Below are 56,852 nucleotides of genomic sequence, written 5' to 3' on the forward strand. Positions count from 1 at the left end.
AGAAAGTGTTGGGTAAGTGATCGACTGCGTTCTGTGATGTGCTGGTGGTGATCTTTGCGGTCGGGGTTTCCGTGAAGATCACCACCATGTGTGTCTGTTCGTGCAAGCCGTCCTATGACTCGTCGTTGACGGATGCTCAGTGGGCGGTGATCGAGCCACTGCTGCCGGTGCGGGATCCGCGCCGGGGTGGCCGGCCGTTGAAGTTCCCGCGCCGTCTGGTCGTGGACACGGTGTTGTATGTGCTGGTCAGCGGGTGTGCCTGGAGGCTGGTGCCGCACGACCTCGCTCCGTGGGACGTGGCCTACCGCTGGTTTCGGGCCTGGACTGCGGACGGCACGTGGGACCGGGTCCACGACGCGCTTCGCGACCGGGTCAGGAGCGCGGACGGGCGGGATCCGCAGCCGTCGGCGGCGGTGCTCGACTCGCAGTCGGCCCGCAGTCACCAGGGCGGTCAGGCGATCGGCTACGACGCGGGCAAACGCGTGCGGGGCCGCAAGCGGCACCTGCTCGTGGACACCTGCGGGCTCGTGCTGCGGGCGGTCGCGCACTCGGCTTCCGTGCAGGACCGGGCGGGCGCGAAGTTGGTCCTCGGCGGCATCCGGGAGCTGTTCCCGCAGGTCGGACTGGTCTGGACCGACGGCGGCTACATCAACGTCGTGGACGCCTCGCTCGTCGGCTGGGCTGCCGAACACGAGAACCTCGAGATCGTCCCCGTGCCGCGCAACGCGGATGTGAAAGGCTTCCAGGCGCTGCCCCGCAGGTGGGTGGTCGAACGGACATTCTCCTGGCTGGGACGGTGCAGACGGTTGGCACGGGACTACGAGCGCAAGACCGCGCACGCCGAAGCGATGATCAAGGTGGCCATGATCCGGCTCATGGCCGCCCGACTGGCCAGCGAGGACATCGAACCGCGCGGTCCCATCGAAACCGAAGCAGCCCGCCGCCTCGCCGACGACCTTAAATACGAGTAATCGCCCAGTTACCCAACACTTTCTGAGGGACACCTCGTACGGCATGCGGCAGTTCCTCGTGACCGACCCGGGCGGCAACTGCCTCCGCATAGGCGAGCGGACGAGCCGGGACCAGCACCACCGGCCCGCTCCCGGCGAGCCCGTTTCCCGTGCCCTGCATCACGCGTCCCTGCTCGCGGACTCGAAGGAGGACCCGGAGAGCGCCGCGAGGGTCCTCGACCGGATACTCGGCGCCGCGGACGAGCGGCCCACACCGGCGCAGTCGCTCCGCCTCCTCGTGCTGCGCGCGGACGTCGCCGGACGCCTCGGCGACGAGGAGACCGCGAGGTCCGCGCTGGCCCGGGCCGCCGCGATCCGTCTCACCGGCCAGGAGCGAGAGTCCGCCCGGGACGATCTGGAGCGCCTTGCCGAGCTGAAGGACTGAGACGGTGTCGAACCGTCTGCCGCACGGACTTCTCGGGGCACCGGGCGGCGTCGGTCCGCGCACCCGGGTCGTCCCGGACCTCAGCGTCGGTGCGGGCCACGGCACTGTCCGGCGGGCGTGCGACGAACTCCGGGAGGCCGCGGTCGAGTCGTCGGGCGCTCCGGTCGTCGGCCGACGGCGGTCCGTCTTCCCGGCCCGGGGCGGCGCCCGCCCGGTCGGCGGGCCGCACCCCGGTTCCCGGACGCCGGACGCGTTGCGCCGGGCCGCCCGCGCGGCGGCGGGCGCCCGGGGTCACCAGGGGAGCACGCGGCGCACGAACACGTCGTAGTGCCCGTTGGTGTCCCCCGGGTACCCGAACGCGTCGTCCGACCCCGCGACGACAAGCGCGGTGCCGTGGCGGTCCACACCCGTGACGGCGCCCACCTCGTCCGGCGCGTCCCCGAGGTCGAAGACCATTCCGGTGCGTCCGGTGCGCAGGTCGTGACGGAAGAGGTCGGGGCGCCCGTCGGTGTCACCGGGCACCAGATTGTCCGACGAGGAGGTGAAGTAGACCCAGCGGCCGTCGCCGCTGGTGATGATCCTCGTGTCCTGGCCGTTGCCGTCCCCGCCGTCGGCGGTCAGGCCCACCTTGGTGGTCTTCCCGGACCGCAGGTCGTGGACGTAGGCGACGTAGCGGTGGCGCAGCAGACCCCCGGAAGGTGTGCCGGGCCGCTCGTCGATCTCCCAGCCGATGAACGCGACGTGCCGCCCGTCCGGGGCGATGCGGCCGCCGGTGGCGCCGAGTTGTCCTTTTGGCCCCCTGCTGCCGCTCCGGACCCGGCCGGTGCTCTGGTCGAAGACCCAGAGCGGGTAGAGGGTGGGCTTCCGGATGGAGGGGTCGGTGCCGGTGCCCGCGTCGGATCCGTCGGTCCGCGGTTCCGGCGTCCGCGCGGTCTCCTCGGGCTCCTCCGTGTCGTCCCACGGGTCGTCCGTCGGGAGGCTGCTGGTCCGGGCGGTGAAGGCGACGCGCTGCCCGTCGTCGCTGATGGTGGCCGCCCGGGACGGGTGGACGGGGACCGCGCCCTTGTTGGTGATGCTGGCCAGCCGGGTGGTGCCGGTCCTGCGGTCCAGGACGAAGACGTTCTGGTGCCCCCGCTGCCCGCCGGGAAGGTCCAGCCTGCGGGTGGAGGAGAAGGCGATGTACCGGCCGTCGCCGCTGATCGCCGGGTCGAACCCACCGCCGTCCGGACCGGAGGTGGCCCGTACGGTACGGCCGGTGACCCGGTCGAAGACGAAGACGTCTCTGCGGGTGTCGGTGTCGTCGTCCACCAGGCCGGGCTCGGCCGAGTCGAAGGCGACGTAGCGTCCGTCGGCGCTCAGCGAGGCGCCGCCGAGCCCCTTGGCGGTGAGCTGCCGGCCGTGATCGCCCACGGTGACCCGCTGGACGCGCCCGGTCCAGGTGTCCCGCACGAAGGCGTCCTCGATGCCGTTGGTGTCCCCGGGCACCAGATCGTCCGCCGCCGAGGAGAAGAGCACGTACCGCCCGTCCCGGCTCACGCCGCCGCCCAGCGCCGGGGCGTCGAGCTGGCTGCCGCCCGGCCCGTAGGACACCCGCTGGGTGATCCCCGGCACCGTTCGCACGGACCCACCCGGATCGGCCGCCGCGGGCAGGACGGTCCCGGCACCCAGCAGGAGCGCCGCCGCCAACACCCCGCCGCCGCGCACCGCCCGCCGGACCGGTGACCCCCCGCCGGCCGCCTTCCCGCCCGTCCTCCGCGTCCCCCCACCGGCCATGGCCAGTCCTCCCCTTGGTCCGCTTGGTCCGCCCCGACACGCGCCGTCGCGGCCCGCCCGGATCGGACGCCCGCCGCGCGCAGCAGAGCAAACCGCCCCGCCGCTCGTCCCGTCAACGGCTCCCGGGCGGGCAGGGACGACAACGCGCCACGGGGAGGCCCGGCCTCCGCTCCGTGCCCGGCGGCCCCGTCCCGCACCCGCCGGGACGCCTCCGGCCACCGGCCGGGCGCGGGCCCGGGACCTCGCCGGACGCCCGGGCCGCCGGGCGGCACGGCCGCGTTCTCCGGCGGCCCCCGGGGGTCCACTGGGCCGCGTCGCTGACCGGAGCGGCCGGACCCGCCGTCTACGGCTTCATCAGCACCTTGACCGCGCCGTCCCGCTTCTTCTGGAACATCTCGTAGGCACCCGGCGCGTCGGCGAGCGGCACCCGGTGGGTGGCGAAGTCGTCGACGCCGAGGGGGTCCTCGTCCGTGAGGTACGGGAGGATCTCGTCGCTCCAGCGGCGCACGTTGGCCTGGCCCATGCGCAGTTGGACCTGCTTGTCGAACAGGGTGAGCAGGGGCATCGGGTCGGCCGCGCCCCCGTAGACGCCGGAGAGGGAGATCGTGCCACCGCGCCGCACCAGTTCGACGGCCGTGTACAGGGCGGCGAGCCGGTCGACGCCGAAGCGCTCGGTCAGCGGGGCGCCGAGCGAGCGGGGCAGGACGCCCACGGCCTGCTGCGCCAGCCTGGCGGCGGCTCCCCCGTGCGCCTCCGTGCCGACCGCGTCGATGACGGCGTCGGGGCCGCGCCCCCCGGTCTCGTCCTGGAGAGCCGCGACCAGGTCCTTCTGCTTGTCGAAGGCGCGCAGGTCGTAGGTCTCCACGCCGCGGGCGCGGGCCCGTTCGAGGCGTTCCGGGACGAGGTCCACGCCGAACACCCGTCCGGCGCCCTGGGCGAGGGCGATCCGGCAGGCCATGTCACCGATGGGACCGAGGCCGAGGACGGCGAGGGTGCCGCCCCGGGGAACGTCGGCGTAGCGGACGGCCTGCCAGGCGGTGGGCAGGACGTCGGAGAGGTAGACGAAGCGGTCGTCGGCCGGTCCGTGGTCCACCTTGATCGGCCCGAACTGGGCCTGCGGCACCCGCAGGTACTCGGCCTGGCCCCCGGGAACGGCACCGTACAGGCGGGTGTAGCCGAAGAGCTGGGCACCCATGCCCTCGGCGGTGACCTGGGTGGTCTCGCACTGGGTGGGCAAGCCGGTGCCGCACATGTGGCAGTGGCCGCACGCGATCTGGAAGGGCACCACCACCCGGTCACCGGGAGCGATGTGGGTGACCTCGGGCCCGACCTCCTCCACGATGCCCATGGGCTCGTGGCCGAGGATGTCGCCGGGGGTCATGAACGGCGTGAGCACCTCGTAGAGGTGCAGGTCGGAGCCGCACAGTCCGCTGCTGGTGACGCGGATGACCGCGTCCGTGGGCTCCCGGATCACCGGATCGGGCGCGTCCTCCACCCTGACGTCCCGCTTTCCGTGCCACACCACTGCCTTCATCGTCCTCGCGCTCCCTGTGTCACTCCGCGTTCCGTCCGCGGCCGGTCCTGCGTGTGTGCCGCGCCCGGGTACCCGGGGCGGAACACGGCGAACCGGCCGGGGGCTTCCGCCCGTGCCGGGAGTGCGCCGGACGGCCGGGTCCTGATGCGGGCGGATCCGGTCGGGCACGGGCGGGCGCACGACGGGCGCCGCCCGCCCGCCCCGTCCGGGAGGCGGGTTTGCCGACGGACGGCCCGAGCACTCGTGGTACGGCCGGGCGGACGGCGGGGACCGTGTGCCGTCGGCGGTCCGGTCGCCGACTCACGGAAGGGAAGAGCCATGCCCGCAGGATCCAGCCGCAAGCGTGAACGCCAGTACGAGCACATCAAGGAGGGGGCCGAGAAGCGCGGCACCTCCGAGAAGCGGGCGAAGGAGATCGCCGCCCGCACCGTCAACAAGGAACGGGCCCGCGCGGGTGAGTCCAGGACGGCGAGCAGGACGTCCCTCCGCGACCCCAAGTCCGCGTCCCGGCGGGGCGGGCAGCGTTCGCACAGCGGGCCGGGCGGTCCGACCAGGGACCAGCTCTACGAAGAGGCCCGGAAGAAGAACATCGAGGGCCGCTCGTCGATGAACAAGCAGCAGCTCAGCAGGGCCCTGGGCCGCTGAGCCCGGCCCGTGGGCGCTCCAGGGCCCGGCGCGGCGTGCCCGGGCCGCCCGTCATCGGCGCCGCGAGTCATGGGGTCGGCCCGCGCACCCGCGGCGTGCCCGGCCCACGACCGACCCCCGGCGGTGGACGGAGAGGTGACCGCATCCGCCTCCGAGAAGGCGCTCACGGCCGACGGGGGGCCCGGTGGGAGCCCGCCCGCTCGTCCGCCCTGCCGCCCGCGCCGAGGGGGCCGGTGGGAGCGGAGGCGCCCTCGGCCTCCAGCCGGGGCACCTCCCGGCGGGAGAGACGCAGGACCACGGGGGGCAGTGCCGCTCGCGCCAGATGGGCCAGGTACAGCCAGGGGGGCAGGAAGACCGCCCCCCGGCGGCGCTCCACGGCCCGCACCAGCCGTTCGGCGGCCGTGTCCGCCGGGAAGGTGCGCCGGGCGGGGGGCGGCATGTGGGCGCGCAGTTCGCTCAGGACGGGGTAGCGGTCGGCGTCGCGGATCATGTCGGTGTCGATCCAGTTGAGGTAGGCGATCCCCACGGCGACACCGCGGTGGGCGGTCTCGGCGCGCAGGGAGTGGGCGAAGGCCTCGACGCCGGCCTTGGAGGCGCAGTAGGCGCTCATCAGCGGGGCCGCGCCGAGCGAGGCGGACGACGCGATCTGGAGGTAGTACCCGGCCGTGGCCAGCAGGTCCGGCAGGAAGGCCCGGGCCGTCTGGGCGCTGCCGGTGAGGTTCACGTCGATCAGGCGGCGCCATTCGCCGGGGTCCGAGGTGGCGAACGCGCCTCCGTGCGCGATGCCGGCGTTGGCGATCACGACCGAGGCCGGTCCGAACCGGGCGCGCACCGCGCGGGCCGCGTCCGCCAGCCCCGCCGGATCGGTGACGTCGGTCTCCAGGGCCAGCGCCGGGCCCGGGAGATCGGCCGCCAGCGCGGCCAGCCGTCCGGGCTCATGGCCGAGCAGGGCGAGCCGGGCGCCCCGGTCGGCGCACGCACGGGCCAGCGCGGCGCCCAGTCCTCTGGCGGCGCCGGTCACGACGACGGTCCGGTCACGCAGGGGGCTGTCGGTCATGGGTGGCTCCTCGGAGACGGGGGTGCGGCACGGTGGTCGCCCGGCGGGGAACCGGCCGGGAGTTCGGCCCGGTGCGGGCACGGGCGCCGGGGCGGAGCGTCGGTGGCCCGGTCCCGGAGGGTCATCGCCGGTACCCGGTGCGATCGCGCCGGGTGAGGGCCCGCTGCAGCGGGGCGAGCCCGGGCAGCCGCCGCCGGCGCAGCGCGGCGTGCGCGGCGTTGGCCCCCGGAGCCCCGTGCACACCGCCTCCGGGGTGGGCGCCGGCGGAGGCGAGGAAGAGGCCGTCCACCGGGGTCTCGGCCCGCCCGGAGCCCGGCACGGGCCGGAGGACCAGCTGCTGGTGCACGGCGGCGGTCCCGCCGTTGACGGCGCCTGCGCGCAGGTTGGCGTCCAGGGACTCCAGGGTCGGCGGGGCGAGGACACGCCGGGCCCGGATCAGGGCGCGGAAGCCGGGCGCGAAGCGTTCCACCTGCCGTTCCAGCCGGTCCGCCATGATCTCCCGCTCCCCCGCGTCCCAGGCCCCGGTGAGGTGCTCCTCCCCCGCGTCACCCCGCACCCGGTGCGGAACATGGGTGTACGCCCAGGCGGACTCGGTGCCGCGCGGCGAGCGTGTGGGGTCGGCGGTGGTCATCTGGCCGAACAGGGCGAAGGGCCGGTCGGGCACGCGGCCCATGGCGAGCTGTGCGGCGAAGCGGGTCAGCTCGTCGAGGCCGTCCGCCAGGTGCACGGTGCCTGCGTCCGCCGCCTCGGCGGACCGCCAGGGCACGGGGCCGTCGAGCGCCCAGTCGACCTTGAAGGTCGCGAAGTCCCACTGGAAGCGGCGCAGATCGGCGAGGACCTGTCCGGGCAGGTGCGCGGGGTCGAGGAGCCGCCCGTACAGGGCGGGGACCGACACGTCCGCGAGGACGGCCCGCCGGGCGGCGACGGCCCCGCCCCCGGCGGTGCGCACCCCGACGGCGCGCCCGCCGCGGACCACGATCTCCTCGACCCGCCGTCCGCAGCGCAGGCTGCCGCCCCGGGCCCGCAGGCGGCCGGCCAGGGCGTCGGTCAGGGCCCCGGAGCCGCCGGACGGGACGGGGAAGCCGTAGGTCTGGCCGAGCATGGACATCAGCCAGCCGAACCCGCCGCTGCCGGCCGCCTCCGGGGCGAGGTCGGCGTGCAGGGCGTTGCCCGCGAGGAGCATGTCAGTCGCGCGGCAGCAGGGTGCCGAGCGGGCCGAGGTCGAGGTTGAGGTCCTCGGGGCGCACGCCGTGCTGCTCGCACAGCTCGGTCATCCGCTCGTCGAGCAGCAGGAGGGTCGTACCGATCTCCTCGACCTGCTGGTCGGTGAGGTCTCCCCGGTCGATGCGGCGGAGGGCCTGGCGCTCCATGAGCTGGCGCAGGAGTTCCACGACGGTCAGGACGAGGGCGACCAGATCGCGGCCCAGCTCGTCCCGGTTCACGTCGACCCGGGAGGGCGCCGTCACAGCGGGCCCCCGTCCGCCCACGGCGCGGGGATCCGCTCGCTGACCGAGGACAGCAGCGCGTGGAGCGAGAGCCGGACGAGGGGGACGTCCGCGATGGCGATCACCAGGTCCCCGCTGACCACCACCCCGGTGGACAGGACCCGGTCGAGCAGGTCGACCAGCGGCACCCCCACGGGGCCCTCCAGGGGCTCGGGGCCGTCCCAGGGAACGATCTCGTGGAACACCCGCTACACCTCGCCCACGAAGGAGTACGGGACCCAGGGCCCGGAGAGTTCGATCCGCGCCCCGGTGCGCTCGCCCAGGGCCCTGGCCAGCGGCGCGAGGTCGACCGCCCGGTCCGTGCGCACCAGATAGGTGGCGTTGAGGACCTGGGTCCGGCGGTCGCCCGCGGGTCCCGGGGTGTGGGCGCGCAGTCTGCGGGACGCCGCGGCCATCTTCCCGAACTCCGTGTACACCGCCTCCGCGACGCGGAGCGCCTCGTCCTGGTGCTCCTCCCGCCGGGCCCGCACCGCCCGCCTGCGTTCGAGGTAGGCGAGGCCGGCCCCCGGAGGCGGTGGCCCGGCGCGCTCCGCCGGGCGTACGGCGGCGGGCGCGGATCGGCCGGTCACCGCGGTGGCGGGGCGGGTCGCGTAGACCTTGACACCCCACTCCGCGTGGTCCGCCGTGCGCTCCAGCGCGGCGCGGAACCGCCCGCTCTCGGCGGTGAGCGCCGCACGAGCCCTGGACTCCCCGTGATAGAGCGTGGCCAGCGGCAGGGGAACCACAGGGCCCTCCTCGGCGGCGGCGGACACCACGCGGTGGTGGGCCCGGGCGTACCGTTCGAGCTGCTCGCGATCGGCCAGCCTGGCCTGCCACGCCTCCTCGGTGAAGTCGGCCGCCGGTACGGTCTGGACGACGGCGGCGAGTTCCCCGAGCGGCAGGAGACGGACCCTTCCCCCGCCCGGGATTCCGGCGGCACCCGGCGGGCTCCCGGCCTCCGAAGGCTCGCGGGGGCGGACGGCGAAGACATAGACGGCGTCGCCGTCGGGCGGCGTCGGGCCGGGGTCCCGGTGCGTCATGGGTTCCGCTCCTCCTTCTCCGTGGCGTCCTGCGCGGGAACGGCGTCGTCGTCGGTCTCCGCGCCTCCTTCGAGGCCGGCCAGACGCGCCCGCAGTTCACGGTTCTCGTCCAGCAGGGCGTTGCGGGCGGCGTGGGAACTGAGCGCCGGGTCCGTCTCCCACCAGTCGATCCCGGCCTTCCGCGCCGTGTCGACCGATGCCACGAACAGGCGCAGGCGGATGGTGAGGAGTTCGATGTCGAGGAGGTCGATCTTGATGTCGCCGGCGATGACGATGCCCTTGTCCAGCACGCGTTCGAGGATGTCGGCGAGGTTCGAGGACGGCGGGCCCGGTGCCTGGTAGGTGGTCTCCTCCAGGTAGGCGAAGTCAGTCACGACCGCGCCTCGCGCGACGGCCGCGGTGGGGCTCGGAGTCCTCTTCCTCGTCCTCCTCGTCCTCCTCGTCCTCCTCGTCCTCGTCGTCCTCGCCGTCCTCGTCCTCCTCGTCCTCGTCGTCCTCGCCGTAGGGCTCCTCGTCCTCCTCCGACTCCTCGTCGCCGAACTCGTCCTCCTCGTCCTCCTCCGGACGTTCGTCCTCGTCGGACCCCTCGGAGTCCTCGGCCTCCTCCCGTTCCATCGCCTCCTCGTGGGTGACCACGACCTCGCCGTCGCGGATCTCGCCGCGCCACCCCTCCGGCTCCTCCTCGGTCAGGGTGACGAAGCGCTGGAAGTGCTTGAAGTCGAGCCGCATGCGGCGGCCCTGCGCGCGCCACAGGTTCCCGGTCTTCTCGAAGAACCCGGAGGGGTAGTACTCGACCACGAGGATGATCCGCGTCAGGCTCGGTGCCAGTTCGTGGAAGCTCACGGTGCCCCGTGTGGTGCCCTTGGCGCCCTCGGACGTCCAGACGATGCGGTCGTCCGGGATCTGCTCCTGGACCGTCGCCTTGAAGCTGCGCGAGGAGAAGGCGATCTTGACCTTCCAGTCGCTCTCCTGCTCATCGTTCTTGGAGACGTTCTGCACGCCCTTGGCGAAATCGCTGAACCGGTCGTACTGCGTCCAGTAGTCGTACGCGTCGCGGAGCGGCACCCCCACGTCGAGGACCTCGATGATGCTGGTGACCTTCGGCCCGCCCGGCTTGCTCCTCCCCCCGTCCCCGCCCCCGTCCCCGCCACCGAACGCGTTCTTGGCCTTGCCCACGACGTCGTCCTTGACGCCCTTCGCCTTCTCCGCGATGAAGGCCTTCGCCGGTGACTCGCCCTTGAGGAGGCGCGAGCCGATCGCGGGCAGACTCCCCCCGTTCTCGGCGACATCCGTCAGCCGGCCGGTGAGGTCGGTGAGCCTGCCACCGGCCCTCTCCGCGAGCTTCTGCACCTGCGCCCCGAGATAGTGGGAGACCTCCTCGCGCAGCCGGTCCATGCCCGACTCCGCCGTTCCCGGCTCCTCCTTGCCCGTCCTGGCCATGACTGACTACCTCCGGCGTTCGGACCGCTGGGACGCGGCGCGCTTGGATGACGTGGACTTCTCCGCCGACGGGGCGTTCTTGGCCGCGGACTTCCTCGCGGGTGCCTTCGCCCCCGTCCTCCTGGCGGCCGCCTTCTTGGGGGCGGACTTCTTCGCCGCGCGCTTGCGGCCCGCGGCCGTCCGCTCCGCGTCCGGCTCCCCCCGCCCGGACTTGCCCGCGGGCTTCTTCTCCGCCCGGGGTGCCTCTCCCCCGGTCGACTTCCGTCCGCGGGACGCGCCCTCCCCACGGCCACCGGAGCCCTCCGGACGGCGGCGGGCACGCGGCGACCCCCTGTCCCCGTCCTCCGCCGTCTCCTCCTCTTCCTCGCCCTCGTACTCCTCCTCGTCCTCGTACTCGTCCTCCGGTTCCTCCTCGTCGTCGCCCTCGTACTCCTCGTCGTCCTCCCCGGCCCCGGCGGCGGTGAGCCGGGCCGTGCGGTCGCTCAGGATGTCGGCGAGGGAGTTCAAGCCCCGGTCCGCGGCCGCGCCGAACGCCTTGCGGCCCGATTCCAGAACCTCGTCCCGGAGTTGGTCCCGCAGTGCGGCAAACTGCGGGACCTCGCCGAGCCTGCGCACCCCCTCGGCGGCCAGTTGCCGCGGTTCGAGACCGAACCGCCTGCCGGCCAGGTAGGTGGCGAGGGTCAGGGCCATCCGCCCCTTCTTGGTGCGGCCCAGCACGTATCCGCCGACGACCGCGGCCGCCAGGGTCACCTTGGTCTGGTCATCCATGAATCCAGTCACCTTCGATCATTGGGTGGGCGGCGCCCTCGGACGGCCAAGCGGCCCTGGGCGGCGTGCAGCCGGTCGAGCAACTTCTCCTCGGCCCGTTCGAACTCCGCCCCACTGATGTCGCCCGCCTCGAACTCGCGGTTCAACGCGATGAGTTGGGCTCTGATCACCCTGGGGTCGTGCAGCTCCCGGTCGGCGCACTCGTGCACCTTCCCGGCAACCCAGACCACGCCGCGTACCGGCGCGAGGGGGAGCAGCAGGACTCCACTGATCAGCCCCATGTCAGGGCCCCGCCGGTGTCCGGGCGCGCCGGGGCGCGACGAAGCTGTAGCAGGGCAGCGGTCCGGCGACGCGGAGTTCGACGTGGTCCCGATGGGAACCGGCCAGTCCCAGGGCCCGCTCCCGGAAGCGCTCGCCGTCCCGCCGGTCGACGAGGAAGGACACGTTGAGCGCGCATCCCGGCACCTCGGGGCCCGGCGCCACCTCCCGGGCCAGTGGGGTGAGGGCGCGCAGGATCCGCTGCCCGGCCTCCGCCGCCCGTCGGGCGAGCGCGGTGGCCACGGCCTGACCGAGCCGGACGTTCGCCTCGTAGCCCGGCCGGCGGCGGACCTCGTCGCGCAGTCTGCGCACGGTCCTCTCCTCGGCGACGACCGAGGCCAGGGAGTCCTGGGCCGGAAGGGCCTTGACATTGATCTCGATGCCGTCGGCGAGGTGCCGCAGTGTGGCGAGGTGGGCCTGCCGCCCCCGGTTCAGCTCACCGCACACGGTCTCCTCGTCCGGTGCGACGGTCCCGAAGCGCATCGGCAGGACCGGGCGGGTGCCGGCGAGAGCCAGCAGGAGATCCTGATGGGCCATGAGGTCACGGCGCCGGGCCCTGAGCCGTGGCGGTGCCGCGCTCACCACGGCGGCGACCGGCCCCTGCGCCAGCAGCCGCGGGCGGGCCGGCGGCGCGCCCAGCCCCACCACGCCCTCGGGCAGCGGCCGGTCCGCGGAGACGACGGCGTAGACGTACAGTCCGCCCGGGGTCGCGGTCATGCCTCCACCCTGCGGCGTTTGGCGGACGAGCCCTTGTGCGCCGACGGCCGGCGCTTCCCGGGCCGTTCCTCGTGCTCGTCGTCGTCCTCGGCACCGACGACGCTGCGGACCGTGTCACCCACGGACCGGGCGACCTTGCGCACCTTGCGCTTGCCGACGGCCCTGGCGCCGCCGCCGAACAGCTCGGGGACGGTCGTGCTGCGCGAGTCCCGCTCCAGGTCGAGCCGGTTGCACGCCTCGGCGAACCGGAGATAGGTGTCCACGCTGGCCACCACGATGCGGGCGTCTATCTTGAGGATCTCGATGCCGACCAGAGAGACCCTGATGAACACGTCGATGACCATGCCGCGGTCGAGGATGAGTTCGAGAACGTCGTAGAGGGTCCCGGCGCGCGGCGGGCAGGGCAGGACTTCGTCGGCGTACATGGTCGTCATGGAGGCGTCCTTCCGGAGGCGGGGAGGGCGGCACGGTCGCCGGGTCGGGACCGCGGGCGTTCGGCGGTGGTGCCCGGGTCATTCGTCGGCGGCTCCGCGCCGGTAGCGGCGGACCCGGCTGTACTCCAGGAGTTCGCCCGCCTCGTCCAGGTGGACTTCGTAGGAGGCGAGCAGACTGGTGGTGTCGGGGATGCGTGGCACTTCGAGCACGTCCACCACGACGTGCCAGCCGTCGTCGCCGCGCCGCACCGCGGAGACGCCCTCGGTGTGGTGGTCGATGAGCCGTTCCAGGCTCTGGCAGGCCGCGCGGGCGGCGTGCTCGGGCCCCTGGCGGGCCGGGCGGCGGGATGCCGTGGTCTTCTTCGCGGTCCCGGTGCGGGCGCGTGTCTTCTCTGCCATAGCTTCCAGTCTCTTGGCGGGGAGGGACCGCGCATCTCGAACGAGTCGGGCGGCGGACCTGCCTCAACCGTCCCGGCGGCCCCGCGGCGGGGCGCTTCCGGCCACCACGCCGGGGCCCGGTCGGGGCGCGGGCCCCGGCGACCCGAGGAGGCACGGGGGCATCCCGTTCGCCCGGCCTTCCATCGCCTCGCGCGCCGTTTCGGAGCGGCCGGACCCGCTCCACGGGGCCACGCGGTTCCTCCGGAACCGGGCAGGGCCGGGAATCCCGTGCCGCGGTCCCGCCCGCGGCACCACCAGGGCACCGACGCCGAGGTGCTTACCACCGGACTCGGGTGGCGGCGGGCCAAAGCTCTGTGCACACCGGTGTGCCGCGCCGGTCGCGACCCGGAGACCGGCCAGGTGACCGCGCGGGCGGCTCCGGCGCGCGCGGCACTCCACGCTCCGTCGGCAAGGTCCGCAAAGTCGTACGCATGGGACCGCGGGCCCGAAGCGGCCCTCACGAAGAAGGGCCCGGTCGTTCACCCAGGGGGGTGAGCCGGCTGTTCCGGGTCCGGGTGTCCGTGAGCAATCCGCTCGCGGTCCGCCGAGGTCGGGGTCCTCACCCGGCGGGGCCCTCTCCGGACCGTAGACCACGGGATCCGGCGGGAGCGGGCCACGGCCGGCGACGGAGCCGTGCCGCCGGACATACAGGAACGGGCACGAGACCGTTGCGCCGGACGGCTGACATGTCGTGCGGATCGGGGGCGCCTCGGTGGTGGTGCGCGGGTCCCGCCACAGCAGGCCGCCCTGAACCTACTCGTTCGCGTCCGGCACCTGCCGCCGTTCGCGAAGTGCACGGTAGTCCCCCGCGCCGCCCGGCCCGCAGGACTTCCTTCCCGACCTTCCCACTGAGCGGCTGGCGACGTGGGCCGCCACGCTTCGCGGCCGATCTCCGAGGTGGTTCTCGGCGTTGTCCGGGCACTCGTACACCGTGCCGGTGCGCTCGTGGGCCGGCCTGTGAGCAGGTGTCCGGGTGTTTCCCCGATCGTGCCGGCTCACCCCGGCCCGGGACGGGCCCGGTCGGCCGAACCGTGTGCGTTTGGGTGCCGGTGGCGCCCGGGGATGCCTGGGCAAGGGGCTGAGCGCCAGGGAGGCTCATATGTCGGAACGGATCGGGCTGGCCGGGATTCTGGCGGCGGCGGAGGACGCCTCGCCGGTCTCCGCTCTCGATGTCGTGGCCCGGATCCTGCGGGACAGGTTCGGCGCACGATCCGTTTCCTTCCTGCTCGTGGACGTGATCGGACGCAAGGTGGTACGGGTCAGCGAGGAGACCCCCGTCGACGAGGAGGCCCGTGTCGACGAGGGCCGTCGGGCCGAGCAGATTCCACTGGCGGGCAGCGTCTACGACGAGGTCCTGCGACAACAGCGTCTGGTGCGGACCCGTGGCGAAGGGGCGGCGACGCGGGTACTCGCCCCGGTGACCAACCGCGGGGACACCATCGGTGTCCTGGAACTCTCCCTGCCCGACGCCGATCACGACACCCTCGAACAGGTGGAGCAGGCCGCGCACGCGCTGGCCTACATCATCGTCACCGACCGCCGCTTCACGGATCTCTACCACCGGGGCCAGCGCACCACCTCGATGTCCCTGGCCGCGGAGATCCAGCGGCAGCTCCTGCCCACAGCGTCCGCCTGTGAAGCGGCCCAGTTCTCCCTCGCGTGCGCCCTGGCCCCCGCCGACAGCATCGCCGGTGACACCTACGACTACACCCTCAACCACAACACGCTGCACCTGTCGATCACCGACGCCATGGGCCACGACATCGAGGCCGCTCTCACGGCCACCCTCGTCGTCAACGCCTCCCGCAGGGCCCGGCGCGCCGACAGCGGTCTGGTCGAACAGGCCCGCCAGACCCACCGGGCCCTCCTCGACCACGACCGCGCCACCTTCGCCACCGGCCAACTGCTTCGCGTCACCCTTGACAGCAGCCGCGCCCGGCTCGTCAACGCCGGCCATCCCTGGCCACTGCGGCTGCGCCACGGTACCGTCGAGGAGGTCCGCATCGAGGCGGACCTGCCCTTCGGCGTGGCGGCGGGGGACCCCTACCGGGCCCAGGACATCGACCTGCGCCCGGGAGATCGCCTCGTCCTGTACACGGACGGCATGCAGGAACGCCAGGCGGAGACCGTCAACCTGCCCGGGCTGATCCGTGACACGGCCGCGGAGCACCCGCGCGAGGTCGTGGGCCTGCTGACCGGCGCCGTCACCGACGCCTGCCACGGCCGCCTGGAGGACGACGCCACGGTGCTCTGCCTGGACTGGCACGGTCCCCGCGCCGGGGGCCGCCACACCCACGCCGGCACCGACGTCTGAACGGTCCCGCTCCCCGGCGGGGAGACGGGGCCGCGGGGCCGGGACGGGTGGGTGCGGGCCGGTCCGCACCCGGGAGGGTTCTCAGGCGGTGAGCGAGGGCTCGTCCGCGCAGCGGACCGCGGACAGTTGGCGGCGGGCGACGACGAGGGCGGATTCGACATCGCGCGTGCCGGTGGACACACACAGGGTGTAGCCGACGTCGTCGAGGCGGCGCTGCGATTCCGCACCGCTGTCCGGGGAGTGCCGGGCCCGCAGCGCTTCGTACTGCCCGACCAGTTTCCTCAGCACGGCGGGGTGTGCCACGAGCATGGGGTCTCCCTCGTCTCACTCGCGTGGGTTGCTTCCACGGGGCGTGTGCCCCGCGCCCCGGGCCGCAATCCCGCGCATGCCGCGAGGCCCCGGCCGCGGAAGGCCCAGGGCCCGGTGGCCTCCCGACGGGGTCGCCGCCGAGCGGTCCGGGCGCCCGGTTCGCCGCATCGCGGTGCCCCGTTTCCCCGCGCGACACGGGGGACCGCTCGTCGGGACGGTCGCGGAGGTCCCGCGCCGGGCACGGACCACCCGCCCGTACAGGTTGAGGCGAGACGTCTCGTCTTGCTAGGGTGGGGCCATGGCCTTCCTCTTCTTCGTCTGAGTCCGGGCACGGCCCCGCCGCCGTTCTGCCGCCCGTCGACCCTTCGTACTCCCGGGGAAGCCCCATGCGCGACCGCGCTCGTCCCGCCCTGCCCTCCACCGCCCCCGCCCCCGCCGTGGCCCAACTGGCCGTCAGGTCCGTCTCCAAGTCGTACGGCACCCGGACCGTCCTCGATCAGGTCTCCTTCACCGTCCGGCCGGGCGAGAGGGCCGCCGTCATCGGGGAGAACGGCTCCGGCAAGTCCACCCTGCTGCGGCTGCTCGCCGCGGCAGAGCCGCCGGACGCCGGGGAGGTCACCGTCCGCTTCCCCGGCGGAACGGGCCATCTCGCCCAGACCCTCGGCCTCGGCGCGGACCGCACCGTGCGCGACGCCGTCGACCTCGCACTGGCCGAGCTGCGCGTCATGGAGCGGGGCCTCCGTACGGCGGAGGAGTCCCTCACCGACGCCTCCCAGGAGGAACTAGACGCGTACGGCGAGCTGTTGAACGCCTACGAGGAGCGCGGCGGCTACACGGCGGACGCCCGGGTGGACGCCGCCCTGCACGGACTCGGGCTGGCCGGGGTCACCCGGGATCGCCCGCTCGGCTCGCTGTCCGGCGGCGAGCGGTCCCGGCTCGCGCTCGCCTGCACCCTGGCCGCCGCCCCGGAACTGCTCCTCCTGGACGAACCCACGAACCACCTCGACGCGACCGCCGTGCGCTGGCTGGAGGAGCACCTGCGCGCACACCGCGGCACCGTCGTCGCGGTCACTCACGACCGAGGCTTCCTGGAGCGCGTCGCCACCACGGTCCTGGAGGTCGACCGGGACGAGCGCACCGTGCGCCGGTACGGGGACGGATGGGCCGGCTACCGCGCCGCGAAGGCCGCCGCCCGGCGCGGCGCGGAGCAGCGGTACGCGGACTGGGCCGAGGATGTGGCCCGTACGGAGGAACTGCTGGAGGCCGCGGGCAGGCGGCTGACCACCACCGGCCGCGACCCGAAGCAGGGCTTCGGCAAGCACCGCCGCTCCAGCGAGGCCAAGCTCGGCGGGCAGGTGCGCTCCGTGCGGGAGCGCCTGGACCGGCTGCGGCGCGACCCGGTGGCGAAGCCGCCGGCACCTCTCCGGTTCACGACGGCGCTGCCGGCGGCGGGCGACGGACCGGCCCGGGGAACACTCGCCGCGCTCGACGGCGTACGGGTCGGGGAACGACTGCGCCTGGACGGGCGCCTGGCCCTCGGGCCCGGCGGACGCCTGCTCGTCACCGGGGCGAACGGCGCGGGGAAGTCGACGCTGCTCCGCGTCCTGGCCGGGGACCTGCGGCCGGACGCGGGCACGGTGCTCCGCCCCGCCCGGACCGGCTACCTCGCCCAGGACCTGCCCGCGCGCGCCACCCGGCTGCCCCTGCTCGCCGCGTTCGCCGCCGGGCGGTCCGGACCGCCGGAGGAGCACGCCGAACGGCTCCTGTCCCTGGGCCTGTTCCGCGACCAGGACCTGCACGTCCCCGTCGCCGCCCTGTCCGTGGGGCAGCGGCGGCGGCTGCAGATCGCGCGGCTGGTGACCCGGCCCGCGGACCTCCTCGTCCTCGACGAACCGACCAACCACGTCGCGCCCGACCTGGCCGAGGACCTCAGGGCGGCCCTCACGGCGTTCCCTGGGGCGGTGGTCGCGGTCTCCCACGACCGCGACTTCCGCGCGCGCTTCGAGGCCGAGCGGCTGGAGCTCCACGCCGGCCGCAGGCGCTGACCCGGCCCGCCGCGGAGGGCGCGTCCTCGAACCCGTCGCCCGCTCACGGGCCGCCCCCGGGACACACTTCCCCGGCGTCGCCCTCCGGTCCGTCCACGGCGGCTCCGCGAGCACCGCCGCCACGGGGACGGCCGGTGGCACCGGCTTCGAGCCGGCCGCGCCGGGCCCCGCGGGGAGCGTCCCGGCGGGCGGTGCCTCCCGGCCGTGAGGAGGAAAGACGTAACGGCTAGGGTGCGCGGGTACGCCGACCGTTCCATCCTGGAGATCCCCGCTCATGGAGCCGCTCCATCCGGCCCCGGTGGTCCGCCGTCACCGCCGGGCCCTGCAACTCTGCTTCGCGATACCCGGGCTGTCGCTGGCCACCTGGGTGACCCGCACCCCCGACGTACGGGACCGGCTGGGGGCGTCCACCGCGGAGATGGGCCTGGTCCTGTTCGGCATGTCGATCGGCTCGATGCTCGGCATCCTGGTGGCGGGCGCGCTGGTGGCACGGTTCGCCACCCGGCCGGTGATCCTGGCCGGCATGGGCCTGGTGCTGGCCGGTGTGGGGACCGCCGCGCTGGGCGCGGCCACGGCCTCGGCCCCGGCGGTGGCCGCGGGGCTGGCGTTCATCGGTGCGGGCATCGGCCTGTCCGAGGTCGCCAGCAACGTCGACGGGGCGGTGGTGGAAGGGGAGTTCGGCCGACCGGTGCTCCCGGCCCTGCACGGTTGCTACAGCCTCGGCACCGTGATCGGCGCCTGCCTCGGCGTGGCCGGAGCGGTCGTCGGCCTGCCGGTGTCCTGGCACCTGACCGCGACGCTGCTGCTGGCGGCCGGGCTGTTCGCCTGCGCGGTGCCGGGCCTCCGCCCCGGTCTGGGCCGCCCGGAGCCGGACCCCGGAGCGCCGCCCGGCGGAGCGGGGCCGGGGGCCGTCGGTTCCCCGGGACACCGGCTGCTCCTGGACCCCCGGCTGCTGATGATCGGCGGCGTGGTGTTCGGCGTGACGCTCGCCGAGGGCGCCGCCACCGACTGGCTGCCGCTGCTGATGGTCGACGGCCACGGCATGCCGACGGGTCTCGGATCGGCGGTCTACGCGGGGTTCGCCGCGACCATGGCGGTGGGCCGCTTCGCCGGCGGCCCCGTGGTCACCCGCTTCGGACGCCCCGCGGTGCTCGGCACGGGTGCGCTGCTGACCGCGGCCGGGATCGCCCTGGTCTCCTTCGTGGACGTCCCCGCCGCCGCGGCCTGCGCCGTGCTGCTGTGGGGGCTCGGCACCTCGCTCGGGTTCCCGCTGGCGCTCTCCGCGGCCGGTGAGTCCGGCCCGGACACCACCGCCCGGATCGCCCTCGCCTCCCGGATCGGCTACGTCGCGCTGCTGGCCGGGCCGCCGCTGCTGGGTTTCCTCGGCGAACACCAGGGGCTGCGCGCCGCGATGCTGCCCGTCATGCTGCTGATGCTGCTCGCGGCCGTACTCTCGCCCGCCACCGCCCGCGGCGGGGCCGCCCGTCGGGGCCGACCGCGGTGGCAACGCCCGGGACTCCGGAACGGCTGACCCATGTCGGCGGCGGCAACGCCACCGGCGGACGTCGCCACTGCCCGCCGGACGCCGATCGATCCGCCGCCCCTGCCGGGCGGGCCGTCCGCACCGCCCTCCTCGAACGCCGACGGTCCCTCCGGAACGCGCGGGGCCGCGGCACCTTCCCGGGCGGGTCCCGCTCCGGAGCGGGGCGGGCCGACCCGTGACGGGCACACGCCGTGGAGCGGGGGGCGCGGCCTCCGCACGAGCGACCGCCCGGAGCGCGACCTCGCTCACGCAGCGTGCTCGCGGGCGGCCGGAGCCCGACGGTGGCCCCTGGACGGCGGGTGCCACCACCGTGCGCCGACGTGGTGCGCGCCCCGGCCGTTCCGACCGGAGGGGACGGCGTGACAGGCCCTCGGCGGCGGGGTGGACGAGGGCGAGCGGCGACGGCGCGCCACGAGCCGTCACACGAGGCGTGGGCAGCCACGGGGCGCGCGCCCGCCTCCGATGGTGTCGCAGCCCCGGTGGGGGCGCCGGGCGACGGGGTGACACAGGCGCGGGCGGGCGCGCTGTGGCGGGGCCCGCACACCTGACCGACCCTGGGCTGAAGGGGACGACCGGCGAGCGGGCCGACAGAAGGAGACCCATTCATGGCCATCACCACCACCGACCACGCGGTCCCTCACACATCGACCGTCCCCGCGAACGCGGGCCAGAAGGTCGAGCTGTTCGTCAGGGAACACGACGGCTCGCCCTCCGGTCCGTCCGCGGACCGCAAGGTCGTCCTCATGCTGCACGGCAGGAGCGTGCCGACACTGGCGGGCTACGACCTCCAGCACACCTCGTACGCATGGGGCGAGGCCCTCGCCCGGGCCGGGTACGACGTCTTCATGATGGACCTGCAGGGCTCCGGCCGGTCGCCGCGGCCCCGGATGGACGATCCCTGCAATGTCAACCCCGCCCAGCAGGCCGCCGTCACTCCCCCGCTGGAGGGGCCGCGACCGCCCAGCTATCCCTTCGTCCTGACCAACTCCCAGAGCGACCAGGACGAGCTCGGCACCGTCGTCGAGTACATCCGCGGCAAGCGCGGCGTCGCGAAGGTCGCCTTCATCGGCTGGTCGGCGGCGGCCTTCGCCATGGGACCCTACGCGATCAGGAATCCGGGGAAGGTGGAGAGCCTGTTCCTCCTCGGCCCGATCTTCCCTCCGAAGGGGCCCTCGAACCCGCCGGTCCTGCCGGTGCCCGGCTTCCCCACTCATGTGCTCACCCACGCGAGCATCGAACAGGCCCTGGCCATGAAGTGCCCGAACCAGCACGAGCCCGGCATGGTCGACGTCGTCTGGAACGCGCTCATGGAGAACGACCCGATCGGCCGCGGCTGGGGGAAGATCCTGCCCTCCGGACAGCCGGCGGGCGTCAGCCGCTTCCGGAACTTCGTGACATGGGGCTGGAACACCACCACCGCGGGGCAGGACAGCGTCCTCGGCGGCAGCGTGCCCGCGCTGATCGTGCACGGCGAGCACGACCAGACGGCCAACACCACACCGCCCAGCGCCAACCCGGCACTCGACTTCCACGTCCCCGCGCTCTACGACGCCATCAAGGGGCCGCACAAGCTCCTCGTCACGGTGAAGTGCGCCGGACATTCGATGCCCTGGGAAACCCAGCACAAGAACCTGCACAACCTGTCGAAGTACTGGCTCAAGCACACCAAGGTCGACGGCAAGACCCAGGGAAGCTTCGTGATGGACGAGAACGGCGACTTCAGCCCGGCACCCTGAACCGGGCCGCCCCGGCCGGGCGCACCACACCGTCGAAGGGTCCCCGGTGGGGTGGGGCCGGGGGAACCGCGCCGCGTCGACCGGCCCGTCGGGAAGCGCGCACGCTGACGGACCAGGCTCCGGCGGTCCTGTCGAGGCCGACCTCACGGCCCTCGGCCGGGCTGCCGCACTGCTCGCCCGGCCGGACAAAGAAGCGGCGAGCCCGAGGGCCGCCCGCGCCCGCTGCTTCACCGAGGCGCTGCGTGCCGACGCGTCAGGAGACCTCGCGGCCTTTCTGACGGGCTGTGCGGCGTTCCTCCCCTCCGGGCCGCAGCGTCTCCCCCGGGCCTTCCGGATCCTGTCCAAGCGGCTGCTGAGGGTGATCGGGTGACCTCCGCCCCCGAATCCCGGGCGGACCCGGGCGGACGGGGCCACGGCGGGAAGGCCCCGAGCCCCCACGCGGACTCCGTGGGCCCCCCGGAGCGGGCCGCACGACAAACCCGCGAGCGCCGAAGGCGGCCCTCTGCCATTCTGCCGATCATGTCCGCACGCAAGCGAAGGCTGCCCCGGCACCGCGCCTGGCCCCTGACCACCACCGACATCGACCGCTGCCTCGGCCCCCTCATGAGCGAGGTCACGGACCTCGGGTTCCTCACGGGGCACGACAGCGGGACCATCGTCCTGGGGGCCGCGTGGATCGCACCGGTGCCGCACAACTACGGCGGAGGAGTCCACCCCGACATGGTGGGGTTCCGCCTGGACGTCCACCCGGTCGACGCCACTGACCGTGCCGCCGTCCGCGCTGTGCTGCTGGCGCGTGCCCTTCCTCAGCTCCACGCGTGGATCACGCGGGCGCTCGCCGCCGACGAGACCTGGCGGCTGACACCCCACCAGCACTACTGGCGGCTCGCGGACGGCCGTCTCACCCACCGCGACGAGGCGTGAACCGGGCCCGGCGACGAGGCGGGTCCTGGCGCCGGCGAGGTCACCCGCGCGGTTTCGACGCGGGGCGCGCCGCCTCGGACGACGGCGATGTCGCCGACGGGTAACGGTTCTGACGGTTCGGTAACGAGGCCGGGCCCCCGCGGTCGGCCCGACTCCGGTCGGACAGGTCCCCGTCGAGCGATACGGCCAGGTGAGCGGGGGTTCGCCCGGTCTGAACCCCGGGGAGCCGTTCCGGCCGGCGCACGGGACACATTCGCCTTCTCGCATGCTGACGGTTACATTCCACTTGCAATGTCGGCCAGCCGGGCATTGGCCGGACAGCACCGCGCCGTGCCCGGCCGCCACCGCCACGACCGCTGCCCCGACGGCGGCACCGGCGGTACCAGTGTCACCAGCAAGTGGGGGAGAACATGCGCAAGGCACGTATCGCGTTCGCGGCCGCCCTGGCCGTCGCCGGACTCGGCCTCACGGCCTGTGGCGGCGACGACGAGGCGGGTCCGGAGAAGGAGACGCCCGCCGTGTCGGCCGAGGCGTCGCCGGAGGCGTCGGCCACGCAGGAGCAGACCGAGGAGCCCGACGGGGACAAGGGCGGGGAGGACGCCCCGGCCGCCGAGGACGGTGACGTCACCAAGCCGGGCACGAAGCTCGGGATCGGCGAGCGGGCCGTCCTTCCGTTCACCTACGGGACGTCGAAGAAGGGCACCATCGCCGTCACCGTCACGGCGATCGAGAAGGGCGCCGAGGCGGACATGGCCAAGTTCGGCGACAAGGCGAAGGGCATGACGCCGTACTTCATCAGGATGAAGGTGGAGAACGTCGGCGGCACCGACCTGTCGTACTCCTCCCTCAAGCTGGACGGCGTGCTGGAGGGCGGCGGCGGCACCGGCGTCATCCTGATCGGCGGCCTCCCGGACAAGTGCGACAGCAAGACCGCGCCCAGGGAGTTCACAACCAAGGGCGCCTCGTTCGAGACCTGCTCGCTGTCCGCCACGAAGACCGCGCCGGTCGCCGCCGCCGAGTTCGACGAGGGCGACGCGTACCGCGACAACCCGGTCGTCTGGAGCAACTGACGGCACCGCCCGCCGCGCGCTCCGCCGACGGCCACTCCGCCCGGCCGTCGGCCCGTGCGGCGGCCGCGGGGGCGGGACCGGTGGGTCCGAGCCGGGCTCCTTGAACGCGCCGTCACCACCGACCGCGGGCCGGGACGCGGCAGGAAGCACGGGGGGAAAACCGCGAAGGCAGGGGGTAGCGTTCCGGCATGTCGTCAGCGCCGCCCCGGTTCCCTCCGCGTCCGCTCCGTGGCGTGCGGGTGCTGCATCAGAGGCAGAACTGCGCACCGCAGTTCGCGGGGATCGAGGTGGATTTCGAGCCCGCGGCCGAGGGTTTCGTCTTCGAGGTGGCGCGGGAACCGGTGGTGGATCACGAAGCCGTCGACCCCCCGGCCCACCTCGTCGCGGCCGCCGCCGCGGGGATCGAGGAGCAGTTGCGCCTGCCCGACCACGGAGTCGTGGTCGCCGCTCGGGTGGTGCTGCGCCGCGCACACGTCGATCCCCTCGGCTCCCACGCACTGGCGTTCAAGGTCGCGGGCCATCTCGCCGCCCGCGAGGCACTGGAACGCGCGGGGTGCCTGCACCGCTGAGTACCGCCCTCCTCAACGAGGCAGCGGGCGCCTCACGCTCGCCCGGGTCGTGAGTGCCACCGAGCGGTGCCGTCCCGGACGGCGGCCACTCCGCATCGCGTGGGACAAGCCTCCGCGGAGTGACGCGGTCCGCGCGCTCGCGCCGCGCGCCGTGGAGTGCCGGAGCGTCCGGAGCGTGGGGAGATGCCCGGGCCGAGCCGCCGGGCCACGGACGCCGGGCCCGACGCCGAAGGGCCGCGGCGGCCCCGCGCCACCCGTCCGCCACCCCCCGTGGCCGCGGACGGCGGGATCCTCTCGCCGTGCGGCCACTCGACGGCCTCGCCGCGACGGCCACCGGACGGGAGACGGACCGTGGCCGTCCCGCGAGCCACCGGACGGGCGGCACCTACCGACGCCTCTCCCGCACCCGGGACAGGCGGGAGGCGAGGCACAACGGGACGTCTCCCGCCCGTCACCGGCCGGTCGATCGTCCTCTGGGGTCAGCGGACCCTGCCCCGCGGCTTCAGCGGCGCCGCGGGCAGTGCGGGGGCCGGGATCGGGGCGCCGTCGTAGCCCTTGACCTCGCCGAAGCGCGTGCCCTCCATCCAGTCCCGGCGGGCCTGCTCGATCTCGTCCTGGGAGCGGCCGATCCAGTTCCAGAACATGATCAGCTCCTCCTCGAACGGCTCGCCGCCCAGCAGCATCACGCTCGCGTCCGACGCGGCGCGCAGGGGGAGTTCGCCGCGTCCGCAGCCGAGGTAGAGCATGGAGCCGGGGAGCACCGGCACGCCGTCGACATGGACCTCGCCGGACATGGAGAGGACGGCGTACTCGAAGTCCGGCAGCAGCGGCAGCCGTGCCTCCGCGCCGTCAACCAGGCTCAGGTCGGCGCCGACCAGCGGGGTGTACGTGGTGCCCGGGGAGGTCGCGCCGTCCAGGTCGCCCAGGAGCAGCGTGGCCGTGACGCCCGGCGCGGTGACCCGGGGCAGCTCGGCGTGGAACTCGAAGTGCGGGTCGGTGTGGCGGTGGGCGTCCGGGAGCGCCACCCAGAGCTGCGCGCCGTGCAGGAGGCGGGCGTGCGGGCGGGGGCTCTCCTCCGAGTGGCTGATCGCCCGGCCGGAGGTCATCAGACCGAGCTGGCGGGGGCGGATGGTCTGGAGGCTGCCGGTGGAGTCGCGGTGCAGCACCTCGCCCTCGTGCAGCCAGCTCACCGTCTGGAGGCCCATGTGGGGATGGGGCGGCACCTGCATCCCGGGCTCGTCCGCGATGTCGTCGGGGCCGTAGTGGTCGACGAAGCACCAGGCGCCGACCATGCGGCGGCCCAGGTTGGGCAGCAGCCGGCGGACCTCGGTGGAAGCGCCGAGCTTGACCCGGCGGGGGCTGAGGAGTTCACGCACCGGTTCCGCCACCACGAAGCCCCGGCCGCCGCAGACGGAGGGGACCGGCTCCCGATCAAGATTGCTCATACCGCCCAACCTAGCCCCGTCCGGTGCGTACCGTCAGTCCGCCCGGGCCGCCGTCGCCGGATCCGGTCACCCGTTCCGGGCGCCGCCGCCCGCCCGCGCTCGCGCGCGGTGCCCCGCCCGGCCCCCACCAGCAGTAGTGGAATTTTCAACCACACCGTTCCGTTGGAGAGGACGAAGGAGGCCACCGGTGAACACGACGTACAACGACGGGGCGTACTACGAGCAGGGGACGGCCGCGGAGCGCTGGGAGCGCGCGCGGATGTTCTTCGACGCCAGGGACTACGCCGCGGCCGCCCGCGTGCTGGGCGGACTGGTCGAGGAGGTGCCGGAGCAGACCGGACCCCGGCTGCTGCTGGCGCGCTCCTACTACCACTCGGCGCAGCTCAGGCGCGCGGAGGCGGAGCTGCGGATCATCGTCGAGCGTGATCCGGTGGAGCACTACGCCCGGCTGATGCTCGGCCGCACCCTCGAACGGCAGGGGCGGCAGTCGGAGGCGGACACACACCTGCGGATCGCCTCCGCGCTCGCGGGTGAGGTCACCGAGCGGTCCTGACCCCCGCCCGCGTGGCATGCTGACGCGATGGGATCTCCGAGTGATCACGTCGCGCCGCTCGCCGAACGGGTCGAGGAACTGCTCGCCGCCGACGGCCCGTTGCCGATCGTCGCGGCCGGCGTGCCGGTGCTCCGGCGCGCCGCCGCGCCCTTCGACGGCCAGCTGGCCCCCGCCCTGCTGGCCCGGTTCGTCGAGGCGCTGCGGGTGACCATGCGCGCGGCGCCCGGCGTGGGCCTGGCGGCGCCCCAGGTGGGGGTGGGGCTCAGGATCGCGGTGATCGAGGACCCGGCACCGGTCCCGGAGGAGGTGCGGACGGCGCGCGGCCGGGTGCCGCAGCCGTTCCGGGTGCTGGTCAATCCGCGGTACGAGGCGGTGGGGACCGCGCGGGCCGCGTTCTACGAGGGCTGTCTGAGCGTGCCGGGCTACCAGGCGGTGGTGGCCCGGCCCGCCGAGGTGCGGCTGACCGGGCAGGACGAGACCGGGCGCGCCGTGGACGAGGTGTTCACGGGCTGGCCCGCCCGGATCGTCCAGCACGAGACGGACCATCTCGACGGCACGCTGTACCTGGACCGCGCCGAGCCGCGCTCGCTCGCCTCCGCTCCGGCGATGGAGCGGCTCTGGACCCAGCCGACCCCCGCCCTGGCCGCGGAGGCGCTCGGCTTCCCCCTTCCCTGAACCCGCGTGCCTCCGCGGATGCCCTCTCAGGCGTCCCGGTAGCCCTCCAGCAGCCGCCGTAAAGGACGCACCATAGTTGCCGATCCGGAGCCATCGCCAAGCCTTGGCCTCAACGCCAATAGCTGAAACATTTCATAAAGAAAAATACTGGGCGATATCTACGTATTTACACGAAGGTTGGGCATGGCTTCCGCCTCATCTCGAGCGCTTCTAACCAGTGCACCAGGAACTAGCGACCGAGCGCGCCCGCTCCGATACGCGTCCTTCGTACGTGACGGGGTGCCCCGGGAACTCCGAATCCCTTCGCCGCGCTCTCTTCACCAAATCTACGGCTCGCCGGAACCGGCTTCGAGGAACGTGCCGTGCCGCCCGAGCCCGGGAACCCGGTCCGGACGGCACAGCTGGCGGACACCAGCACGCCAGCCCGCGTCCCGACTGCTCTGATGTGCACATCAGAGCGAATCAGGCATCGCGATGACCAAACGCCCGCATCAACCGTGCGGTCGAGGCGGCCAGGCCCGATGGACAGTCGGCTCGAGAAGGAAGAGCTGATTCTCGTCCTGGACGAGGACATCGAGCATGCGCAACTCTTCCAGGACCTGGAGGAGTTCCGGATGGTGCTCATCCTGGAAGACCTCCACCAGCTCGTCCCACGGCAGGGGCTCGTTGAGGTCGACCAACCCGGTCACCAGCCAGTGCTTGTCCAGGGAGGTGGTGAGCCCCAGGCTGTCCAGGAACCGGGTGCCGAGCGCCCCGGACTCGACCTCTTGGTGGATGCTCTCGCAGATCATGAGGACGCTGCGGCCCTGACCCGCCTGGGTGAGAGCGACGTCCAAGAGCATCGGCCACCCCCCGGTGGCCTCCATGAGCCGGTTGCGGGCTTCCGTCTGGGTGAAGGGCACCAGCACATCCACCTCGGTGGCCCAGCTGCTGATTCCTTCGGGGGTGACCCGGCGCAAGGGGATCAGGACGTTGTCGGGGTCGAATTCAGCGGCGAGGGCCCGGTGCTCCCCGTCGCAGGCGTCGGCGAGTGCCACGACGGTCCGGGTGACCCCCGAGGGCGGTTGGATGGTGGCCACCTGCCGGAGGCTCGCCCTGGCCTTCTCCACATCGTTGAGGCGGCTGAGCTTCACCACCACGATGCGGTGCAAGGGCCCCGGCTTGCCCGTCCTGAGCAGATCCCTGTAGTGGGACGGCGAGGTGGACAAGACGATGGGGTCCAGCTTGGAAGGGGCCCTGCGCTGCTGGTCCTCCAGGACGGCGATGACAGCGTCCAGGCTGGTGGCGGCGCTTCCGATGACGATCCGCAACTCGTTCCCCGGGGCCGTGAGACGGGCGAGCTGTTGTTCGGTGAGCGGGCTGACGCGGTCGACATCGGCGATAGGCCGCCGTGCCTGGGCCGCGGTCAGCTTGGTCAGCGGCTTGGAGGTGTCGTGATTCTCCAATGCCTCCTCGATGGCGCTCTGGTTTCCCAGGAGACGGAGGACATTGGACGAACGCAGCCTCCAGCCCTGCGGGTCACTGGCAAGGATACCCAGACCGGTCATCTCCTCCAGCAGCGCGCGGAACTCGTCAGGCCCCTGTCCGATGAACCCCTCCGGCCACCAGTCGTGACACGCCTTGCTCAACACCCGAGTGGTGATCCGGCGGTCAACACCATCCAAATGGGCTTCGAATGCCACGACAAGCGCAATGAGCTTGTAGCGGGGGTCGAGTTCGAGGGTCAGGTTAATGGTGTTGCGCGTACGGTCGGTGAGGTCCTGTGATCCGATGACGCGTTCGAGAACGGCGTTGTCAATGTGCCACGGTGGAGTGCCCGGGGCGGGTGGCGTGGCCACCCGGGTGTTGAGGGACGCCCGTACGAGTGCCTGGCCCACGAGCTGGAGCAGCTTCGGATGGTAGTTGCAGTAGGCGAGGATCCGATGGACGAGCTCGTCCGGGATCCGGATTCCCAGCGCTTCGAGGGGCTGCCTGACGAGCCGGAAGGCTGGTGCGGGTGCCAGCGGACCGATGACTACGGGCTTGCCGAAGTGGGCGTCGTAGAGTGGCTGATTGGGCAGCCCGGAGAACCGTTGCACCTGGTGGAGGCCGGCGAAGACGGGCTTGAACCTCCGGTCGGTGGTGCTCATGAGTTCGCGCAGGCGCGTCGTCTGGGGGAAGCTCTCCTGGGCCTCGGCGTCGAAGAAAATGTCGCACTCGTCAAAGAGCACGAGGAGACGCCGGGTGGAATCGTCGTCAAGCCAGCCGGTGATGGCGGCGGTGACGCGCTGTTGTGCTGTACCGCGCCGGGCCTGCTGGGACGGCACGATGTCCTTGCGGTCGAGTTCCCGGCTGATCATGTCCCACAGCTCATCCGTCTTCTGACCGAGGCCCAGGGTGGTGGGCAGCGGAATGTAGAGAGCGACGTGCCCCGGCGTTGTCTCGAAGCGGCGTGCGGCGGCGCGCAGGAGTGCCGACTTGCCGAGCTGCCGTCCTCCGTAGAGCAACTGGGCACCGGTCGTGGAAGTGATGTCGTTGAGCTCCTGCTGACGTCCGTAGAACATCTCGCTGGGGACGGACTCGTTGGCGTCGGGGCGGTACGGGTTAGTGGCGGCGAACGGTGCGAGGACGCGCTCCGTGGTGGTGAACCGGTTGCTGGCCTTGGACGCCAGGTAGGCGAGAGCTGGAGCGTCCAGGCACAGCAAGGGCTTCATGGGCTGCTTTGCCGTCTGCAGGGCGAGTTCACGCCGAGCAGTGGCGGACAGGGTGCCGAGGACGACAACGAGGACGGGCAGCTGACTGGTGTCCTGGTCGGCCCACGCCGTCAGCGTGGTCACATCCGACACATCAGGGGTCAGGAGCACTCTCAGCCGACGACCCGCCTCGGAGCCGAAGGCGGGGAGTCGGCACCCGCCCAGCAGCTGGACATCGGTCAGCTCTATCCACTTGCGGTTGGGGGCGTACGAGCCGACCGAGCGTTCACTGCCATACTCGATGCCCGCGATGCGCAGTGCGCCGCGGAGCAGGTGATTGCTGTTCTTCTGGGTGCGCCAGTTTCTGAGGAGTTGGGCCCAGGACCGGAGGGTCTCGGCGGTGGTGTTCCGCTCGCGGGTACGCAGCTGGGAGAAGTCCAGGCCAGAGTACGCGCCACCGTTCCCGGCAGCCTCGACGAGTTCCGGGGTGATGCCCTCGGCAAGGCTACCGGGCACCGAAGGGAAGAAGTGTTCGAGGTCGTCCTCGGGCGCCGAGGTGGGCGGGTGTTCCCCGGTGAGCGCGGTGAGCAGGTAGTCCTCCGCCGTTGCGAGGTCTCTCACCTCGACAAGCTGCGTGATCTTCTTCATCACATCGTCCGGGACCCCGACCCGCGCGTTGTTGATCTCGCCCCTGGCCCGTTGCATGAGGTCCGCCGTGGCCTGCTCGGCCAGCTCGGGCATGCTCTTGACGATCTCGCCGAGCTGCCGGTGCACGGCGCTGAAGTCATCGCCCGCCAGATCGGCTTCAGCGGCCTCGACCCGGGCGGTGATGTCCGAGCGACCCGGCTCGGGAAGGCGACCTTGCCGAGTAGCGGTCGCCACTTCACTCCGGACCCCGTCGATCGCTTCGCGCGCGTCGGCCAGCGCACGCCCCCGGGCTTGCTCGATGTCGTCCCGAAGGGAGTTGTCGTCCTCACCAGACTCGCCCTCGGCCGCCTCCACCGCGAATCGAGCCGCGGCAAAGTTGCCTGCCGTAGCCTGTCCTCGTGCCGCTTCCGTCCACGAGCGGGCCCTGGCACGCTCGATGTCATCGAACGTCACCATTCGGGAAGGTTTGAGATTCCTTGTCAACGGCAACTCGGGGCAACGCAGCAAATCTGCGTAGAGTGCCTGGTCCGGCGCCGGTTCGGTTCCCGGCAACGTGGCGCCGTCCAGCAGTCGGACCGTGGTCCGGACGCTGTCGAGAACCCTCTCGGCGATCGTCGCGCTGAGCGGATGGGAAGCCGTGTCGGCATGCGCGCGCAGCTCGGTGTAGGCGTCCTCGGCCTGGGACCGGACCTCGTAGCGAAGATTCGTGAGAACGCTGTTCAACACGGGTCCGCGGGCTACGGCGCGGGTGGCCAGGAGCCAGGTGTTGACGATGTCGAGCGACTCCAACGCGTACTCAAGGATGCGGCGCCGCGCGGCACCCTGCAGCACGGAACCCTTGGTCTCGTTGCGGTATCGGGAGTCGATGGCCTTGAGTTCCTTGCCCAGCACGGGCTGGGTGAGCTTGCGCACCTGGGCGGCCACGTGATCGGCGCGATCGCGCCGATCGTCAGCCGCGGCGGTGACCAGCGACCCAATCAGGCCATCGGGCTTCCACCACTCACGAACAATCTTCTCCGCGCGGGGAAAGTGGAGGCTCCGTGGTGCCGCGAGGTGCAGACGGGCGTCCTCCGAGGCACGGCTGACTTCGGCGTCAGCCTCGGTAACGCTTTCCAGGACGTTGAGACCACCGCCCGCCGTGAGCTGGCCGCGCGCGGAGGCGGTGCCCACTGCGCGGCACAGCTGCTGGAAGTGCGCCATTCCCGCACAGGCGTCGGAGAGCGCATTGACCAGCTCGCCGGCGTTGGGGTCAGCGGTAAGGAGAGCCGCTCGCAGGGCAGCCGCGAGCAACAGCATGCGCTCGTCTTGACCGGTCCCGCTCGGGTGGCTGCTTTCCTCGTCGATCCGTTCGCGAACGGCGCTCGCGCACGGCCCGGTCTCAGAACGGACGCAGTGGGCGAGGTGAAGCGTGGCCAGCGCCTGCTGAAGGGGAACACGGCCGTCCGCACGGGCCGCGTGCCCCGCCAACGCGATTTCACCCGAGGAGATCAGATGCTTGATCAGCTCAGTGGCGACGGAGGACTCCGACACACCGGGCTGAGGAGCGGGCGGCACGAAAACAGCCGCCTTTTTGTCGTCCACCACCCGGGACGCGGTCACGGTCGGTAAGGAGGGAGGTGGAACGACCTCTTCGGGATCCGGAGCTGTCACGGTCACGGGCGGCCCGTCGACAACCCTGGCGGTGTCAGTGTCGGGTTTGGGTGCCGGAGTCGCGGGAGGAGGTGCCGCTTGTGAGGATGGTGTGCCGGCCGTCGGCGCCAGGGTGTCATTCGCGGAGGCAGTCGGAGCGGTGACCTTCCCCCGCAGGATCAGCGTGGCGACGCTGCTGATGTCCTGAGACGCTTCTTTGAGCAGGGCGTGAAGGTCATCGACGGCGGAGTCATCGTCGCTGGCGTGGGCATCGGCCAGCTCGACGAGGAGCCGGAGGTGCTCCGTTTCGGTCATGGAAGCGTCGAGCAGACGGGTCGCCTGTTCCCGGACCGCCACCAGGGGTGCGCTGTCCGGAGGACCCTGCAGTCCGGCCACACGCAGCATCACCGCACGGTATCGGGCCCGCTCGGACTGCTCGACCGCGACCGTGTTCGCCGCGGTGGACAGCGCCCGGACGTCGGCCGGGTCCGGTAGCGGGACCACCGAGGCCCGAAGTCTGAGGTCTTCGTGCAATGCCAGCGTGGCCATGCACAGGGCCGCGATCGTGGTGAGGTCGTCCTGGGCGGGCGCTCGCTCCGCATCTATCTGTGTGGCGACGCGAGAGGCAGCGGATCGCGCGGAGGCGAGCAGTTCGTCCAGTTCCTCGGCCCGACGCTTCCAGTCGGCGGGCTCAGGCGTCCGTCCCTCGGCCCACGGTCCAGCCGCAGAGCCGGTGCGGCAGGCGGTCGACGGAGCGGCCTCCATACCGGAAGCACCGTGCGCATGGGGTAGGAGGGGACGCCAGACGCCCTCAAGGGCGGCGCACGCGTCGATGACGTTCTGCACGTCGTCCTTCGGCCACGCCGGCATGGGGAACCGCTGCAGAGCATGGCGCAGGAGAGCCGTGTAGCCGGGTGCGAAGAGGGGAAAGGCGAGGGCCGCCAACATCAGTTCCGGGCGGGACTCGGAGAACGCGGCAACGGCGCCGTCGAGTTTCTGATCGTCGCCGTGTCGCTCGTAGTCGTCGATGGCGCCGGCGAGTGCGGTGAGCGTGGGGTGGGATATCGTGCCCGCGGCGCGCTGCTGCATCTCGGGGTTACGTTTGCGCAGTGTCGTCAGACATTGCTCGGCCGCTCTCGGACTGAGCCTGGCGGAGGGCACTCGCAGGGTCTGCAACATCCCGATGCGGTCACGGCTGCGGACTCGCTGCAACAGCCGGAGCAGGACTGTGGCGTCGAGAGCGTCGAGCACATCCCCCATGGGATTGCCCAGACACTCGATGGCCTGGTCGAGTTCCTGAGCCAAACCGGCAGGAGGATCGGGCAGTCGAAACTTGGCCGCGGTGTTTCGCGTCGCGCTGTTGGGCCTCAAGAGCATCCAGTCAAATCCTCGTGCCAGGAAGGAGGTTGTTCGACGCCGCGGCGGTGGCCGCGGACGAAGGTGTAGCCATTGGGAAGGGTCGTTTCGACTCCGGCTCCGAGCATCTCGACGCGCCACCTCGCATAGCTGCTCCGCGCGTCGGCACTTGGTTGCTGCCCCGGAGGTAGCTTACGGAGTCCGGGGGGCACGTAGTGTGCTTTCACACGACTTCGCATCGCTTGCTGCTCAAGCGTGATCGGCAGCCTTCCTCTCGCGGAGGCTGCGTCCGCAGGCCACCAAGTGAACAAATCCGGTTCACCCGGGACTCCTTCACGTTCCAGTAGCCCCTGGGCTGCTAGGTCCTCACAGCTGTGGATCACCGTCCATAGCAGTGCGGGCGGAACGGGGCCAGGGCCGAACAGCACGGCACTGAGCCGATGCCCCTGTATGGAACGGGTGTCGAACATGCCCGGTGTGCCGTACTGGCGGAGCGCCGCGACGATGAGGGAGCACAGGCTGTCGACCGCCGACGCACAACCCGAACGCGATGCCCTTGGAGGAACGGAGGGCCGCCGTCCGGGCTCAGAGGGGGGCAACCCGAGATGACGCCGCAGCGCCTCCAAGTCGCAGTCCCAGAGGAACGGACCGTCGTCCCCGAATTGGAGCGGCTCTTCCAGCAGGGTCGTGACGGCGTGCACGCGACGTCCGCCGCGCGGAACGGTGACGGTCAGCCTGATGCCGGGGTAGAACGACCAAGGCCAGTCGACACCGGTCAACATCGTTTCCTCAACGGCGGATTCCTGTGGAACTCGCGGGTAGTCCAGATCGCCATCGTGGTGGAGTTCGATGACGGCGGAACCGTCCGCCAGTCCCTCACGGATGGACGCGGGCAACGGAAGCGCGCCCCGGTCGATATCGCGGGGCAGCAGACAGCAAGTGTAGACGGCGAGATGGTCATCGAGGTGTTCGATGACTGGCACGGACTCGCCAGGGCGGATCTCCTCCGTCAAGAGAGGCGCCTCGGTGTCGTCCAGCGGGACGAGAACTTCTCCAACAGACTCTTCCCTGGCTGGGACCCCGCCCGGGGGCAGTGGTACGGCGTGGAAGTATCCAGTGTGTTCACCGTGCCCGATCCCCAGGGCTGTCAGCGGGTCCGCGCCATTGACGTACCAGGGAAGAGGAGGCTGCTGGGCCCGCCAGACTCCCCCCTGCTGCCACAGGTCGTCGACGCGTAGATCGATTTGTCCCTTCGGCTCGGTCACCTGCCCCGCGATCGCGAGGTTGAGGGTCGCGAGGGAAGCCAGCGCGGTCGGCCCCTCGGTGAGGTACCGCGCTCCGGCCGCGTCGCAAGCGGCACGCAGCAGAGGCCAGACCGCGGTGTAGCACGGCGCACCGTTGCGGGGGCGGCGCACCCGGTGCACGACTTCGTCGATCACCGGGCCGGGCAGACTGCCCGTGCTGCATCCGGCGACAGCATACGGCCCCCACAGCCTCGAGTCGGGCATCCGGCGGAGCAGATCGGCGACCGTGCCGAAGCTCGCGGTCAGCGCGCGGGCCAGTAGGTCGGCGTCGTGGGGGTCGTCCAGGAGCCCGCCGAGTGGACCGGTGGCCAGCAGCGGGCGGGCATCGGTGAGCAGATACCTCTGGTAGTAGGCCACGTCTTCGAGGAGCGCAAGGTCCTGTGCCGGATACAAACCCGTCGAAGCGACGTGACCACGCTCGTCCAGGAGTCCGGACCGGTGCAGTCTGGCGATCTCCTTGACCTCGACCGGGGAGGGCGGGCCGAAGGCCGTGATGTCCACGACCAATGCTTCCTCACGACCCCAGACGCCGTCCGGACGGAGGGAGCCGGCGCGATCGCCCGAACGGGCGGCGGGGAGCCAGCCGTCGTCATCGCACTCCGAGGAGAGACCAAACTTGCCCACGGCCTCCGCCCATAGCCAGCGTGTGCCGCGTTCGATGCGGAGGAACGCACCAGTCGGCACGGCGGGCCGGGCCCCGTCCCGAGCGGGGCGGACCACATGGAAGTGCTGCGGATCCAACAGCGCCGAATGGTAGGCACCGAGGGCGACGTCAAAGCCGAAGTGCAACGCGTTCCAGGCGCAGGCGAGGTGCAGCACCCCACCACGCGCCATCATCACCTGTCTGAGATACCGGTCGGTGCGGAGCACGTCCGCAGCGTCCATCCGGTCCACGCCTAGCAGCATTTCCGGCAGGAACAGTGGCTCGTCGTCGAAAGGTACCCAAGCGGGTGGTTCTGTAGGCGGCGGCACGCTCACGCCTCCCTCCGAGGACGTTCGACGTAGCGGCGCAACCGCCAGAGGATCCCGTCCTCAGTGGACAGCGCTCGGGCGTCCGCGTCGAGGCGCCGTAGAGCCGCGGTCACGTCGGTGGATCTGATTCCGGGATCCACGCCACGCAACCGGTGGTACAACAAGCGCGGCCACAGCGGTCTGCGGATGCCGTCCCGGCGGGACAAGTAAGTCTCCTCCCCGCGCAGCACCTTGCAGATCATCGTCGGGGCCAGCCCTCGGTAGTTGTCCCAGAGCAGGGCGTAGACCCACTGGTCGACCGCACGGCGGTAGAGCTCGCTGTCGCGGTGCACCGTCGGCCGTGGCCGCGGGGTGTTCAGCGCACGCAGCAGCCGAGGGGAAGTCTCGGCTGAGACGTCGGTCGCCCAGCACGTGGAGCAACGGGTCGCAGGGGTCGCGCACACATGTTCGACCCTGCCGGACGGAACGCCAGTGAAATAGGTGCCGAATGCCCCGGTCGCGCAGTCAGCGGCGTCATACCAATCACGCAAGTCTGCCAGGTCCTGGCGTGCTCGTTCCCGGGCGACGCGCATACGGACGTCGAAGACGTCCGGCAAGGGAGTTCCCTCGGTCACCCGCACCGCGGTCAGAGCGCGCCGATTCCCGGCCTGCGAGACATCGACCGTGCCCAGATCGTGCAAGGCTGCCAGTGTGGTCCACGCCGCAGCCGGGTCGGGAACCACGGCATTACTGTTCCGGAGAAGCGTGTAGATATCCACCATCTGATGCGCTCCGGGGCGTCGCTCGGCGAGCGCGGTGACAACAGTCGCGGCCGGTTGCCACTCGGGGCCGACGGACGGTCTGGCACCGGGAATCGGTGTGATCCGCACCTGCTCCGGGAAATCACCCAGGTCGGTCAGTGCGTCCAAGGAGGCCAGGACGGCCAGCGCGCGCACCACGGAGGTGCGGTACGTGTCCCAAACAGCGGCCTGTCGTGACTGTTGGCCGGAGAGCATCCCTTCCTGAAGATCGGCGGCCATGCAGTCGGCCGCGATCCGCTCGGCGTCGAGGACACCGGACGCACCCGCCCTCAGTACAGAGCGGCCCAGTCTGCGCAGCACATCACGGGAAGGGCCCTGCGCCGCCAACCAGGCCACGGTTCTCAGACCACGGCCCGTGCCGAGCGCCAAGCCCGCCGAGGGAGCGTCGACCTCGTGCTGTTCCCGCCCGGCCTGGTCCCGGCCAGCGCGTCCGAGCTGCTGGTAGAGGGCCGACAGATCCGTGGGCGGTGAGACCACAAACACGCAGCGGATATCCCGACGGTTCACCCCGAGACCGAACGCGCTGGTCGCGACGATCAGCAACGGCGCAAAGCCTTCCTCGCCCCGGCCCGGTGCCTCCCTGAACTCCATGAGCACCGCAGCCTTCTCCACCTCTGACAACCGTCCGTGGAAGCGCCGTACGCGTTGGCTTCCCTGCACGGCGAACTCACGCAGATGGGCGTAGAGCGCCTCGACCTCCTTCACTGTCAGGCAGTAGAAGATCGCGTGGTCCTCGCACGCCTCGGCGACGCGCTCGGCGAGACCGGCGATCGCCTGGGGACCACCCGCCCGCATGGCCCTTCGGTAGACCGCAAGTTCAGGCCGGAGCGGCGACGCCTGTACCGTAACCAGGGCCTCGCCGTCCGCCGCGGTGGCCTCCAGACCGAACAGCCCCTGCCTCAGTCCCTCCCGCACTTCCCTGTTCGCCGTCGCGGTCACCGCCGTCACTCTCACCCCGAACCGCTCCCTCAGCTCCCCCAGCAACAGCTCCGCCCGGCGGAAACTGGGCCGGAAGTCATCACCCCACTGGACGAACGTGTGGGCCTCGTCCACCGCGATCCGCTCCAGCACACCGGTGCGGGCGGCTTCCCGCAGGAGATCCGCGAAACGGCGGTCCATGAGCCGTTCCGGGGAGACGTACACCAGTTTGATGCCGTGCTGACGCGTTCCGCGGAGCTGCTCGGCGACCTCGGTTTTGCCACCACGGCTGTTGGACTCCGCCATGGGCCCGACCAGCGCCCGCACAGCGCCCCCGACCGCTGACGAAAGCTCCAGTGCCTGATCAGCCATCAACGCCACCAGCGGCGAGACCACCACGGTCACCCCCGGGAGCACCAGGGCCGGTAGTTGGAAGGTGTACGACTTCCCGAACCCCGTGGGCAGTAGAGCGAGCACGTCCTGGTCACCGCCCACCGCACGCACCACGGCCCGTTGCTCGGGTTTCAGGGCCAGCGGACCATCAGAGAAGCGCAGATGTCCGGCGATCACTTCGCACCGCTCGACCAGCAGCGCCGCTAGCGTTCCGGCCTCGCGAGCCCTGGAGACCTCCTGGGCACTGAGTCCGGCCTGGCGGATCTTGCGTGTGGCGGGCAGCACTGTGTGCTCCTCCAGCGCCTCCGGTGTGCACAACTCACGAGCGCGCGTCCCGGCAAGACGGCCCTGCTCGGCGAGGAACCGCCAGATGATCTCCCAACCCTCTGCCATAGTGACGACGTTCCCGCCCGCAGCCTCATCGGTGAGCGGGTCCTTCCTGAGCAGCCCCGGATCCAGCGACTCCAGGAAGACCTTGCGGTAGGCCCGGCGCAGCGTGGTCGTACCGGCGAGCTTGCGGTCACTGATGATCACAACGCCCCGGTGGTCAGTCGAGCGCAGCAGCCGTCCCACTGCTTGACGCAGGTCCATCGCCGCCAACGGCAGGTAGTACTCAAGCGTTGCCACGGTCTCGGGATCAGCCGCCCCTGCCGCTCTCGCCCGCTCCGCGGCCGCTGCGCGGCGGGCTGCGATGACCGGGTCCATGAAGGGGGCAAACGGCAGTTTGTTGATCCACACCATGCCCAGTCGACGGGCGGGGAAGTCGACACCCTGCCACATACCGCGCGTGGCGACGCAGAAGCCCCCGGCATCACGGAACTCCCTCGCCGCACGCGCGTTGCCCAGCAGTGGGGCCACAGCCACTGGCAGCACTCTCCCGTCCGTGGCAAGCCGCTCCAGCAGCTTCTCCGAGACGGCCTCCGCGGCCGCCGTGGAGGTCGTCAGGGTCAGCGCGCCGTACTCGAAGGCGCCGTGTCGTTCCCGGACGGCTTCCCGCGCGTATCCCGCCAACTGGTGTGCGACCGTACGACAGGCTGCCTGTGGGTGCTCGGCCCAGCTGGGGAAGTCCGCGAAGCACAGCAGACGGGCCTGCCGGGAAGCGTCGAACGGGCTGGAAAGCGCGTGCGCGTCCACTTCGCCGCCCAGCCCCAGACGCTGCCGCATGAAGGTCCACGCCCCCGCCACCTGGAGTGTCGCCGATACGTAGAAAATCCGACCGAAACCCTTGCGAACCCGGTGCCACTGCGGATCGGCACTCAGTTCGATCGGCGCTGAGGAGACCGAGAAGGGATAGCGGCGTGCCGCTACCGCAGCGGTCACGTCCCCGCCTTCGCTGGCGAAAACCACCCGGTTCGGCAAGCCCGTTTCCGCGGTCAACCCGGGCAGGGCTTGTGGCGGCGGTCCGTCCGCCGCATCCGGTGCGCTCTCGGGCGGTTCCTCGTAGCCTTCCGGTTCGTCGCTGTCATCGGCGCCCGCTTCATCCGCCGCGTCCACGGTGTCCATAGGCTCCGGGGCAGCTCCCAGTACCTCCCGGGCATCCGCCACTACTGTCGTGGCCTCCTGGCCCAGCAGTCCCATACGCGAAGTGAGCAGAGCGATTCGTTCGCGTTCCCACCACGGGGCCTGCCGTACCTCCGGTAATCCCGTCAGCCGTGCCAACTCCCGACCGGCCGCCTGCGCCCAGCCGCCCAGCTGCTCAAGACGCCCCAGCAGCTGGCGTGCACCGGCCACCACGGCCAGTCCCCCGTGGGGGCTCGCCAAGGTCGCCTCCCGGCGTCCCGGCTCTCCTCCCACCGCGTCGAACACCCCTTGCGCCGCCCGGGGCATCGCCTCGGTCTCCAGCAACCGCTGTCCCTCTCCCAGCAGCCTGGACAACTCCGAAAGATCGGCACGCCGAAAGTCCCGAGCCCATCGTTCCATGTCCGCGAATAAGTTCTCCACCACGCGGATGTCTACCTGTGCCATCGACGCCATGGTCACCGCCTGTTCCAGCGCGTGCGCCTCATCGGCCACCAACAGGGTCGACCGGTCGAAGGCTGCGCACTGCGTCTGGAGCAGGGCGTGGTTCGCGATCACCAGTCTGTGCCCCGCGACGGACTCGCCCACGGAGTCCGTCCACAGCGCGAGCGGTGAGTCCGAACCACGGCGGTAGTCCTCCGTCTCCTGGCTCACGCTCGCCAGCCATAGCGGAAGTACCGCGCCGGACGACGCCTGTGCGTACTCGGCCACGAAAGCAGGCAGATCCTGTGCGTCCACGCTGCGCGCCGACCACGTCTGCGCGCGCCCCCGGGCCGTCACCAACCTGCGTACAAACCAGATCAGGACCTCGCGGAAGACCACGTCATCGACGAAGCGGGTCCGCCGGGCCCGGCCTCCACCCGCCGCTGCGGCCGCGTCCACCAACCCGGCCACCAGAGACCGCAACGACACACGGTTGCGCTGGCCCTTCACCACATCGGCCAATGACTCCAGACCCGGCGTCACCCGGGCCAGCGCGACCACGTCCCCCGCCAGTTGTCCCTGCAGCTGACGGGTGAACGTGGAGACGACCACCCGCCGGCCGGGGTCGGCCGTGAGCCAGTCCAAAGCCACCGCGAGCACCGCCAGGCTCTTGCCGGTACCCGTGGGAGCCTCACACAACCCGTCCCGACCGGCATCGATCCGATCGCCGAGCCAGCGTGCCATCTCCTGCTGCGCCGGACGCCGCTCCACTTCCCCACCCCCGGCGACGGCCAACGCGAGCCGATACGGATCCGTCCGCCCATCAGGGCCCAGCAGATGGTCCGGAAGGGCGAGCGCGGCCAGTCCCGGCTTTTCTCCGTCCAGCGGGCGAACCGGTTCTCCCCATTCACGCAGCTCTTCCGCCAGCAGCTCCGCGACGCTCTCGTCGTCGACGAGTCCACCCGGTTTCCGGTCCGCCAAGGACGCCACCAAGGACCACGCGGCGGATCCTGCTCCCACGGACGTCACCAGTCGCCACCAGGGATCGGACCAGCCGCCCGCCTCCTCCGCCACCGCCTTCACCACCAGTGCGGTCACCCGGGCGTCAACCAGGGCGTCATGCAGCGAGTCGGTCCGCACCCCCACTCCCACGGACGAGGCCACGTCTCCCAGCCGGTAGGATTCCAACCACGGCCACACAGCCTGCGTCAGGTACAAAGCGTCCATCCGCTGGACCCCGTCGACAACAGGGACCCTCGCCCGCGAGCACTCTTCGTCCAGCCACTTGAAGTCCGCGACCGTCCCGTTGAACGCCACCAGCATGTCCGCGTCTCCGAACCACTCCCGGAATTCGCCCAAGACATCCGCTACAGAACGGGCTTGACGCCTGTACTGCGCCAAGGAGTTCTTCCCACGGATGAGTGTCTCCCACTCCAGATCCGGGAGCCGTAGCCAGCTATCGAACTCTGGCGCTTCAGTCACCCATCCTTCATCAGCGGACAGCCGTGCTGCACCGATCTGGTAGATCCGCCTTTCCCCACCCGGATGCCGAGCGCTGACACGAACTGCGGCCTCGACGTCGAAGACCACCGCCCGCAGCGGCCCCGGTCGGCGCTGGTCTCCTTCTTCCAGGCCGCCCGGTTCGACCTCCCCGCACGCCTCAACCATCCCCTGGCGCGTCCTCACGACTCCCAGATGCTCAGCCTTGCGGACCAACCGCATCAGACGTTGTGGACTCGCCCCGGGCCAGAACTCGCGGACAGCCCGCAACAGGGCCTCCGAGTCCATGGCACCACGTTCCCGCAACAACTCAGCCAACCGGTGGACCAACTCATCCAACACCCGGAGCCCCCTAGCACTTGCCGAGCGTCAAGTCGATCATATTTGTGTCGAGTCGACCATCGATTCGCGGAGATCCTCCCCCATCTGGTTAGGACAACCGCCCCCTCTCGGTAGCCGGATAGGCACCACGGGGTCGGGGCCAGGCGTTCTTCCCGTGGGACAGATCCCAGGACGACGGGCACGACCGGTGCAAGAGCGGCAACGGGACCCGCCTGATCACGTGAGCTGTCCCAGGTTTCGTAGAGCCCGGTGATCTTGTATCAGGCGGACTGCGGGGCGGCTTCCTGTTGTCGCCACCATTCGCGTTCGCACCCGGCGGGCGGTACGTAGTCGAGGGCGAAATGGAGCCGTTCTTCCTTGTACCAGGTGACCCACTGGAAGATCGCCCGTTCGACCCGGTCGAAGCCGGTCCAGGAGCCTTGCATCTCGAACAGTTCGGCCTTGAAGGTGCCGTACAGCGCCTCGGCCATCGCGTTGTCATACGAGTCCGCGACCGAGCCGACAGACACGGCGGCCCCGATCTCGGCGAGCCGGTCGGTGTACCGAATCGACACGTACTGGGCGATTTCAACCGGTCGCTGTTATGAGGCCGGAGTCATTCTTGACCCGCCACCTCCACAGTGCCATCTCCAATGCGTCCAGCGGCAGTTCTGCCCGCATGCGGTTCGCGACCTGCCAGCCGACGATCATCCGTGAGTACACGTCCAGGACGAACGCCGCATATGCCCAGCCGGACCAGGTGCGGACATACGTTATGCCCGCCACCCACAGCTGGCCCGGCCGGCTTGCGGTGAAGGCGCAGTCGACCAGGTCCGGCGGCCGGGGTGCCGAGGGCTCCGGGACCGTGGTGCGGCGGCGTCGGCCACGGATGACGCCCTCCAGGCCCAGCCCGGCCATCAGGCGCTCGACCGTGCAGCGGGCCACGACGACGCCTTCGCGCCGAAGCGCGCGGGTGATCCGGCGGGCGCCGTAGGTGCTGCCCGACTCCGTGTGGATCACCTCGATCAGCAGCATGAGCGTCTCGTCGCGGAGCCGGCGGGCCGACGTCGGCCGCTTCCTGCGGGCGAAGTACGTCGACGGCGGCAGCTCGAGAACCCGGCAGACGGGATCGACCCCGAGACCCTCCTGGCGCAGGTGGTCCATCACCCGCTCGGCCTCGCCCGGGGGCGGTCGATCTCCTGGGCAAAAAACACCGACGCAGCCTTGAGGATCTCGATCTCATTCGCCCGCCTCAACTCGGCATTCCCCCTGCGAAGTTTCCTGAGCCCGTCCTGCCCGGCGGAGGCCAGCCGGTCGTCGCGTTTGCCCCGGCCGACCTCGGCCTGGCGGACCCAGCCGCGCCCTCCTTGTGGATGCCGAGGTTCTTCGCAACGTGCGCGATCGGGCGGCCAGTGCTGCGGACCTCACGGATCGCGCGCTCCCGGAGTTCGTCCGGGTACTTACGTGGCGCAGGCATGGTGCTCGTAGATCTCCTTCGCCAGAATCGTAAGCCTGGCATCAGGGACTCCACGAAACGCAGCGCAGCTCATGTTCGAGCCATAGCATGCATATCGCAGCCTCCGCGGATGCCCTCTCAGGCGTCCCGGTAGCCCTCCAGCAGCCGCAGCCACACCTCGCTGATCGTCGGGTAGGCCGGAACCGCGTGCCAGAGGCGGCGCAGGGGGACCCGGCCGGCGACGGCGACGGTCGCCGAGTGGAGGAGTTCGCCGACGCCGGGGCCGACGAAGGTCATGCCTCGGACGGTCTCGTCCTCCAGGTCGACCACCATGCGGGCCCGCCCCCGGTAGCCGTCCCGGTACAGGCTCGCGCCGGCCACCGTGGCCAGGTCCACGTCGACCGCGCGGACCCGGTGTCCGGCGGCTTCCGCCTCGGCCAGGGAGAGGCCCACGGAGGCGGCCTCGGGGTCGCTGAAGACCACCTGCGGTACGGCGTCGTGGTCGGCGGTGGCGGCGTACGGGCCCCAGGGCGCGGGCTCCGGTCCGGGCCCGCCCGCGGCGCGGGCCGCGATGGCGGCGCCCGCGATCCTGGCCTGGTATTTGCCCTGGTGGGTGAGGAGGGCCCGATGGTTGACGTCCCCGACGGCGTACAGCCAGTCGTGGCCGTCGACGCGGAGGCTGTCGTCCACGGGGAGCCAGGAGCCCGGTTCCAGGCCCACGCTCTCCAGACCGAGGTCGTCGGTGCGCGGGGCGCGGCCGGTGGCGAAGAGGATCTCGTCGGCCACGACGCGGTCGCCGGCGTCGGTGACGGCGACGACAGTGCCGTCCTCCCTGGTCACGGAGGTGACGGAGACGCCGGTGCGGAGATCGGCCCCGGCCTCCCGGAGGGCGGCGGCGACGAGTTCCCCGGCGAAGGGCTCCATCCGGGTGAGCAGCCCCGTGCCGCGCACCAGGAGGGTGACCCGGGAGCCCAGGGCCTGCCAGGCGGTGGCCATCTCGACGGCGACGACCCCGCCGCCGACGACGATCAGCCGGCCGGGCGCGCTCCGGGCGCTGGTGGCCTCCCTGCTGGTCCACGGGCGGACGGCGGTGAGCCCCGGCAGGCCGGGCAGGGCGGCACGGGTGCCGGTGCAGACGGCGACGGCGTGCCGGGCGGCCAGGACGTGCCGGGTGCCGTCGGGGGCCGTCACCTCCACCTCGCGCGGCCCGGCGAGGCGCCCCTGTCCGCGGTACAGGTCGGCGCCGATGCCCTCGACCCACCGGACCTGGCCGTCGTCCTTCCAGTGCGAGGTGAAGTCGTCGCGGTGGGCGAGGACCGCGGCGGTGTCGAGCGGCTGCCGTGCCGCGCCGCCCAGTCCGGCCGTGTGCCGGGCGTCCGCGTGGGCGAGGACGGGGCGGAGCAGGGCCTTGCTGGGCATGCAGGCCCAGTAGGAGCACTCGCCGCCGACCAGCTCGCTCTCCACGATCGCGGTGGACAGACCGGCCGCGCGGGTGCGGTCGGCGACGTTCTCGCCCACGGGGCCGGCCCCGATCACGACGACGTCGTACGTGCGGGATTCCGATTGCGTCATGGGGTCAGTGTGGTGGCTCGTGTGCCGGGCGGCCACATGGGTACGCGCGCGGAATAGCCGTCCGGTGGCACGTGTTGTTCCGACGGCGTGACGCCGACACCAGGAAGAGGGATGACGCCATGAGCAGCACCGTGGAACTCACCAAGGAGAACTTCGACCAGACGGTCACGGACAACGAGTTCGTCCTGATCGACTTCTGGGCGGCGTGGTGCGGGCCCTGCCGCCAGTTCTCCCCGGTCTACGAGAAGGCCGCCAAGGAGAACCCCGACCTGGTGTTCGGCAAGGTGGACACCGAGGCGCAGCCGGAGCTGGCGGCGGCCTTCGGCATCCAGTCGATCCCGACGCTGATGATCGTGCGGGACCAGGTGGCCGTGTTCGCGCAGCCGGGCGCGCTGCCCGAGGCCGCGCTGACGGACGTGATCGGCCAGGCGCGGAAGCTGGACATGGACGAGGTCCGCAAGGCCGTCGCGGAGCAGCAGGCCCAGCAGGGGGAGCAGGGGCAGCCGGGAGAGCAGGGGCAGCCGGGCCGGGGCGGCCAGTAGGGCGGGACCCGCCACCGGTGCCCCGCCCCCTCGCTGCGCGGTCAGCTCGATTCGCGGTGGACGACCGTCGCGCCCAGCGCCGTGTGCCGTTCGGGCGGGGCCCCCGGGTCGTGGACGGCCCGCTCGACCAGGGCGGCCAGGTCCCGGCCGGAGGGCAGTTCCAGCCGGACGGTGCTCAGGCGGGGGCGGAGCAGCCGTCCCAGCATCAGGTCGTCGGCGCCGATGAGGGCGGTGTGCCCGGGGACGTCGACGCCCTCGTCCTGGAGCGCGCGCATCAGCAGCATGGCGTACTCGTCGTTGTACGTGAACACGGCGTCGAGGCCGAGGAGTTCCCAGCGGGCGGCGAGCCGGGCGGCGGCCTCCTCGTCGTAGGCGAGGGGCAGTTCGGTGACGGTGGCGGCCGTGCCGCGGACCGCGCGGCGGACGCCTTCGAGGCGGGGTTCGGAGAAGACGCGTAAGCCGGGGTCGGCGGGGACGACGACGCCGATGCGGCGGCGGCCCCGCTCGTAGAGGTGGCGCCCGGCGCGGCGGCCGATGGTCCCGTGGTCGAGCAGCAGGGCGTGGGCGCCGTCGACGGGCCCGGAGCCGACGGTGACGACGGCACGGGCCCCGGAGCGTTTGAGCAGGTCGACGCCCTGCGGGGTGAGGTCGGTGCCGGGCACGAGGACGGCTACGGGACGCAGTTCGGCCCAGGCGCGGACGGCGTCGTCACCGCTGAGTCCGACGGCGCCGTACTGGACGACGGTGTACTCCAGCCGTCCGAGGGCGCGTTGCAGCTCCGCGAGGAAGCCGGTGAACAGCGGCCCGGCGGGGAAGGACGGCGCGGGCATGAGCACGATGCGGCTGTGCCCGGCCCGCAGGCTGCGGGCGGCGGCGTGGGGTACGTAGCCCAGTTCGCGGGCCGCCTCGCGCACCCGGTGCCGGGTGGCCTCGCTGATGCGGACGGTGCCGGTGTTGTTGAGGACGTAGGAGACCGTCGCACGTGAGACACCGGCCAGGCGGGCCACGTCGGCACTCGTGGGGACGGTGGGCGCCGGAAAGGCGGGAGCGGGCGTTTTCGGTATCTGCACCATGACGTACGGCATCTTGGCAGAGACCGTCCGTGAAACCTCAATCGGGGCCACATCACCCGGAGTTGGGGCGCCCGAAGGATGTGCCGTCAGATGCCCGGAGGGGTGGCGGGGGCGCCGGTGACCCGGGTGACGAGGTCGTTCCAGCCGGCCTCCAGGCGGTCGACGGGCATTCCGCACTGGGTGGTGAGGTGGTGGACCAGGGGGGCGTCGAGCGGGGCCATCAGCATCTGGGAGAGCAACTCGCAGTCCGCGTCCGGGACGGCCTGGCGCAGCAGTAGGGCGACGTGGCCGCGCAGGAAGCGGCGCGGGGCGACGGTGTAGCGGCGGTCCGCGCTGGGCTCGGCGGCCAGTTGCAGGGCGAGGTCCTCGGTGCAGCGGCGGAGCATGGCACCGCCGAAGGCGCGCAGCCGGTCGGCGGCCGGGGCGCCGGGGCCGAGCGGCGGCGGCCCGTGGAGCAGGGCGGCCTGGAACTTCCGCTCGGAGTGGTCGAGCAGTGCGAGGAGCAGGCCGGTGCGGTCGCCGAAGCGGCGGAAGACGGTGCCCTTGCCGACCGAGGCCGCCGCGGCCACCGCCTCCATGGTGAGGGCGGCGGCGCCGTGCTCGGCGACCAGCCGGGCGGCGGCCTCCAGCAGCCGGGCGCGGTTGCGCGCGGCGTCGGCGCGCAGGCAGGGCTCCTCCGCCCCGGCATCCGTGTGCGGCCCGGGGACCGTGCTCAGGTGCAGCAATTCGAGGGCACCGTCGGTCTCCTGGGGCTGGGCGAAGGGCGGCAGAGCGGCGGACATGAACTCAGCGTAAAGCATGGGAACAAAACTGGACCCTGGTCCGCTTAGGATGCTAGAAATTGAAACGGACCTTGGTCCGGATCATCTCCGGCAGGGATCCGACCCCGTCCTTATCCGTAGTGGGAGTAGTCAATGTCTGTTCGCATCCTTGCGCTCGTCGGCAGCCTTCGCGCCGGTTCGCACAACCGCCAGCTCGCCGAGGCGGCCGTCAAGCACGCGCCCGAGGGTGCCGAGGTGCAGCTCTTCGAGGGTCTGGCGGAGATCCCCTTCTACAACGAGGACATCGACGTCGAGGGCAGCGTTCCGGCCGCCGCCGCCAAGCTGCGCGAGGTCGCCGCGGGCGCCGACGCCTTCCTGCTCTTCTCGCCCGAGTACAACGGCACCATCCCGGCCGTACTGAAGAACGCCATCGACTGGCTGTCCCGCCCGTTCGGCGCCGGCGCCTTCGGCGGCAAGCCCGTCGCCGTGGTCGGCACCGCCTTCGGCCAGTACGGCGGCGTGTGGGCGCAGGACGAGGCCCGCAAGGCCGTCGGCATCGCGGGCGGCAAGGTCATCGAGGACCTCAAGCTCTCCATCCCCGGTTCCGTGACCCGCTTCGCCGAGACCCGCCCGGAGGACGACGCCGAGGTCGTCGCCCAGGTCACCGACGTCGTCGCCCGGCTTCGCGGCCACGCCGGCCAGGCCGTCTCCGCCTGATCCGCACCGCGCACCCCCTACGGGGCCGCAGCTCGCCCGAGCCCGGCCCCGTACGCGCGTCCGGGCACGGTCCCGGGACGGCCCCGGGGAGGCCCGGGGAGGCCCGGGGAGGCCCGGGGCGGTGCCCGGAGACGGTCCGGGGCGTGTGGCCGCGGGAGGACCGGGGCGCGCCGGGCGCCGTCCGGGGTCGGGTCCCGGCCACCGTCCGGACGCGGCCCGGAAGACGGTCCGGAGCACCGCGCCGCCCGTGCGATAGTGGTTCACGGCCCCGCCGGTATCCGCCGGCCCGGGACGCCCCGCACCCCCGGATCCACGGCGGCCTCCGCGAAGCCGGTCCGGACGAGGGGCCGCGCCCCGCCCGCCGCGGCGTCCCCCGCACAGCCGCACCGCTCCCGCCCCGCACCCCTCCGAGGAGTCGCCATGCCCGGCCCCACCGCCGCCGCCTGCCCGCACTGCGGATGGCCCGACGAAGCGGAGCCCTTCCGGACGATGTCCGCGCACCCCACCGCCGCGGGCGGCACCCTCTGGACCCGCTGCGCCTGCGGTTCGCTCCAGGCCCGGGTCGTCGACGACCGGGGGACGCGCGTCGTCTCCCGCAGTGGCCCCTCCCCCGCCCGCACGGGCCCGGCCGCCCCCTGAACCACCCGGACCGCGCCGCGCCGCTGCCGGTGCTGTCCGACGCCCCGCCGTATCGGCCCGAACCGCACTTTTCAGCAGGCCAGTTGGGTGCTGATCCGGCCACGGTGTGACATGCTGCGATCATGACTGACCGAGACGACTGGGGCAGCCGGCTACAGACCGATCGACCCCATTCAGCACGTGTGTGGGACTACCTGCTCGGCGGAAAGAACCACTACCTGGTGGACAGCCGGGCCGGAGACATGATCCTCCAGAACTTCCCCGAGTTCGCGGCCGTCGCCCGCGCCCAGCGACGCTTCCTGGTACGGGCGGTGCGGTTCATGGCGCGGGACGCCGGAATCCGCCAGTTCCTCGACATCGGCACCGGCCTGCCGACCGCCGACAACACCCACGAGGTCGCCCAGGGCATCGCGCCCGAGAGCAGGATCGTTTATGTCGACAACGATCCCATCGTCCTCGCCCACGCCGACGCGCTGCTGGGCAGCACGCCGGAGGGCGAGTGCGCCTATCTCGACGCCGATGTGCGCGACCCCCGGAAGATCCTCGCCGAGGCCGCCGCGACGCTGGACTTCGACCGGCCCATCGGCCTGATCCTGCTGGGGATCATCGGCCAGGTCTCCGACGAGGAGGGCCCCGGGCGGATCGTGTCCGAACTGGTCGACGCCCTGCCGTCGGGCAGCTACGTCGCCCTCAGCGACGGCACCGCCACCAGCGAGGCGCTCCAGACGGCCGTCTCGGCGTACAACTCGCAGTCGGTGAACACCTACCATCTGCGTTCGCCCGAGCAGATCGGGAGCTTCCTCGACGGGCTGAGCCTGGTGGAGCCGGGTCTGGTCAGGTCCGCCGACTGGCGTCCGGACGCCGACCCCTCGGGCCTGCCGCAGGAGCAGGGCCACGGTGTCGGGGCGGTGGCGTTCAAGGAGTAGCGGTCCCCTCCCGGCCGGGCCCACGCGGCCGGAGGGGCCCTCCGGAGCGGCGCGCGTCCCCGGCATCCCCCGGCCGACGGGTCGCCGGGCGGGGCCGCCACCGGCCGCACGCGGCCCGGGAGCGCGCTCGCCCCGGGCCGCGGCCGGCACGTCCGGGCCTCGGCCCCGCGCCCGGGCTCCCGAGCGTCCGGGACCGGCCCACGGCGGGGCGCGTCCGGCCGTCGGGGGCGGCCTCGGTACGGCGCCCGCGGTGGGCCCGCTCCGGTCAGCGCGGCACGGAGGCGTCGGCGTCCCGCTCGCGGCGCAGCCGCCGGATCACCACGGCCACGTCCGCCACGGCGATCACCACGAGCGCCGCGCACACAGCGGCCAGGGCGATGAGCGGGCCGCGTCCGGGGCTGCCGCCGGGACCGGTGTCGGCGGCCCACACGCCGAAGAAGACGGCGCCCGCGAGGAAGACCGGCAGGAAGACGGCCGACAGCAGCAGCCGCAGCCGCAGCGGGCTCTGCGCGGTGACCGGCTCGGTGCCGGTGCGCGGGGAGCGGCGGCCGACGGCGCCGGACCGCGCGCGCGAGCCGGGGGCGCGGGGGCCGGGGCCGCCGGGGGCGGGGCGGCCGTCGTCGGGACCCCGGGCGTGGCGGGCGTCGTCCATGCCGTGCCTCCGGTCAGTGGTCGGGCGCGGCGGTGGTGATGTCCGCGAGCGCCGAGTGCGGATCCTCGGTGAGTGCGAGGTCCCCGAGGGTGACCACGCCGACCGGGACGCCCCCGTGCTCGACGACCGGGAGCCGCCGGACGGCGTGCCGGCGCATCAGCTCCACCGCCCGGTCGGTGGTGTCCTCCGGCGTCAGGGTCACCACGGGCGGGGGCGTGCAGACCGAGCCGACGGTGGTGGCGTCCGGGTCGCGGCCGTCCGCGACGCTCCGCAGCACGATGTCGCGGTCGGTGAGCAGGCCGAAGAGATCGCAGTCGTAGGTGACCAGGACGTCCCCGACGTCCTCCTCGCGCATCAGCCGCGCGGCGCGGGCCACCGTGGTCATGGGCTCGACGGCCACCGCCGCGGGTGACATCACGTCCCGTATCCGCCGTGTCGTCCGCCGTGTCATGGGGCCTCCCGGGTGCGGCTTCGGGTGCGGGGCTCCGCTCCCCTGCGGGCCGCGTAGCCCTCAGGGGAGCGGGTAAACCGCCCGAGTCCGTCGGCCGGGGCGGTCCGGGCGCCGCCGGAACACCCGGGGCGCCGTCCGTCGGCCCGGCCCGCCCGCACCGGTCAGCAGGCGCCCGGGACCTCCTCGGTGACATCGTTGAGCGGCGAGTCCGGGTCACTGCCGTACGGACGGGTGAACGCCTCCATGCCGTGACCGGACGGGTCGACGAAGTACACGCCGCGGCCCCCGTCGCCGCGGTTGATCCGGCCGCGGTGCTCCCGCTGCGGGTCGGCGAAGACGGGGACCCCGGCGCCGACGAGCCGTTCGAGGATCGCGTCGAACTCCTCCTCGCTCACGAGGAACGCGTAGTGCTGCGGGGGGATCTCGGTGTCGACGGTGGCGAAGTCCAGGACGACGTCGTTGGCCGTCCGGACGGGAAGGAACACCGCGTACGGCTCTCCGACCTCCAGACCCAGGATTCCGGCCAGGAAGGCCGCGGACTCCTCGCGGTTCCGGGAGAGGACGATGGTGTGGTTGAACTGCACTGCCACGGTGAATGCCTCCATGGGCATCTCCACGGCGCCTCCATGCCTCACCCGAACGGTGACCGGCACGCGACGCCGCACCATCGAGTCTAGGGCCTCTTGTTCGGATCATGCCGGGCTCGCGGGCCCTGGCACCGCACCTCGCCGCGTTGTCGTCGGCCGCCAGGGCTCCGGCCCTGACTCCCTCCTCCGCCCTGCGATGCACGGCGCCAGACCCCGCTCCCTGATCCGGCCCGATCCAAACGAAAGACCCTAGACGGGCCACCGCGTGTCTGTCGACCGCCGCCCACCCCGCGCCGGCACCGCGACGCGGGGCTTCAACTGGCATGACCGGAACGGGAGTTGCCCTCCCGTTCAGCCGGACGGGGTGACGGCGTCCTTGATCTCTCCCCAGCCGAACCAGCGTTCGACCTCGATCCACACGCTGACCCGGCCCCGGTCCCGGTCCGGATAGGCGGATCCGCCGTAGTGGGCGGAGATGCGGTCGATGTCGGAGAGGTCCTCGTCATCGCGGAACTCGGTGACCCGGCCCAGGAGTCCGAGGTGGCTGTACCAGTTGGCGCCGTCGAACACGGTCAGGGTCACCCGGGGGTCGGCGCGCAGGTGCTTCAGCCGCACGCGGCTCTCGTCGAGGTTGATCAGGACGCGGCCGTCGTCCTCCCACAGATACCAGGTGGCGGTGGAGACGGGGGCGCCGTCCGGACGGACGACGGCCATCACGCACGGGTTGGGGCGGCGCAGCATCTCTACGGCCCGGGCGGGCAGCGGAGGGTTGGGCACGGTGACTCCTGTGGTCGGTGTGGACCGGGTGATCGATTCTCCCCCACCGCTACCCCGCTCGCGCCGCTCCCATCCGGGCGGCGCGGCGCCGCTCAGCCGGAGCGCTCCCCGTCGAAGCTGGCGAAGTAGGCGGCGGCCATGTCCTCGCCGCCGTGGCCCAGTTCGGCGGCGCGCTCCAGCCGCCGCGCGCTCGCGGCGGCCACGTCCAGCCGCACGCCGACGCGTTCACCGGCCGCCACGATCAGCCGGGCGTCCTTCGCGGCGGTGGTGACGGCGAACTGGGGCGGGGTCAGTGCGCCCTTTCGGATCAGGTCGGTCTTCGCTCGCAGATAGCCCATGTCGAGCGGGCCTCCGGCGATGGCCGCGAAGAAGTGCTCCGGATCCACGTCCAGTGCCCCGGCGAGCGCGAGCACCTCGCCGGCCGCGCTGGTGGCCGCGATGACCCAGCTGTTGGCCACGAGCTTGAGCCGGGTCGCGCTGCCCGCCGCGCCGTCCTCACCGGTCCACACCGTGCGGGAGCCGACGGCGTCGAGCACCGGCGCCACGATGTCCCGCGCGTCCGCGGGACCGGCGGCCAGGACCAGCAACTGCCCCGCCTCGGCGGGCTGCCTGGTGCCGAGGACGGGGGCGTCGAAGAAGACCAGGCCCTGCTCGCGGGCGAAGGCGGCCAGCCCGTCGAGGGCGTCCAGCCCGGCGGTGGTGGACTGGACCCACGCGGTTCCGGGGCGCAGCGCCGGGGCGGCCCGGCGCATCACGTCGAGGGCGGCGGGGCCGTCGTACAGCATGGTGAGGACGACATCGGCGCCGCGCACCGCCTCCTCGGGACCGTCCGCGACGTGCGCGCCGTCGGCGGCGAGCGGTTCGGCCTTGTCCCGGCTGCGGTTCCAGACGCGGACGGCGTGTCCGGCCCGGGCGAGGTTGCGGGCCATGGCGGCACCCATGATGCCGGTGCCCAGGACGGTCACGGTGAGCTGGTCGGTCATGACGTCGGCTTTCTGCGCGCGGTGCGGAACGGGGGACGGGAGAGGGTGACGGGGACGGACGGGACAGGGGGCGGACGGGACGGGGGAAAGGACGGGACCGGGGGAAGGTGACCGTCCCGGCGGTCGACCACGTGCCCCGGGGGGCCAAGCCTGCCATCCGCCGCCCGCCGGAACGCCCCGGACCCGCCGCGCACCGGAGATGCCCCACTGGTTCCCGGGGGTTGGTTCCCGGGAGGGATGCCCCGGCGCCCCGTACGGGGCGTCCCGTACGGTACGGGCGTGAACGACTTCACCGAGAACACCGACGCCGACGTCCCCGGCCGCCGCGGCCCCTCCGCGACCGCCCAGGCCGACCCCCGCGCCGTGGGCCGGGTGCGCACCGCGTACGCGCCCTCGCGCGACGGGGATCCCGACCCGGGGGAGATCGTCTGGACCTGGGTGCCGTTCGAGGAGAACGACGGGCGCGGCAAGGACCGGCCGGTGCTCGTCGTCGCCCGCGAGAGCGGCGGCACGCTGCTGGCCGTGCAGTTGTCCAGCAAGCGGCACGACGACGACCGGGAGTGGGTGCCGATCGGGAACGGCCCCTGGGACCGGTCGGGCCGGGACTCCTGGGTGGACGTGGACCGGGTCCTGCGGCTGCACGAGGACGGCATGCGCCGCGAGGCCTGCGCGCTGGACCGCGGGCGGTTCGACCTCGTACGCGGACGGCTGCGCGAACGCTACGGCTGGAGCTAGTGACCTGAGTCGGAGATATTCGGGTGGTTCTCGCGAGCTGCCAGTCGTGCCGGAGGCCGCACGGCATCCGGCTGATGGCCGCGATCTGACGAAGAATCTCTGACCCAGGTCACTGGACCGGGAGGGCCGGGCTCCTCAGCCCCGTCTTCGCACCCCGACGACTCGCGCCCCGCGTTCTCCTCCCGGGTCCGCGCACCCTGCGCCCCTCCCCCCGGCCCGCGCACCGTGCCTCCCTCCGCCCGGTGCCCGCCCCGGCCGCCTCCGCCGCCACGAGCGCCCCGGCCCGGCGGCCGGGCCACCGCTCCCGGAGCGGGCGACCGGTCGTATACCGGCCGCCGGGGCGAGCGGCACGTCCCGGCCGACGCGCGGCCCCCGCCCGCCCCGGGGAGCCGCTGCCCCCACCCCCGGCCCCGGCGCGCCCCGCCGGACGTGACCGCAGGCCGCGCGGCCGCTCCACCGTGCCCGCGCCGCCGTCCTGGGCGATGCTGGTCACGTCGCCCGCCGGAGCTTCCCGGCCCCGGACGGACCGGGGACGGCGGGCGACGGGCTCGGGAACGGCCGGGGAGCGGCACATATCCACGACGAGAAGTCCCGAAATGCGCCCTTGTGCCGAGCGGCACGAGGGTTTTGGGTGGGACGGGTCCGCCGACCCGTCCCACCCGAACGGCCGGCGACATGGTGGAATCTCGGGAGGATACCGACATGTCAGATTCGGTAAGTGACTGTATCCGGTCACGCACCGCCATCAGCGAGGCCGCGGCCGAGGCAATGGTCCGCGGCATCTGCTTCAAGACCGGCCCGCCCCGGCGCCTGGGCGTCGAACTCGAATGGCTCGTCCACGACCGCGGGGCCCCCAGGCGCCCCGTCCCCGCCGAACGGCTCGACGCCGTCTACGCCGCCCTGCGCTCCGTCCCTCTGGACTCGGCGCTGACCGTGGAGCCCGGCGGCCAGCTCGAACTCAGCTCGCGTCCCGCCGCCTCCCTCATGGAGTGCGTGGACTCCGTAGCGGCCGACCTCGACGCGGTCCGGGCCGTGCTGGACGGGCACGGACTCGCCCTGGTCGGCATCGGCCACGATCCCTGGCAGCCGCCGCGCCGCTTCCTGCGCCAGCCGCGCTACGACGCCATGGAGGCGTGCCTCGACCGCAACGGCCCCGCCGGGCGCGCCATGATGTGCACCTCCGCGTCCGTGCAGGTCTGCGTGGACGCCGGGTACGAGGAGCCCGGTCCGCTCGGCTATGTGCGGCGCTGGTGGCTGGCCCACCATCTCGGCGCGGTCCTGGTGGCCGCGTTCGCCCACTCGCCGCTGGCCGCCGGGCGGCCCACCGGCTGGCTCTCCACCCGGCAGCTGCGCTGGACCCAGATCGGCCCCGCCCGCGCGGGCGGCGCCCCGCTGGACACCGATCCGCGCCGCGCCTGGGCCCGGCACGTGCTGGACAGCCCGGTGATGTGCGTGCGCGGCGACGCCGTCCCGTGGGAGGTCCCGGCGGAGCTGACCTTCCGCGAGTGGACCGGCTCCGGGATGCCGCGCCCTCCCACCCAGGAGGACCTCGACTACCACCTCACCACCCTGTTCCCCTCGGTCAGGCCCCGCGGCCACCTGGAGCTGCGCATGATCGACGCGCAGCCGGGGGACGACGGCTGGATGGTGCCGCTCGCCGTCACGGCGGCACTGTTCGACGACCCGGAGGCCACCGAGACCGCCTACCGGAGCGTCAAGCCGCTCGCGGAGCGCACCCTCGGCATGCCGGCCCCGCACAACCCGCTGTGGCGGGACGCGGCCCGCGCCGGGCTCACCGATCCCGAGCTGCGGGACGCCGCCGTCACCTGCTTCACGGCGGCCCTGGCCGCCCTGCCCCGGCTCGGCGCCGCCACCGGGGTGACCGAGGCCGTCGCGGGGTACCTGGACCGCTACGTCTCCCGGGGGCGCTGCCCCGCCGACGACCTGCTGGACCGTCCGGACTCCCCCGGCCCGGCCCCCACGAGGGACATCCGCCCATGACCGAGCCCACCGAACCGACCACCGGCAGCCCCGGCACCCCCGGTCCGGCCGCGCCGCCGACGGACCCCGAGGCCCTGCGCGAACGGGCCCTGGCGGCGCTGCTCACCGCCCGCGACCGCACCGCCCTGCTCACCGGCTGCGTCGACGGACCCGAACTGACCGCCCAGCACTCCCCGCTGATGTCGCCCCTGGTCTGGGACCTGGCGCACATAGGCAACCAGGAGGAGCAGTGGCTGCTGCGGACCGTGGGCGGACACGAGGCGATGCGGCCCGAGATCGACGGCCTGTACGACGCCTTCGAGCACCCCCGTTCCGAGCGCCCCCGGCTGCCCCTGCTGCCGCCCGAGGAGGCCCGCCGCTACGCCGCCGAGGTGCGCGGCCGGGCGCTGGACGTGCTGGCCGGGTCCGTCTTCGGCGGGACGCGGCTGACGGAGGCCGGCTTCGCCTTCGGGATGATCGCCCAGCACGAGCAGCAGCACGACGAGACGATGCTCATCACCCATCAGCTCCGCAGCGGCCCCCCGGCCCTGTCCGCGCCCGATCCGGAACCCGTCGGGCCGTTCACCGGACCCGCCGAGGTCCTGGTGCCCGGCGGCCCGTTCACCATGGGCACCTCCACCGAGCCGTGGGCCCTGGACAACGAGCGGCCCGCGCACCGGCGCAAGGTGGCGCCGTTCCTCATCGACACCGTGCCGGTGACCAACGCCCGGTACACGGCCTTCGTCGAGGACGGCGGCTACGGGGACCCGCGCTGGTGGGCCCCGGAGGGCTGGGAGCACGTGCGGCGGCACGGCATCACCGCGCCCCTGTTCTGGCGGCGCGAGGGCGGCCAGTGGCTGCGGCGGCGCTTCGGCGTGACGGAGCCGGTGCCGCCGGACGAGCCGGTGGTGCACGTCTCCTGGTACGAGGCCGACGCGTGGGCCCGCTGGGCCGGGCGGCGGCTGCCCACCGAGGCCGAGTGGGAGAAGGCCGCCCGGCACGACCCGGCGACCGGCCGCTCCCGCCGCCATCCCTGGGGCGACGCCGACCCGGGCCCCCGCCACGCCAACCTGGGCCAGCGCCATCTGCGTCCGGCCCCCGCCGGGAGCTACCCGGCCGGGGCCTCGCCGCTCGGCGTGCGGCAGCTCATCGGCGACGTCTGGGAGTGGACGTCCAGCGACTTCGCCCCGTACCCCGGCTTCCGGGTCTTCCCCTACCGGGAGTACTCGCAGGTGTTCTTCGGGCCGGAGTACAAGGTGCTGCGCGGCGGCTCGTTCGCCGTGGACCCGGTGGCCTGCCGGGGCACGTTCCGCAACTGGGACTACCCGGTGCGCCGGCAGATCTTCTCGGGCTTCCGCACGGCCCGGTCCGCGGAGGACGTCTGATGTGCCGCCACCTGGCCTACACGGGACCGGCCGTGCCGCTGGGCCGGCTGCTGGTGGAGCCGCCGCACGGCCTGTACCGCCAGTCCTGGGCACCCCGGCGGCAGCGGTACGGGACGGTCAACGCCGACGGTTTCGGCGTCGGCTGGTACGCCGGGGGCGATCCGGTCCCGGCCCGCTACCGGCGGGCGGGCCCGGTCTGGGCCGATCCCTCCTTCGCCGACCTGGCCCGGGTGGTCCGCTCCGGCGCGCTGCTCGGCGCCGTGCGGGACGCGACGGTGGCGGGCGCCGACGGGGAGGCGGCCGCCGCCCCGTTCGCCGCGGACACCTGGCTGTTCAGCCACAACGGCGCCGTCGCGGGATGGCCCGGTTCGCTGGCGTCCGTCGCTGCCACCCTGCCCCCGGCCGAGCTGCTGGCGCTGGCGGCGCGCACCGACTCGGCACTGGTGTGGGCGCTGGTGCTGCACCGGCTGCGGGCCGGCGCGGCCCCGGGCCCGGCGCTGGCCGACACGGTGCGCGAGGTGGCCGAGGCCGCCCCCGGCTCCCGGCTGAACCTGCTGCTCACCGACGGCGCGGTCATCGCCGCCACCGCCTGGGGGGACAGCCTCTGGTACCTGTCCCGGCCGGACGGCGGCACGGTCGCCGCCTCCGAGCCCTACGACGACGATCCGCGCTGGCGGGAGGTGCCCGACCGGACCCTGCTCACGGTCCGCGGCACCGAGGTGCTGCTCACCGCCCTCGGGGGACCCGGCGGAGCACCGCCGTCCGTGCCCGCCCCCGCGTCAGCGTCCGCATCCGCGAAGGAGCCCCGCCCTTGAGTCCGTTCCGCCTCACCCGCACGCTTCCCGAGGACGCCACGGACGCCGCCCTGCGCTCCGACGTCCGGACGGGTCTGACCGGCACCCCCAAATGGCTGCCGCCCAAGTGGTTCTACGACGC

Annotated in this window: 48 protein-coding genes and 2 pseudogenes (1 of these 50 running past the window's edge); 21 read left to right on the plus strand and 29 right to left on the minus strand. The window is 72.7% G+C overall.

All coding sequences use genetic code 11. The features are described 5' to 3' along the window. The first annotated feature begins 86 nt into the window (after positions 1-86). Positions 87-971 carry an IS5 family transposase gene (locus GTY84_RS26330; protein WP_161224881.1) on the plus strand — a complete coding sequence of 295 codons (885 nt, stop codon included), beginning with the start codon at positions 87-89 and terminating at the stop codon, positions 969-971. A gap of 22 nt (positions 972-993) precedes the next feature. Next, positions 994-1,395, plus strand: a pseudogene (locus GTY84_RS26335) (VOC family protein); the annotation flags it as partial. Positions 1,396-1,686: 291 nt separating this feature from the next. On the opposite strand, the gene GTY84_RS26340 reads toward GTY84_RS26335, so the two are convergent. Together GTY84_RS26340 and GTY84_RS26345 are read right to left on the minus strand one after the other, a co-directional pair. Next, positions 1,687-3,015 (minus strand): PD40 domain-containing protein, encoded by a 1,329-nt coding sequence (locus GTY84_RS26340; RefSeq protein ID WP_161228885.1) that lies wholly within the window; start codon positions 3,013-3,015, stop codon positions 1,687-1,689. A gap of 496 nt (positions 3,016-3,511) precedes the next feature. After that, positions 3,512-4,702, minus strand: a complete 1,191-nt coding sequence (locus GTY84_RS26345) for a zinc-dependent alcohol dehydrogenase (RefSeq protein WP_161228886.1) — start codon at positions 4,700-4,702, stop codon at positions 3,512-3,514. Positions 4,703-5,020: 318 nt separating this feature from the next. Between GTY84_RS26345 and GTY84_RS26350 the strand changes: the two genes are divergently transcribed. Beyond that, on the plus strand, positions 5,021-5,347 hold the full coding sequence (locus GTY84_RS26350; protein ID WP_161228887.1) for a plasmid stabilization protein: 327 nt from the start codon (positions 5,021-5,023) through the stop codon (positions 5,345-5,347). 163 nt (positions 5,348-5,510) lie between these two features. On the opposite strand, the gene GTY84_RS26355 is transcribed toward GTY84_RS26350, so the two are convergent. The 12 genes and pseudogenes from GTY84_RS26355 to GTY84_RS26410 all read right to left on the minus strand — a co-directional run bounded on the left by GTY84_RS26355 (position 5,511) and on the right by GTY84_RS26410 (position 13,004). Continuing rightward, positions 5,511-6,404 carry an SDR family oxidoreductase gene (locus tag GTY84_RS26355; protein WP_161228888.1) on the minus strand — a complete coding sequence of 298 codons (894 nt, stop codon included), beginning with the start codon at positions 6,402-6,404 and terminating at the stop codon, positions 5,511-5,513. Positions 6,405-6,525: 121 nt separating this feature from the next. Next, a pseudogene (locus GTY84_RS26360) lies at positions 6,526-7,587 on the minus strand (NAD(P)/FAD-dependent oxidoreductase); the annotation flags it as partial. 1 nt (position 7,588) lies between these two features. Further along, positions 7,589-7,870, minus strand: a complete 282-nt coding sequence (locus GTY84_RS26365; protein WP_161228889.1) for a gas vesicle protein K — start codon at positions 7,868-7,870, stop codon at positions 7,589-7,591. After that, positions 7,867-8,094 (minus strand): gas vesicle protein, encoded by a 228-nt coding sequence (locus GTY84_RS26370; protein ID WP_161228890.1) that lies wholly within the window; start codon positions 8,092-8,094, stop codon positions 7,867-7,869. Before GTY84_RS26370 ends, GTY84_RS26365 begins: the two co-directional genes overlap by 4 nt. Positions 8,095-8,097: 3 nt before the next feature. Further along, complete coding sequence (locus GTY84_RS26375) at positions 8,098-8,928, minus strand: GvpL/GvpF family gas vesicle protein (protein WP_161228891.1); 831 nt, start codon at positions 8,926-8,928, stop codon at positions 8,098-8,100. Then, positions 8,925-9,302, minus strand: coding sequence for a gas vesicle protein (locus GTY84_RS26380; protein ID WP_345943534.1), 378 nt, complete (start codon positions 9,300-9,302; stop codon positions 8,925-8,927). The genes GTY84_RS26375 and GTY84_RS26380 overlap by 4 nt, the downstream gene beginning before the upstream one ends. After that, positions 9,295-10,368: an SRPBCC family protein gene (locus GTY84_RS26385; protein WP_161228892.1), complete on the minus strand. Its 1,074-nt coding sequence runs from the start codon at positions 10,366-10,368 to the stop codon at positions 9,295-9,297. Before GTY84_RS26385 ends, GTY84_RS26380 begins: the two co-directional genes overlap by 8 nt. A gap of 6 nt (positions 10,369-10,374) precedes the next feature. After that, positions 10,375-11,136 carry a histone protein gene (locus GTY84_RS26390; protein ID WP_161228893.1) on the minus strand — a complete coding sequence of 254 codons (762 nt, stop codon included), beginning with the start codon at positions 11,134-11,136 and terminating at the stop codon, positions 10,375-10,377. 8 nt (positions 11,137-11,144) lie between these two features. Continuing rightward, complete coding sequence (locus GTY84_RS26395; protein ID WP_161228894.1) at positions 11,145-11,417, minus strand: gas vesicle protein GvpG; 273 nt, start codon at positions 11,415-11,417, stop codon at positions 11,145-11,147. A gap of 1 nt (position 11,418) precedes the next feature. Then, positions 11,419-12,171, minus strand: a complete 753-nt coding sequence (locus GTY84_RS26400; protein WP_161228895.1) for a GvpL/GvpF family gas vesicle protein — start codon at positions 12,169-12,171, stop codon at positions 11,419-11,421. Beyond that, a complete protein-coding gene (locus GTY84_RS26405) occupies positions 12,168-12,605 on the minus strand; it encodes a gas vesicle structural protein GvpA (RefSeq protein ID WP_161228896.1) in 438 nt (145 codons plus the stop codon). Before GTY84_RS26405 ends, GTY84_RS26400 begins: the two co-directional genes overlap by 4 nt. A 78-nt stretch (positions 12,606-12,683) precedes the next feature. Further along, positions 12,684-13,004: a gas vesicle protein gene (locus GTY84_RS26410; protein ID WP_161228897.1), complete on the minus strand. Its 321-nt coding sequence runs from the start codon at positions 13,002-13,004 to the stop codon at positions 12,684-12,686. Positions 13,005-14,142: 1,138 nt separating this feature from the next. On the opposite strand from GTY84_RS26410, the gene GTY84_RS26415 reads away from it, so the two are divergent. Then, positions 14,143-15,357, plus strand: a complete 1,215-nt coding sequence (locus GTY84_RS26415) for a GAF domain-containing SpoIIE family protein phosphatase (RefSeq protein ID WP_161228898.1) — start codon at positions 14,143-14,145, stop codon at positions 15,355-15,357. Positions 15,358-15,438: 81 nt separating this feature from the next. Here GTY84_RS26415 and GTY84_RS26420 read toward each other — a convergent pair whose 3' ends face one another. Next, positions 15,439-15,666, minus strand: a complete 228-nt coding sequence (locus tag GTY84_RS26420) for a DUF5133 domain-containing protein (protein WP_161228899.1) — start codon at positions 15,664-15,666, stop codon at positions 15,439-15,441. Between the two features lie 386 nt (positions 15,667-16,052). Between GTY84_RS26420 and abc-f the strand changes: the two genes are divergently transcribed. From abc-f to GTY84_RS26450, 6 genes are all read left to right on the plus strand, one after another. Next, positions 16,053-17,711 carry a ribosomal protection-like ABC-F family protein gene (gene abc-f / locus GTY84_RS26425; protein WP_161228900.1) on the plus strand — a complete coding sequence of 553 codons (1,659 nt, stop codon included), beginning with the start codon at positions 16,053-16,055 and terminating at the stop codon, positions 17,709-17,711. A 274-nt stretch (positions 17,712-17,985) separates the two neighbouring features. After that, positions 17,986-19,242 carry an MFS transporter gene (locus GTY84_RS26430; RefSeq protein WP_161228901.1) on the plus strand — a complete coding sequence of 419 codons (1,257 nt, stop codon included), beginning with the start codon at positions 17,986-17,988 and terminating at the stop codon, positions 19,240-19,242. Positions 19,243-19,859: 617 nt separating this feature from the next. Further along, positions 19,860-20,990, plus strand: coding sequence for an alpha/beta fold hydrolase (locus tag GTY84_RS26435; protein WP_161228902.1), 1,131 nt, complete (start codon positions 19,860-19,862; stop codon positions 20,988-20,990). Positions 20,991-21,509: 519 nt separating this feature from the next. Continuing rightward, a complete protein-coding gene (locus GTY84_RS26440; protein WP_161228903.1) occupies positions 21,510-21,914 on the plus strand; it encodes a hypothetical protein in 405 nt (134 codons plus the stop codon). Between the two features lie 410 nt (positions 21,915-22,324). Beyond that, the gene (locus tag GTY84_RS26445; RefSeq protein ID WP_161228904.1) at positions 22,325-22,984 is read left to right on the plus strand and encodes a hypothetical protein; all 660 of its coding nucleotides are present in this window, start codon (positions 22,325-22,327) and stop codon (positions 22,982-22,984) included. 233 nt (positions 22,985-23,217) lie between these two features. Beyond that, positions 23,218-23,553, plus strand: coding sequence for a hypothetical protein (locus GTY84_RS26450; protein WP_161228905.1), 336 nt, complete (start codon positions 23,218-23,220; stop codon positions 23,551-23,553). 479 nt (positions 23,554-24,032) lie between these two features. Here GTY84_RS26450 and GTY84_RS26455 read toward each other — a convergent pair whose 3' ends face one another. Beyond that, a complete protein-coding gene (locus GTY84_RS26455) occupies positions 24,033-24,998 on the minus strand; it encodes a pirin family protein (protein ID WP_161228906.1) in 966 nt (321 codons plus the stop codon). A gap of 259 nt (positions 24,999-25,257) precedes the next feature. On the opposite strand from GTY84_RS26455, the gene GTY84_RS26460 reads away from it, so the two are divergent. Further along, positions 25,258-25,551, plus strand: coding sequence for a tetratricopeptide repeat protein (locus GTY84_RS26460; protein WP_161228996.1), 294 nt, complete (start codon positions 25,258-25,260; stop codon positions 25,549-25,551). A gap of 27 nt (positions 25,552-25,578) precedes the next feature. Further along, positions 25,579-26,226, plus strand: a complete 648-nt coding sequence (locus GTY84_RS26465; RefSeq protein WP_161228907.1) for a peptide deformylase — start codon at positions 25,579-25,581, stop codon at positions 26,224-26,226. A gap of 491 nt (positions 26,227-26,717) precedes the next feature. Here GTY84_RS26465 and GTY84_RS26470 read toward each other — a convergent pair whose 3' ends face one another. From GTY84_RS26470 to GTY84_RS26500, 6 genes are all read right to left on the minus strand, one after another. Beyond that, positions 26,718-32,552, minus strand: a complete 5,835-nt coding sequence (locus GTY84_RS26470) for a hypothetical protein (RefSeq protein WP_161228908.1) — start codon at positions 32,550-32,552, stop codon at positions 26,718-26,720. Continuing rightward, positions 32,543-34,813 (minus strand): hypothetical protein, encoded by a 2,271-nt coding sequence (locus GTY84_RS26475; protein WP_161228909.1) that lies wholly within the window; start codon positions 34,811-34,813, stop codon positions 32,543-32,545. Before GTY84_RS26475 ends, GTY84_RS26470 begins: the two co-directional genes overlap by 10 nt. Beyond that, on the minus strand, positions 34,810-40,647 hold the full coding sequence (locus GTY84_RS26480; RefSeq protein WP_202551773.1) for a DEAD/DEAH box helicase: 5,838 nt from the start codon (positions 40,645-40,647) through the stop codon (positions 34,810-34,812). Before GTY84_RS26480 ends, GTY84_RS26475 begins: the two co-directional genes overlap by 4 nt. Positions 40,648-40,961: 314 nt before the next feature. After that, on the minus strand, positions 40,962-41,255 hold the full coding sequence (locus tag GTY84_RS26485; protein WP_161228910.1) for an integrase core domain-containing protein: 294 nt from the start codon (positions 41,253-41,255) through the stop codon (positions 40,962-40,964). A 13-nt stretch (positions 41,256-41,268) separates the two neighbouring features. Further along, positions 41,269-41,844 carry an IS3 family transposase gene (locus GTY84_RS26490; protein ID WP_161228911.1) on the minus strand — a complete coding sequence of 192 codons (576 nt, stop codon included), beginning with the start codon at positions 41,842-41,844 and terminating at the stop codon, positions 41,269-41,271. Positions 41,845-42,274: 430 nt separating this feature from the next. Further along, the gene (locus GTY84_RS26500) at positions 42,275-43,708 is read right to left on the minus strand and encodes an NAD(P)/FAD-dependent oxidoreductase (protein ID WP_161228913.1); all 1,434 of its coding nucleotides are present in this window, start codon (positions 43,706-43,708) and stop codon (positions 42,275-42,277) included. Between the two features lie 119 nt (positions 43,709-43,827). Here GTY84_RS26500 and trxA point away from each other — a divergent pair, with 119 nt between their 5' ends. After that, the gene (trxA, locus tag GTY84_RS26505) at positions 43,828-44,250 is read left to right on the plus strand and encodes a thioredoxin (RefSeq protein ID WP_161228914.1); all 423 of its coding nucleotides are present in this window, start codon (positions 43,828-43,830) and stop codon (positions 44,248-44,250) included. 41 nt (positions 44,251-44,291) lie between these two features. Here trxA and GTY84_RS26510 read toward each other — a convergent pair whose 3' ends face one another. Together GTY84_RS26510 and GTY84_RS26515 are read right to left on the minus strand one after the other, a co-directional pair. Next, positions 44,292-45,323 (minus strand): LacI family DNA-binding transcriptional regulator, encoded by a 1,032-nt coding sequence (locus GTY84_RS26510; RefSeq protein ID WP_161228915.1) that lies wholly within the window; start codon positions 45,321-45,323, stop codon positions 44,292-44,294. Between the two features lie 86 nt (positions 45,324-45,409). Beyond that, the gene (locus GTY84_RS26515; RefSeq protein ID WP_161228916.1) at positions 45,410-46,105 is read right to left on the minus strand and encodes a TetR/AcrR family transcriptional regulator; all 696 of its coding nucleotides are present in this window, start codon (positions 46,103-46,105) and stop codon (positions 45,410-45,412) included. A gap of 132 nt (positions 46,106-46,237) precedes the next feature. Between GTY84_RS26515 and GTY84_RS26520 the strand changes: the two genes are divergently transcribed. The 3 genes from GTY84_RS26520 to GTY84_RS26530 all read left to right on the plus strand — a co-directional run bounded on the left by GTY84_RS26520 (position 46,238) and on the right by GTY84_RS26530 (position 48,366). Next, a complete protein-coding gene (locus GTY84_RS26520; protein WP_161228917.1) occupies positions 46,238-46,801 on the plus strand; it encodes an NAD(P)H-dependent oxidoreductase in 564 nt (187 codons plus the stop codon). A gap of 420 nt (positions 46,802-47,221) precedes the next feature. Then, positions 47,222-47,440 carry a hypothetical protein gene (locus GTY84_RS26525; RefSeq protein ID WP_161228918.1) on the plus strand — a complete coding sequence of 73 codons (219 nt, stop codon included), beginning with the start codon at positions 47,222-47,224 and terminating at the stop codon, positions 47,438-47,440. Positions 47,441-47,562: 122 nt separating this feature from the next. Further along, positions 47,563-48,366 (plus strand): SAM-dependent methyltransferase, encoded by an 804-nt coding sequence (locus tag GTY84_RS26530; RefSeq protein WP_161228919.1) that lies wholly within the window; start codon positions 47,563-47,565, stop codon positions 48,364-48,366. A gap of 265 nt (positions 48,367-48,631) precedes the next feature. Here the strand turns inward: GTY84_RS26530 and GTY84_RS34770 are convergent, their stop codons facing one another. The 5 genes from GTY84_RS34770 to GTY84_RS26555 all read right to left on the minus strand — a co-directional run bounded on the left by GTY84_RS34770 (position 48,632) and on the right by GTY84_RS26555 (position 51,816). Then, positions 48,632-49,018, minus strand: coding sequence for a DUF6343 family protein (locus GTY84_RS34770; RefSeq protein ID WP_272919278.1), 387 nt, complete (start codon positions 49,016-49,018; stop codon positions 48,632-48,634). Between the two features lie 13 nt (positions 49,019-49,031). Further along, a complete protein-coding gene (locus GTY84_RS26540; RefSeq protein ID WP_161228920.1) occupies positions 49,032-49,469 on the minus strand; it encodes a CBS domain-containing protein in 438 nt (145 codons plus the stop codon). Positions 49,470-49,630: 161 nt separating this feature from the next. Continuing rightward, positions 49,631-50,059, minus strand: coding sequence for a VOC family protein (locus GTY84_RS26545; RefSeq protein WP_161228999.1), 429 nt, complete (start codon positions 50,057-50,059; stop codon positions 49,631-49,633). 348 nt (positions 50,060-50,407) lie between these two features. Further along, the gene (locus tag GTY84_RS26550) at positions 50,408-50,833 is read right to left on the minus strand and encodes a PPOX class F420-dependent oxidoreductase (protein WP_161228921.1); all 426 of its coding nucleotides are present in this window, start codon (positions 50,831-50,833) and stop codon (positions 50,408-50,410) included. Positions 50,834-50,925: 92 nt separating this feature from the next. After that, a complete protein-coding gene (locus GTY84_RS26555) occupies positions 50,926-51,816 on the minus strand; it encodes an NAD(P)-dependent oxidoreductase (RefSeq protein WP_161228922.1) in 891 nt (296 codons plus the stop codon). Between the two features lie 279 nt (positions 51,817-52,095). Here GTY84_RS26555 and GTY84_RS26560 point away from each other — a divergent pair, with 279 nt between their 5' ends. From GTY84_RS26560 to egtD, 5 genes are all read left to right on the plus strand, one after another. After that, positions 52,096-52,551 (plus strand): type II toxin-antitoxin system PemK/MazF family toxin, encoded by a 456-nt coding sequence (locus GTY84_RS26560; RefSeq protein ID WP_265292343.1) that lies wholly within the window; start codon positions 52,096-52,098, stop codon positions 52,549-52,551. Positions 52,552-53,253: 702 nt separating this feature from the next. Further along, a complete protein-coding gene (gene egtA / locus GTY84_RS26565) occupies positions 53,254-54,552 on the plus strand; it encodes an ergothioneine biosynthesis glutamate--cysteine ligase EgtA (protein WP_161228924.1) in 1,299 nt (432 codons plus the stop codon). Further along, entirely contained in the window at positions 54,549-55,916 is a 1,368-nt protein-coding gene (egtB, locus tag GTY84_RS26570; RefSeq protein WP_161228925.1) for an ergothioneine biosynthesis protein EgtB, read from the plus strand. The genes egtA and egtB overlap by 4 nt, the downstream gene beginning before the upstream one ends. Then, positions 55,916-56,731: an ergothioneine biosynthesis protein EgtC gene (gene egtC / locus GTY84_RS26575; RefSeq protein ID WP_161228926.1), complete on the plus strand. Its 816-nt coding sequence runs from the start codon at positions 55,916-55,918 to the stop codon at positions 56,729-56,731. Before egtB ends, egtC begins: the two co-directional genes overlap by 1 nt. Continuing rightward, positions 56,728-56,852, plus strand: partial view of an L-histidine N(alpha)-methyltransferase gene (gene egtD, locus GTY84_RS26580; protein WP_161228927.1) — the 5' portion only. Its footprint extends 838 nt past the window's final position; the window shows 125 of its 963 coding nt (coding positions 1-125); it begins with the start codon at positions 56,728-56,730; the stop codon falls past the right edge of the window. Before egtC ends, egtD begins: the two co-directional genes overlap by 4 nt.

Source organism: Streptomyces sp. SID8352, from assembly GCF_009862265.1.
Classification (GTDB): domain Bacteria; phylum Actinomycetota; class Actinomycetes; order Streptomycetales; family Streptomycetaceae; genus Streptomyces.

Bases quoted from the DNA above. Each gene is read 5' to 3' on its own strand.
- GTY84_RS26330 (WP_161224881.1), top strand. From the start codon at position 87: ATGTGTGTCTGTTCGTGCAAGCCGTCCTATGACTCGTCGTTGACGGAT.
- GTY84_RS26345 (WP_161228886.1), bottom strand. From the start codon at position 4,702: ATGAAGGCAGTGGTGTGGCACGGAAAGCGGGACGTCAGGGTGGAGGAC.
- GTY84_RS26350 (WP_161228887.1), top strand. From the start codon at position 5,021: ATGCCCGCAGGATCCAGCCGCAAGCGTGAACGCCAGTACGAGCACATC.
- GTY84_RS26355 (WP_161228888.1), bottom strand. From the start codon at position 6,404: ATGACCGACAGCCCCCTGCGTGACCGGACCGTCGTCGTGACCGGCGCC.
- GTY84_RS26375 (WP_161228891.1), bottom strand. From the start codon at position 8,928: ATGACGCACCGGGACCCCGGCCCGACGCCGCCCGACGGCGACGCCGTC.
- GTY84_RS26385 (WP_161228892.1), bottom strand. From the start codon at position 10,368: ATGGCCAGGACGGGCAAGGAGGAGCCGGGAACGGCGGAGTCGGGCATG.
- GTY84_RS26390 (WP_161228893.1), bottom strand. From the start codon at position 11,136: ATGGATGACCAGACCAAGGTGACCCTGGCGGCCGCGGTCGTCGGCGGA.
- GTY84_RS26395 (WP_161228894.1), bottom strand. From the start codon at position 11,417: ATGGGGCTGATCAGTGGAGTCCTGCTGCTCCCCCTCGCGCCGGTACGC.
- GTY84_RS26400 (WP_161228895.1), bottom strand. From the start codon at position 12,171: ATGACCGCGACCCCGGGCGGACTGTACGTCTACGCCGTCGTCTCCGCG.
- GTY84_RS26405 (WP_161228896.1), bottom strand. From the start codon at position 12,605: ATGACGACCATGTACGCCGACGAAGTCCTGCCCTGCCCGCCGCGCGCC.
- GTY84_RS26410 (WP_161228897.1), bottom strand. From the start codon at position 13,004: ATGGCAGAGAAGACACGCGCCCGCACCGGGACCGCGAAGAAGACCACG.
- GTY84_RS26415 (WP_161228898.1), top strand. From the start codon at position 14,143: ATGTCGGAACGGATCGGGCTGGCCGGGATTCTGGCGGCGGCGGAGGAC.
- GTY84_RS26420 (WP_161228899.1), bottom strand. From the start codon at position 15,666: ATGCTCGTGGCACACCCCGCCGTGCTGAGGAAACTGGTCGGGCAGTAC.
- abc-f (WP_161228900.1), top strand. From the start codon at position 16,053: ATGCGCGACCGCGCTCGTCCCGCCCTGCCCTCCACCGCCCCCGCCCCC.
- GTY84_RS26430 (WP_161228901.1), top strand. From the start codon at position 17,986: ATGGAGCCGCTCCATCCGGCCCCGGTGGTCCGCCGTCACCGCCGGGCC.
- GTY84_RS26435 (WP_161228902.1), top strand. From the start codon at position 19,860: ATGGCCATCACCACCACCGACCACGCGGTCCCTCACACATCGACCGTC.
- GTY84_RS26440 (WP_161228903.1), top strand. From the start codon at position 21,510: ATGTCCGCACGCAAGCGAAGGCTGCCCCGGCACCGCGCCTGGCCCCTG.
- GTY84_RS26445 (WP_161228904.1), top strand. From the start codon at position 22,325: ATGCGCAAGGCACGTATCGCGTTCGCGGCCGCCCTGGCCGTCGCCGGA.
- GTY84_RS26455 (WP_161228906.1), bottom strand. From the start codon at position 24,998: ATGAGCAATCTTGATCGGGAGCCGGTCCCCTCCGTCTGCGGCGGCCGG.
- GTY84_RS26460 (WP_161228996.1), top strand. From the start codon at position 25,258: ATGTTCTTCGACGCCAGGGACTACGCCGCGGCCGCCCGCGTGCTGGGC.
- GTY84_RS26465 (WP_161228907.1), top strand. From the start codon at position 25,579: ATGGGATCTCCGAGTGATCACGTCGCGCCGCTCGCCGAACGGGTCGAG.
- GTY84_RS26470 (WP_161228908.1), bottom strand. From the start codon at position 32,552: ATGCTCTTGAGGCCCAACAGCGCGACGCGAAACACCGCGGCCAAGTTT.
- GTY84_RS26480 (WP_202551773.1), bottom strand. From the start codon at position 40,647: ATGGACTCGGAGGCCCTGTTGCGGGCTGTCCGCGAGTTCTGGCCCGGG.
- GTY84_RS26490 (WP_161228911.1), bottom strand. From the start codon at position 41,844: ATGGACCACCTGCGCCAGGAGGGTCTCGGGGTCGATCCCGTCTGCCGG.
- GTY84_RS26500 (WP_161228913.1), bottom strand. From the start codon at position 43,708: ATGACGCAATCGGAATCCCGCACGTACGACGTCGTCGTGATCGGGGCC.
- trxA (WP_161228914.1), top strand. From the start codon at position 43,828: ATGAGCAGCACCGTGGAACTCACCAAGGAGAACTTCGACCAGACGGTC.
- GTY84_RS26510 (WP_161228915.1), bottom strand. From the start codon at position 45,323: ATGGTGCAGATACCGAAAACGCCCGCTCCCGCCTTTCCGGCGCCCACC.
- GTY84_RS26515 (WP_161228916.1), bottom strand. From the start codon at position 46,105: ATGTCCGCCGCTCTGCCGCCCTTCGCCCAGCCCCAGGAGACCGACGGT.
- GTY84_RS26520 (WP_161228917.1), top strand. From the start codon at position 46,238: ATGTCTGTTCGCATCCTTGCGCTCGTCGGCAGCCTTCGCGCCGGTTCG.
- GTY84_RS26525 (WP_161228918.1), top strand. From the start codon at position 47,222: ATGCCCGGCCCCACCGCCGCCGCCTGCCCGCACTGCGGATGGCCCGAC.
- GTY84_RS26530 (WP_161228919.1), top strand. From the start codon at position 47,563: ATGACTGACCGAGACGACTGGGGCAGCCGGCTACAGACCGATCGACCC.
- GTY84_RS34770 (WP_272919278.1), bottom strand. From the start codon at position 49,018: ATGGACGACGCCCGCCACGCCCGGGGTCCCGACGACGGCCGCCCCGCC.
- GTY84_RS26540 (WP_161228920.1), bottom strand. From the start codon at position 49,469: ATGACACGGCGGACGACACGGCGGATACGGGACGTGATGTCACCCGCG.
- GTY84_RS26555 (WP_161228922.1), bottom strand. From the start codon at position 51,816: ATGACCGACCAGCTCACCGTGACCGTCCTGGGCACCGGCATCATGGGT.
- egtA (WP_161228924.1), top strand. From the start codon at position 53,254: ATGTCAGATTCGGTAAGTGACTGTATCCGGTCACGCACCGCCATCAGC.
- egtB (WP_161228925.1), top strand. From the start codon at position 54,549: ATGACCGAGCCCACCGAACCGACCACCGGCAGCCCCGGCACCCCCGGT.
- egtC (WP_161228926.1), top strand. From the start codon at position 55,916: ATGTGCCGCCACCTGGCCTACACGGGACCGGCCGTGCCGCTGGGCCGG.